This is a genomic window from Pseudoalteromonas sp. RWi3 (assembly GCF_054960735.1).
Window position 1 is genome coordinate 173,014 of record NZ_JBHNYL010000003.1, and the last position, 57,671, is coordinate 230,684.

The 57,671-nt window shown below is 40.0% G+C and carries 45 protein-coding genes and 1 tRNA gene (2 of these 46 only partly in view); 30 read left to right on the plus strand and 16 right to left on the minus strand.

Annotated features, from left to right (window positions below):
• The 3 genes from ACFI4Z_RS06595 to gltX all read left to right on the plus strand — a co-directional run.
• Positions 1-126, plus strand: the 3' end of a protein-coding gene (locus tag ACFI4Z_RS06595) for a GGDEF domain-containing protein (RefSeq protein WP_462669888.1). It extends 837 nt beyond the left edge of the window; 126 of the gene's 963 nt are visible here — the last part of the coding sequence; its start codon lies beyond the left edge, outside the window; the stop codon is at positions 124-126.
• A 63-nt stretch (positions 127-189) separates the two neighbouring features.
• The gene (locus ACFI4Z_RS06600) at positions 190-549 is read left to right on the plus strand and encodes a glutathione S-transferase N-terminal domain-containing protein (protein ID WP_462669889.1); all 360 of its coding nucleotides are present in this window, start codon (positions 190-192) and stop codon (positions 547-549) included.
• Positions 550-631: 82 nt separating this feature from the next.
• Entirely contained in the window at positions 632-2,116 is a 1,485-nt protein-coding gene (gene gltX, locus ACFI4Z_RS06605) for a glutamate--tRNA ligase (protein WP_462669890.1), read from the plus strand.
• Positions 2,117-2,162: 46 nt separating this feature from the next.
• Here gltX and ACFI4Z_RS06610 read toward each other — a convergent pair whose 3' ends face one another.
• Positions 2,163-2,549, minus strand: coding sequence for a hypothetical protein (locus ACFI4Z_RS06610; protein ID WP_462669891.1), 387 nt, complete (start codon positions 2,547-2,549; stop codon positions 2,163-2,165).
• 537 nt (positions 2,550-3,086) lie between these two features.
• Between ACFI4Z_RS06610 and ACFI4Z_RS06615 the strand changes: the two genes are divergently transcribed.
• Entirely contained in the window at positions 3,087-8,945 is a 5,859-nt protein-coding gene (locus ACFI4Z_RS06615; RefSeq protein WP_462669892.1) for a S8 family serine peptidase, read from the plus strand.
• Between the two features lie 328 nt (positions 8,946-9,273).
• Positions 9,274-10,122 carry a MipA/OmpV family protein gene (locus ACFI4Z_RS06620; RefSeq protein WP_462669893.1) on the plus strand — a complete coding sequence of 283 codons (849 nt, stop codon included), beginning with the start codon at positions 9,274-9,276 and terminating at the stop codon, positions 10,120-10,122.
• Here the strand turns inward: ACFI4Z_RS06620 and ACFI4Z_RS06625 are convergent.
• The 3 genes from ACFI4Z_RS06625 to ACFI4Z_RS06635 are packed head-to-tail and all read right to left on the minus strand — an operon-like array spanning position 10,106 to position 12,407.
• Positions 10,106-11,296: an ATP-binding protein gene (locus ACFI4Z_RS06625; RefSeq protein ID WP_462669894.1), complete on the minus strand. Its 1,191-nt coding sequence runs from the start codon at positions 11,294-11,296 to the stop codon at positions 10,106-10,108. The genes ACFI4Z_RS06620 and ACFI4Z_RS06625 overlap by 17 nt on opposite strands.
• Positions 11,293-11,973, minus strand: coding sequence for a response regulator transcription factor (locus tag ACFI4Z_RS06630; RefSeq protein ID WP_462669895.1), 681 nt, complete (start codon positions 11,971-11,973; stop codon positions 11,293-11,295). Before ACFI4Z_RS06630 ends, ACFI4Z_RS06625 begins: the two co-directional genes overlap by 4 nt.
• Positions 11,973-12,407, minus strand: coding sequence for a DUF3019 domain-containing protein (locus tag ACFI4Z_RS06635; protein ID WP_462669896.1), 435 nt, complete (start codon positions 12,405-12,407; stop codon positions 11,973-11,975). Before ACFI4Z_RS06635 ends, ACFI4Z_RS06630 begins: the two co-directional genes overlap by 1 nt.
• Before the next feature lie 477 nt (positions 12,408-12,884).
• Here ACFI4Z_RS06635 and ACFI4Z_RS06640 point away from each other — a divergent pair, with 477 nt between their 5' ends.
• From ACFI4Z_RS06640 to ACFI4Z_RS06675, 8 genes are all read left to right on the plus strand, one after another.
• On the plus strand, positions 12,885-13,589 hold the full coding sequence (locus tag ACFI4Z_RS06640) for a DUF3581 domain-containing protein (protein ID WP_462669897.1): 705 nt from the start codon (positions 12,885-12,887) through the stop codon (positions 13,587-13,589).
• 103 nt (positions 13,590-13,692) lie between these two features.
• Positions 13,693-14,937: a DEAD/DEAH box helicase gene (locus ACFI4Z_RS06645; RefSeq protein ID WP_462669898.1), complete on the plus strand. Its 1,245-nt coding sequence runs from the start codon at positions 13,693-13,695 to the stop codon at positions 14,935-14,937.
• Between the two features lie 43 nt (positions 14,938-14,980).
• Entirely contained in the window at positions 14,981-15,958 is a 978-nt protein-coding gene (locus ACFI4Z_RS06650) for a sensor domain-containing diguanylate cyclase (protein ID WP_462669899.1), read from the plus strand.
• A 342-nt stretch (positions 15,959-16,300) separates the two neighbouring features.
• Complete coding sequence (locus tag ACFI4Z_RS06655) at positions 16,301-17,095, plus strand: DUF6236 family protein (RefSeq protein ID WP_462669900.1); 795 nt, start codon at positions 16,301-16,303, stop codon at positions 17,093-17,095.
• Positions 17,096-17,311: 216 nt separating this feature from the next.
• Positions 17,312-18,850, plus strand: a complete 1,539-nt coding sequence (locus ACFI4Z_RS06660) for a transposase (protein ID WP_462669901.1) — start codon at positions 17,312-17,314, stop codon at positions 18,848-18,850.
• A gap of 240 nt (positions 18,851-19,090) precedes the next feature.
• Entirely contained in the window at positions 19,091-19,624 is a 534-nt protein-coding gene (locus ACFI4Z_RS06665) for a hypothetical protein (protein WP_462669902.1), read from the plus strand.
• Positions 19,624-20,004: a hypothetical protein gene (locus ACFI4Z_RS06670; protein WP_462669903.1), complete on the plus strand. Its 381-nt coding sequence runs from the start codon at positions 19,624-19,626 to the stop codon at positions 20,002-20,004. Before ACFI4Z_RS06665 ends, ACFI4Z_RS06670 begins: the two co-directional genes overlap by 1 nt.
• A 105-nt stretch (positions 20,005-20,109) precedes the next feature.
• Entirely contained in the window at positions 20,110-20,937 is an 828-nt protein-coding gene (locus tag ACFI4Z_RS06675) for a DUF2971 domain-containing protein (protein ID WP_462669904.1), read from the plus strand.
• A gap of 464 nt (positions 20,938-21,401) precedes the next feature.
• Here ACFI4Z_RS06675 and ACFI4Z_RS06680 read toward each other — a convergent pair whose 3' ends face one another.
• Positions 21,402-22,358, minus strand: a complete 957-nt coding sequence (locus ACFI4Z_RS06680) for a methylenetetrahydrofolate reductase (protein WP_462669905.1) — start codon at positions 22,356-22,358, stop codon at positions 21,402-21,404.
• A gap of 259 nt (positions 22,359-22,617) precedes the next feature.
• Between ACFI4Z_RS06680 and ACFI4Z_RS06685 the strand changes: the two genes are divergently transcribed.
• A complete protein-coding gene (locus ACFI4Z_RS06685; RefSeq protein ID WP_462669906.1) occupies positions 22,618-25,503 on the plus strand; it encodes a M16 family metallopeptidase in 2,886 nt (961 codons plus the stop codon).
• A gap of 162 nt (positions 25,504-25,665) precedes the next feature.
• Here ACFI4Z_RS06685 and ACFI4Z_RS06690 read toward each other — a convergent pair whose 3' ends face one another.
• Positions 25,666-25,986 (minus strand): helix-turn-helix domain-containing protein, encoded by a 321-nt coding sequence (locus tag ACFI4Z_RS06690; protein ID WP_462669907.1) that lies wholly within the window; start codon positions 25,984-25,986, stop codon positions 25,666-25,668.
• Position 25,987: 1 nt separating this feature from the next.
• The gene (locus tag ACFI4Z_RS06695) at positions 25,988-26,392 is read right to left on the minus strand and encodes a hypothetical protein (protein WP_462670014.1); all 405 of its coding nucleotides are present in this window, start codon (positions 26,390-26,392) and stop codon (positions 25,988-25,990) included.
• A 327-nt stretch (positions 26,393-26,719) separates the two neighbouring features.
• On the opposite strand from ACFI4Z_RS06695, the gene cysE reads away from it, so the two are divergent.
• Together cysE and ACFI4Z_RS06705 are read left to right on the plus strand one after the other, a co-directional pair.
• Positions 26,720-27,535: a serine O-acetyltransferase gene (cysE, locus tag ACFI4Z_RS06700; RefSeq protein WP_099294923.1), complete on the plus strand. Its 816-nt coding sequence runs from the start codon at positions 26,720-26,722 to the stop codon at positions 27,533-27,535.
• 24 nt (positions 27,536-27,559) lie between these two features.
• Complete coding sequence (locus ACFI4Z_RS06705) at positions 27,560-28,213, plus strand: hypothetical protein (RefSeq protein WP_462669908.1); 654 nt, start codon at positions 27,560-27,562, stop codon at positions 28,211-28,213.
• A gap of 3 nt (positions 28,214-28,216) precedes the next feature.
• Here the strand turns inward: ACFI4Z_RS06705 and xseA are convergent, their stop codons facing one another.
• Entirely contained in the window at positions 28,217-29,551 is a 1,335-nt protein-coding gene (gene xseA / locus ACFI4Z_RS06710) for an exodeoxyribonuclease VII large subunit (RefSeq protein WP_462669909.1), read from the minus strand.
• Positions 29,552-29,686: 135 nt separating this feature from the next.
• Here xseA and guaB point away from each other — a divergent pair, with 135 nt between their 5' ends.
• The 6 genes from guaB (at position 29,687) to rimI (ending at position 35,922) form a co-directional block, all read left to right on the plus strand.
• Positions 29,687-31,156 carry an IMP dehydrogenase gene (gene guaB, locus ACFI4Z_RS06715; protein ID WP_462669910.1) on the plus strand — a complete coding sequence of 490 codons (1,470 nt, stop codon included), beginning with the start codon at positions 29,687-29,689 and terminating at the stop codon, positions 31,154-31,156.
• Positions 31,157-31,256: 100 nt separating this feature from the next.
• Complete coding sequence (gene guaA, locus ACFI4Z_RS06720) at positions 31,257-32,834, plus strand: glutamine-hydrolyzing GMP synthase (protein ID WP_099294919.1); 1,578 nt, start codon at positions 31,257-31,259, stop codon at positions 32,832-32,834.
• Between the two features lie 317 nt (positions 32,835-33,151).
• Complete coding sequence (locus ACFI4Z_RS06725) at positions 33,152-34,750, plus strand: sensor histidine kinase (RefSeq protein ID WP_462669911.1); 1,599 nt, start codon at positions 33,152-33,154, stop codon at positions 34,748-34,750.
• Between the two features lie 256 nt (positions 34,751-35,006).
• Positions 35,007-35,083 (plus strand) — tRNA-Trp (locus tag ACFI4Z_RS06730).
• Between the two features lie 64 nt (positions 35,084-35,147).
• The gene (locus ACFI4Z_RS06735) at positions 35,148-35,474 is read left to right on the plus strand and encodes a hypothetical protein (RefSeq protein WP_462669912.1); all 327 of its coding nucleotides are present in this window, start codon (positions 35,148-35,150) and stop codon (positions 35,472-35,474) included.
• Positions 35,461-35,922, plus strand: coding sequence for a ribosomal protein S18-alanine N-acetyltransferase (gene rimI, locus ACFI4Z_RS06740; RefSeq protein ID WP_462669913.1), 462 nt, complete (start codon positions 35,461-35,463; stop codon positions 35,920-35,922). Before ACFI4Z_RS06735 ends, rimI begins: the two co-directional genes overlap by 14 nt.
• Here the strand turns inward: rimI and ACFI4Z_RS06745 are convergent.
• Positions 35,919-38,585: an ATP-binding protein gene (locus ACFI4Z_RS06745; protein ID WP_462669914.1), complete on the minus strand. Its 2,667-nt coding sequence runs from the start codon at positions 38,583-38,585 to the stop codon at positions 35,919-35,921. The genes rimI and ACFI4Z_RS06745 overlap by 4 nt on opposite strands.
• 259 nt (positions 38,586-38,844) lie before the next feature.
• Between ACFI4Z_RS06745 and prfC the strand changes: the two genes are divergently transcribed.
• From prfC to ACFI4Z_RS06765, 4 genes are all read left to right on the plus strand, one after another.
• Entirely contained in the window at positions 38,845-40,428 is a 1,584-nt protein-coding gene (gene prfC, locus ACFI4Z_RS06750) for a peptide chain release factor 3 (RefSeq protein ID WP_462669915.1), read from the plus strand.
• Between the two features lie 53 nt (positions 40,429-40,481).
• A complete protein-coding gene (argS, locus tag ACFI4Z_RS06755) occupies positions 40,482-42,224 on the plus strand; it encodes an arginine--tRNA ligase (RefSeq protein WP_462669916.1) in 1,743 nt (580 codons plus the stop codon).
• 440 nt (positions 42,225-42,664) lie between these two features.
• Positions 42,665-43,303, plus strand: a complete 639-nt coding sequence (gene pdxH, locus ACFI4Z_RS06760) for a pyridoxamine 5'-phosphate oxidase (RefSeq protein ID WP_462669917.1) — start codon at positions 42,665-42,667, stop codon at positions 43,301-43,303.
• A gap of 6 nt (positions 43,304-43,309) precedes the next feature.
• Positions 43,310-44,083, plus strand: a complete 774-nt coding sequence (locus tag ACFI4Z_RS06765; RefSeq protein ID WP_462669918.1) for a TatD family hydrolase — start codon at positions 43,310-43,312, stop codon at positions 44,081-44,083.
• Here ACFI4Z_RS06765 and ACFI4Z_RS06770 read toward each other — a convergent pair.
• Positions 44,050-44,670, minus strand: coding sequence for an AhpA/YtjB family protein (locus ACFI4Z_RS06770; RefSeq protein WP_462669919.1), 621 nt, complete (start codon positions 44,668-44,670; stop codon positions 44,050-44,052). The genes ACFI4Z_RS06765 and ACFI4Z_RS06770 overlap by 34 nt on opposite strands.
• 131 nt (positions 44,671-44,801) lie before the next feature.
• Between ACFI4Z_RS06770 and serB the strand changes: the two genes are divergently transcribed.
• Positions 44,802-45,809, plus strand: a complete 1,008-nt coding sequence (gene serB / locus ACFI4Z_RS06775; protein ID WP_462669920.1) for a phosphoserine phosphatase SerB — start codon at positions 44,802-44,804, stop codon at positions 45,807-45,809.
• A gap of 35 nt (positions 45,810-45,844) precedes the next feature.
• On the opposite strand, the gene ACFI4Z_RS06780 is transcribed toward serB, so the two are convergent.
• Entirely contained in the window at positions 45,845-48,337 is a 2,493-nt protein-coding gene (locus ACFI4Z_RS06780) for a PilZ domain-containing protein (protein ID WP_462669921.1), read from the minus strand.
• Between the two features lie 335 nt (positions 48,338-48,672).
• Here ACFI4Z_RS06780 and radA point away from each other — a divergent pair, with 335 nt between their 5' ends.
• The 3 genes from radA to ACFI4Z_RS06795 all read left to right on the plus strand — a co-directional run bounded on the left by radA (position 48,673) and on the right by ACFI4Z_RS06795 (position 52,440).
• Complete coding sequence (gene radA, locus ACFI4Z_RS06785; RefSeq protein ID WP_462669922.1) at positions 48,673-50,058, plus strand: DNA repair protein RadA; 1,386 nt, start codon at positions 48,673-48,675, stop codon at positions 50,056-50,058.
• Positions 50,059-50,149: 91 nt separating this feature from the next.
• Complete coding sequence (locus tag ACFI4Z_RS06790; protein WP_462669923.1) at positions 50,150-51,082, plus strand: hypothetical protein; 933 nt, start codon at positions 50,150-50,152, stop codon at positions 51,080-51,082.
• A gap of 449 nt (positions 51,083-51,531) precedes the next feature.
• Positions 51,532-52,440 carry a tetratricopeptide repeat protein gene (locus ACFI4Z_RS06795; protein ID WP_462669924.1) on the plus strand — a complete coding sequence of 303 codons (909 nt, stop codon included), beginning with the start codon at positions 51,532-51,534 and terminating at the stop codon, positions 52,438-52,440.
• 748 nt (positions 52,441-53,188) lie between these two features.
• Here ACFI4Z_RS06795 and serA read toward each other — a convergent pair.
• The 5 genes from serA to ACFI4Z_RS06820 all read right to left on the minus strand — a co-directional run.
• Positions 53,189-54,418 carry a phosphoglycerate dehydrogenase gene (serA, locus tag ACFI4Z_RS06800; protein ID WP_394192293.1) on the minus strand — a complete coding sequence of 410 codons (1,230 nt, stop codon included), beginning with the start codon at positions 54,416-54,418 and terminating at the stop codon, positions 53,189-53,191.
• 10 nt (positions 54,419-54,428) lie between these two features.
• Complete coding sequence (gene rpiA / locus ACFI4Z_RS06805; protein WP_462669925.1) at positions 54,429-55,082, minus strand: ribose-5-phosphate isomerase RpiA; 654 nt, start codon at positions 55,080-55,082, stop codon at positions 54,429-54,431.
• Between the two features lie 53 nt (positions 55,083-55,135).
• Positions 55,136-55,732 carry a 5-formyltetrahydrofolate cyclo-ligase gene (locus ACFI4Z_RS06810; RefSeq protein ID WP_462669926.1) on the minus strand — a complete coding sequence of 199 codons (597 nt, stop codon included), beginning with the start codon at positions 55,730-55,732 and terminating at the stop codon, positions 55,136-55,138.
• Positions 55,733-55,753: 21 nt separating this feature from the next.
• A complete protein-coding gene (locus ACFI4Z_RS06815) occupies positions 55,754-56,311 on the minus strand; it encodes a hypothetical protein (protein ID WP_462669927.1) in 558 nt (185 codons plus the stop codon).
• Between the two features lie 353 nt (positions 56,312-56,664).
• A protein-coding gene (locus ACFI4Z_RS06820) for a S10 family peptidase (RefSeq protein ID WP_462669928.1) crosses the window boundary here: on the minus strand, positions 56,665-57,671 show its 3' portion. Its footprint extends 514 nt past the window's final position; only the last 1,007 of its 1,521 coding nucleotides appear in the window; its start codon lies off the right edge, out of view — the gene reads right to left on this strand; the stop codon is at positions 56,665-56,667.

Below are 57,671 nucleotides of genomic sequence, written 5' to 3' on the forward strand. Positions count from 1 at the left end.
GTCAATAAAGCGGATTTAGCACTATACCATTCAAAAAATAATGGCCGTGATCAGGTTACTTCATACCTTGATCTTAACGTTATTGAAAAAGTTCAAAATGACGATGATGGGATTGAGCTTTTTTAATGCTATTTTAATAGCTGTTATGCTAAAATCCGTGCCCTTAATTTGTTGTCGATAGGGTAGAAAATGAAATTAGTTCGTTGGATTTTAGGGTCTTTAATCTTATTTTTTGATTTTATATTTACACCGCGCAGTAAAAAACGTGCGCCTGAGGACCAAGCAAAGCTCGATCAGCAAACCCGTGATTTTAAACTCTACCAATTTAAAGCGTGCCCTTTTTGCGTAAAAGTACGTCGTGCTATTAAGCGCGAAGGCTTAAAAGTAGAAACCCGCGACGCCAAAAACAATCAGCAATATCGTCAAGAGTTACTAGAGCAGGGTGGTAAAGTTAAAGTGCCTTGTTTACGTATTGAAAAAGATAACCAAGTGACTTGGTTATACGAATCAAACGATATCATAGCCTATTTAGATAAAGTCGCAGCCTAAGGCGTGCGTCCACTTCGAAAATTGCCCTTGCCATGCTAGCATCAGGGCAAGTTTTATAGTCCTTTTTTAAAGAGAATATACCATGACAATCCGTACTCGTGTTGCTCCGTCACCAACAGGTGACCCGCATCTTGGCACTGCTTATATTGCCTTATTTAATTACTGCTTTGCTAAACAGCAAGGTGGCGAATTTGTACTTCGTATTGAAGATACAGACCAAGTTCGCAGCACGCCAGAATCTGAACAAGCGATTATGGATAGCCTACGCTGGTTAGGTCTTGAGTGGGATCACGGTCCAGATATTGGCGGTGAATTCGGCCCATACCGCCAATCAGAGCGTAGCGATTTATATAAGAAATATGCACATCAGCTCGTTGAGCAAGGCAAAGCGTTTTACTGTTTTGCAACCAGCGAAGAACTTGACCAAATGCGTGAAGAGCAAATGGCAGAAGGTTTGCGCCCTAAATACGATGGTCGTGGTTTAAAATTATCGGAAGAAGAAATTAAAGCGAACTTAGCTGCTGGCAAGCCGTACGTTATTCGTATGAATATCCCAAGCGAAGGCACATTCAAGTTTAACGATTACTTACGCGACGAAATTGAAATCCCGTGGGAAAACGTGGATATGCAAGTGTTGTTAAAAGCAGATGGTTTCCCTACGTACTTTTTAGCTAACGTGGTTGATGATCACCACATGCAAATTAGCCATATTTTCCGTGGTGAAGAGTGGATTAACTCAGCCCCTAAGTTATTAAAGCTATACGAAGATTTTGGCTGGGAAGCGCCTGTACTTGGTCACTTACCATTACTGCGTAATCCGGATAAATCAAAGCTATCAAAGCGTAAAAACCCAACTTCTATTAATTACTATAAAGAAATGGGTTACTTGCCAGAAGCGGTACTTAACTACTTAGGCCGCATGGGTTGGTCAATGCCTGATGAACGTGAAAAATTCACCCTTAATGAAATGATTGAGCACTTCGATATGAAGCGCGTATCACTGGGTGGTCCGGTGTTTGACGTAGATAAACTAAGCTGGCTAAACGGCATGTGGATCCGTGAAAACCTAACAGATGCAGAATTGATGCAACGTTTTGTTAATTGGAAGTTTAACGGCGATATGCTTGCTAAAGTATTACCAGAAGCGAAAATGCGTATAAATACACTTTCTGACATGGTTGATTTAGCAGGACATTTTGTAGGTGGTATCCCGACTTACGACCCTGCACTTTTAACAGCCGTTAAAGCTGACGAAGATGTTATTCGCCAAGCGTTACAGTTCTTTATCTGGCAGTTAGAGGGCGTGCGTAGTTGGGAGAAACCTGAAATATTCGTTATTGCTAAAGCGGTAGCGACCTTCCATGAGTTAAAAATCAAAGATTTCCTAGAGCCAATATTTGTGGCTATTACTGGCAAAACATCGTCTACCTCGGTATTAGATGCAATGGAAATTTTAGGGTCTGACCTATCGCGTGCACGTTTACGTGTCGCGCTTGCTCATTTAGGTATTTCTAAAAAGCAGGCTAAAAAGATAGAGCGTGCTTATCGCGAATATCCAAACGGTTAAAATACTTATCAATTAACCCTATAAACCGAGCTTTATGCTCGGTTTTTTAATAGCTGTAAGACTGACCAATACATAAGTAAGCTTTTTCACATTCATATTTAGCATATGTCACGGCTTTACATTGCTCAATGGTATAAGCGTTTGCTCCTCGATTTACAGCATCTTGCTTTAATAAAGATTGGGCTTCGGCTTTTAAGTTATTTTTGTCAACAGCCCCTCGGTGACTCTCTTTATAGTTTGCACAACTGAGCCCTTCTATCTGTCCCATCATCGTTGCACCCATTTCGTTTGCATGTTGGTGGTTTCGAAATTTATATAAACCATGTTTAGCAATTTGATTTGCAATCATGTATTCACTGATATTTGTAGACAGAGTGATAGAGCTACAGCCACTACACAGTAATAAAAGTAATAAAAAAAACTCTTTATTCATTTTGGCTCCGTTGACTTCTCAAGGTTAAATTTACAGTAGTCTGTTTTTCTTTAGGTAAGGCAACGTTTATATGGTGTGGTTATTACTCATAGTTAGGCGATAATACAGCATTAATGCCAAGCAAACGCTTCCTTTAAATCGCCCCTAGTTTGAACGACTTTCAATCCGGAAAGGTCAACAGGCCCTTGTTACTGCTTTTATTATTATTCATTTTATTAGTATAACCTTTCGTTAAAATTTAACGTGTTAAAAATTGTAATATTTGCAAATGCAAAATTTAAAAAGGAGCCGCTTCTTATTAATAGTAATATTTTTGTAAATGTGTAAAAACGATGCTTTCTGAATTAAAGTCATGAAAATAAAGTGGTATTTATTGTGGTTGTTTGTTGTGATGTTTGTTTTGTTAATTTGGTGTACAAAATGCTACACGTTTTAGCGTCACTTTTAACCCTGCTTATGATTGAATTGTTTGTACAAGCTTTGAATTACTATTCAGATTGCTTGAATAAATATAATCTAATTATCCAGGGGACACTTATGCAAGTGAAGACAATTTCAATTGCTGTTGCTGCTGCAATATACAGCGCGAGTGCAGCTCATGCTGCTGACATTGAGAGTTATACAAAAGAGAATGTATTAAAAGCGCCTAATTTCACTTTAGAGCAAGTTCAGACATTACAGAAAGAAATAAACTCGGTTGAACAACCAATCACTGAAGTAGCTGATCTTAATGTTCAAGTTAACGCACGTGGTGCGAAGTTCGTAGAAGAGAACTTAGAGGGTGAGCATATCTACATTGTTCGTTTACGAGATGCATCAGTGAGTGTTGCTGCCAATACCCCGAACTCCCCACTAACTCGCGCACTATCTGCTCCAAATTCAAAGTTATTTGAACGAGGCCAAGCGACAAGTCGAGCGGTTATAACATATGAGAATGAACTAAAACAAAAACAACAACAGGTTTTTTCTGAAGTAAGCTCAGTTACTGGGCGCACTGAGATACGGCGTCAATTTACTAAAGCCATCAATGGTTTTTCTGTCAAAATGACAGAAAGTGAGGCCGCGCGCGTTGCAAACCTAGGCAGTGTAGCCTCTGTAATGCGTTCAAAGCATTACGATTTATTATCTGATGAAGGCCCAAAACAGATCAAAGCCGATGAGGTTTGGTCTGGTGCTGCTTCAAGTACAGGCTTGAAGCTCAAAGGTGAAGGACAGATCATCGGTATTATTGATTCGGGTGTGAATACTGATCATCCATCATTTGCTGATATCGGTGGCGATGGCTATGATCATGAAAACCCATGGGGTAATGGTCAATATGTGGGAGATTGTGTTGAAGAGCCAGAGCATGTGCAATGTAATGATAAATTAATTGGTGTGCGTTCTTACGATGTTATTACTGATTCATATTCGGCAATGATCCCAGGTTGGCCTGCAATTGGTGAAGATTACAGTGGCCATGGTTCACACGTAGCATCAACAGCAGCAGGTAACGTTATTAATAATGTACCTTATATGGTTGCGGGTGCTGGTGATGAAATGGATGGTAAGGTGATAAAAGAAGACCTTTTTCCTGAAATTTCTGGCGTAGCGCCTCATGCGAACATTATTTCATATCAGGTTTGCCATTCAACAAATGAAAGTGACTACAGAGGTTGTCCTGGTGAAGCTCTGGTAGCTGGTATCGAGGATGCCATAGGTGACGGGGTTGATGTTATTAACTTCTCAATTGGTGGTGCAGACTCAAATGTATGGGCTGATCCTGTACAGTTAGCATTTTTATCGGCGCGCGAAGCGGGTATTAATGTCGCGGCGGCTGCAGGTAACTCAGGTGCTGATGTTTGCGGTGCTTCAGAATGTTTAGGCTATTTAGATAATTCATCACCTTGGCTAAGTCAAGTTGCCGCAACAACCCACGCTCGTAGCGTTGTTGTTGAAACTGCGGTTGAATATGCTGGTTTTGCAAATGACGAGTTTGGCTCAGAAGTACCAAGTTGGGCAGAAACAGGTCTATTGGGTGGCTCAGTCAATGATGAAGAAATTACAGGTGTCGTTGTTTGGGCAAAAGATTACGAAGATATCAATGGCGAGAAAGACTACAACGGCTACTGCGTAAATGAATACCCTGCAGGCACATTCGATTTTTATAAAGATGGCACTGCGATTGAAGGAGCGGCAGAAGGTGAGACGAATGTTATTGTAATTTGTCAACGTCATGATCCGAACGATCCAAATGGTAATGCTCGTACAGCTAAGTCAGATAACATAAAAGCAGGTGGTGCTGATGGCTTTATCATGTTCAACCGTAATTCAGAACAAGGCACTGTAGCAGAAGGGTATTCATTACCGAGTGTGCACTTCACCTATGATCAGTGGAATGGAAAATGGCCAGAGGAAGGGCTTGAAGATTGGGTTGATAGCTACTCTGAAAAAGGTCATATGATCACTATTAAACCAACAGCCATTGAGCGTCGCATTAATGAGGATGATGCTGATTGGTTAGCTACATTCTCATCGCGTGGCCCATCTTATTCAAATATTGAAGTATTAGCGCCAACACTTGCCGCACCTGGTGTTAATATTTATGCCGCTTACTCGGATGAACATCCGTTTGTTTCGACGCCATACGGTACTGATTATTCAATGAGCAGTGGTACGTCAATGGCATCACCACATGTTGCAGGTGCTATGGCACTTATTCGCCAAGCTCACCCAGAGTGGTCAGCAGCTGAAGTTCAATCAGCACTAACGATGACAGCAGATAATGAAGTGCAATATTACCGCTTAAATCAAATTGGTGGTGAGTCAGATAAAGCACAAATTTATCGTGCAGGAGCTGGCCGCATCAATGTTGCTAATGCAGTTAAATCAGGCTTAGTAATGGATGAAAGTGCAGATAACTTCTTAGCAGCCGATCCATATAATGGCGGTACACCACATAAACTTAACTTACCTAACTTAGTTAACTTTTCATGTGCGCCTGAGTGTCAGTGGGTTCGTACTGTTAAAGCGACTAAAGACGGTACATGGACAGTAAGTCATGAAGACGTTGTAAACTGGAGTTTTGATATGCGCAGTCAAAGTGCGCAAAATGGTGTGAACATTGAGATCACCCCAAAAAGCTTCTCACTTAAAGCGGGTGAAACACAAACTATCGTCGTTAAAGCATCAGTGATGGATACTCAAGACTGGTTCAGTAACTCTGAGGTTGAATTGCACAGCAACTTAATCTTTGCGGCACAAGAGGCTGATACTCCTAATGCACATTGGCCAATTGCATTTAAATATGACCGTGGTGAGCTTCCTACAAGACTAAATGCCGTGGCGCATGCTGATAAGGATTCAATGGTTGTCGAAGGCATTACCATGCCTGCACTAGATGCCCCTACAGCAAAAGCGTATAAACCTGTTAAAGCAGAGCGTAAATCAGTGACGCTTAAAAAGGATGATGATCAGATTTATCCATGGGCACTCAATAGAACTGGCGAAGTATCGGTAGACGATATCCTTGATGAGGCTGTTCACTCTGGCTTTGTCACTGTGCAGGCTGATGCAAAACGCTTAACAGTGGAAGTGTTAGACGTAATTGAGTCTGAGTTAGAAGGGCGCATAGATATCGGTAACCCTGGGGTGTATATCGGTAAAGACTACAATGGCGATGGTATTATTCAGCCACAGGATGAAATTTTATGTGTTTCAACTCATACCATTTATGCCAACTTTTGTAATATCAATAATCCTGAAGAGGGGGAGTATTGGTATATTCTTCACAACAACTTCGAGTCAAATTCAAGCGGCCTAGAAGAAACGTTTGAGTATGCAGTTGGTGTTGTAGGGTCTGAGTTCGCTGAGACTATTGATGTTTCTTTGCCTGCCACTGACGGTGTTAACACTGTTGACATGACCGTTATGTGGGATATGGAAATGGAGCAGGATGATGTTTACTACAGCTTAATTGATGTGGGTACATCTGCAGTCAATGTTGGTAATCTAGGGTCGATTCCGTTTAAGCTTGAGCGTGGTGTAAACCGTGTCCACCTTGATGTGCCACAAACAAAAGCGAATATAGGCGATAAAGTCCCCTATACTTTTGAAGTGCTGGCTAACAACTCAGGTCTAGACCGTAACTTTACTTTTACTGCTGATATCCCTGACGGCTTAATGATTAACCCCCAGAATGTGATGAGCTCACGTAAGGATTTGGATATTGAGGTTGCAGATGGGCAACTTATAATTTCTGGCGTGCAAGAAGATACATCAGACGTTGCGGCTGATTATATTGTGACAAACAATATTACTGATGAAATGTGCCGTACACCTGACTTTGGTGGTAATTCACCAGGTGGTTATGTGGATTTAAGGCAGTTTGGCTTAGCGCCGATTCTATCTGGCTTCGATGAGCAAAATAACGTGACTTACCAGCGAGGCTATACACTGCCTGTAAGTTCATTATTCAGCGGTGTTGATCAAATAAGTTTATATAACAATGCCGATGAGACTAATTTGAATTATGGCATGGTAACCATACGCGGTAACGGTAAAGTCGATTTTAATGTCGGCCGTCACTTCTTCCCGTTCCACGATAAATTTCCATATGATAATCAACCATATGAAGCTGTTGGAGCGCTATGGCGTGGCTTTTTCCCTGGTTTTAGCAGCGACTTTATGAGTGTGGGTTTAAGCAGTGATGAAGGTATCACAGTTGCAACTACAGGCACAGGTTGGGGGATAATCGAATGGGATAATGCAGCAGATTATGGTGATCCAATTCGCAATCGTCAGACCGGTCAATATGAGTGGACAAAACGTGATAACTCATTTGATTTTGAAGTGATTTTTAATGCTCAAACTCGCTTTGGAGATAACCAACATGAGATCTATCTAGCCTATGATAATATAGATTTTGGCTCAACAGATACACGCGGTAGTGTGGGTATTCAAGGTTTCAAAGGGCAGCTATACTCGTATGGGCCCTTAGAAGGTTACCTTGGCCGTTCAATTGCATTTAACGATGTGGATAAGGTTGTTAAAGACGGTATGGTAATTTGTATGGATTACGTTGGTCCTGAATCTTCACAGTTTGAAATCACTGCATGGGCAGACATAACCGCTAAATCAGCAGGTAAAGATTTAACCTTTAGCGCAAATATTGATGTTGAAGGTATGGATGCGATGCAGTTGTCTCATACACTTTCAGTGCCAAGCAATATTACCTTAGTACCAATTGATGACATGACGACACCTGAAGAAACTGCAGTAATGTTTGATGTTCACTACATCGATGAAATGAACTCAAAGAATGAGATTTCAATAATTTCAGATGATGTTACGTATGAAGTTGATGGTGACACAGTGACAATTACGCCAGTAGATAATTTCTTTGGTGATACTGAAATTGAAGTTGTGGTATCAGACATCGAAAATCCATCAGATGCTGTAAGCACCACGTTTATGTTAACAGTTATCGGTATGAGTGATGCGCCAGTAGCTGAGGTTGCAATAAGTGAAGTGGTTATCACTGAAGGTGAAACAGTGACACTTGATGCGTCAGCTTCAGCAGACCCAGACGGTGACGAGTTAACATTTGTTTGGTCAGGGAATGGCACAATTGCTGATGCAACAGCACCAATGACAACAGTATCAGGCTTAACTGCAGGTGAGCATGTTCTTAGCGTTACCGTTTCAGATGGTGAGAATGAGTCAACGGCTACAGTCAATGTTAAAGTTGTAACGGTTGCAGAACGCTTAAGTATTAGCGATATGGGCGATGTGTCAGTGGATGAAGATAACAGTACAGAAGTGGCGGTTAACTTTGACAATCAACTAGGTAAAGAAACGGTGATCACTGCGATAGCAAGTAACGCCAGCGTTGAGGTGATGGGGCATGAAACAGGTTCAATGCTGAAGCTAACGCCAAACGCCAACTTCAATGGTGAGACTGAAGTAACCGTGATGGTTGCTTATGCAGACGAGCCAACAGCCGTTGCACAAACGGCCTTCACATTGATTGTAAATGCCGTCAATGATGCCCCAGAGGTTGAGCTTAGCGAAACGCATATGTTTGCGCGTGAAGACCAAGTACCGACATTATCAGCATCAGCGACAGATCTTGATGGTGATGAGCTAACGTACGAGTGGACAGGTCCATTCACAATTGCGACGCCAAATGCTGCGAGTACACAAATTTCAGACCTTATGGTAGGTGATTATGTGTTCACAGTAACGGTGAGCGATGGCACAACCAGTGTTGAAAAAAGCATGCAGTTATCAGTTACAGAGGCCCCAGACGTTGTGGAGCCAGATGATGAAGATAACGACAGTGGCTCATTAGCTTGGCTAACTGTGTTATTGGCGGGTTTTGCAGGGCTAAGACGTCGTGCTCTAAAGCGTAAATAATCACTCCCTAAGTGTGTTATGTAACAAAGGGCCTTCGGGCCCTTTTTTCGTTTAACAAAAAAATAATGACATTTTAATAACCAAAAGGAATATCTAAAACCGAAAACCTATGTAGCAAAATGTACAAGCTGTTTTATATTTTCTTCAGTATGTTAATTTGATATTAGGGCGTAAAATAACAGTTTTCGCCGCTTTGTTGGTCAAAAAATTATACAATAAAGCGTGCAAGCGATATGATCGTACCGGTGAAGATAAAGGCTAAGAAGTTTTCAGTGGTATTAAGTTGTAATAATAACTATTAATTTATGGCATAAGGTGAGTTGCGTTAATGAAGAAATTGTTTGGCTTGCTGTGTTGTTTATCTGCATCAACTGTATTTGCGCAGGCTGATGTTAAACTTAAGCAACCACAACTAATTAAAAAGTCGACAATACATGCCAGTATTACAGTTGGCTATGGTGGTATTGAAAACCCGGTACTTGATGCCAATGATGTTACTTCGCCAATCCTACCAAGTTTTGCTTATTACGGTGATCACTGGTACTTCGATGACTTCTCTGTTGGCTACAGCTTATTTGAGACTGAGAACTTCTATGTTGATTTACTTGGTCGCTTTAATGATGATGGCTTTTTCTTTGAACTTGATGGTGTAGATAAACTTTATGCGGTAGGTGCTGTAAGGTCGAACTCAGGCAGGCCTTCGTTACCCTCAGCTTCACCTATTAACCTAACGCCTATAGAGCGTGACCTTTCTTATATGGCTGGCTTATCATCTGCTTTAAATGTGTATAATGATATCTGGCTAAGTGCGGCTTATGTGCACGATGTGACCAATGTTCATAATGGCTATGAAATCTTGCTAAACGGCTATCAAGTATTTGAACTTTTTTCTGGTACGGCTGGAATAGAAGCGGGTATTAATTATAAAAATGAAGAGCTGGTCGACTATTATTACACGGTTAATCCGTCAGAAAGTAAAACTCGTTTACTGAGCTATAATTTAGAAAGTGCTACTAACTACTATTTGAAAGTGAGCTACGAATACCCCATTAGCGTTAGTTTCAGTATTGATTTTAAACTCAAACACACTTGGCTTGATAGTAACTTAGCTAACTCGCACATGATAAGTAAAAGCAGCTATTTCTCAGGATTTACAGGTGTCACTTATCATTTTTAGGCCAGCTGATAGTGATCTGTGCACCACCTGTTTCTGAACTATTAGCTAAGCTGATTTTGCCTCCATGCCAGTTGGCAATGCGATGGACGATATACAGTCCTAATCCATAACCACTCGCTAATTTATCTCCTTCGCCTTGTTTAAATGGCTCAATAAGCGCATCAGCATTAATTGGCAAACCTGTTCCATCGTCTGTGACGCTTATCAAGTAATAACCTGATTGTTCGTAACTATTAATTTGAATTGTGTGCTTTGCATATTTTGTGGCATTTATCAGTAGGTTTTGTAAAGCAATAGCCATAAAGCTCGCTTCACAGTATGTTGATTTTACATTTAATACAGGAATAAATTTGAGCTCTTTATATAAATCAAACTTAGCAATTTCTGTATTGATAAGCTTGGGTAATTCAACTTCCTGTTGTTTAAACACACTATGCTGGTGCTCTAAACGAGCAAACGATAAGTACTGCTCTAAGCGCAGTTCAATCTCATCAATATCATGTTCGATTTGAGTCCTTTCTTGTGATTCAAGATCTGAAATTGATAATGCAAACCGCATACGAGTAAGAGGAGTGCGTATCTCATGAGAAATAATGCGCGATAAATCGTTGTGTAACTGTACAAACTTGTCGATACGCTCAGACATATGGGTAAAGGTAGTCGCCAGCGGCGCAATTGAAGAATTTTCTTTGATTGGTAAGGTAATTTTTTCTGGCTTTTTACTAAAGCGTTTTGCTGCTGTCTGCAATAAGCTGAGATCACGAAAAACAGGGCGAATGAATAATAATATCAACCCACCTAATAACAAGTAAAACGCGATAAACGCTAACCAATTTGTCGGCTCTGAGGATGCTAAGTTAATAGGGCCGATACGGTAGTGTTGTAATGTGTCACCTTTGAGATAAATGTATTGCTGTTGCTCTAAAGTAACGGTAATTATACCTTCTTGGTCAAATTTTTGTTTCAGCATCTGTGGTAAAAATAGTTGCGATGCATCGAGTCTTGTTATTTTTTGCTGTTTATTTTCAACTAGTAACCTAAATTCATCAACACTTAACTGAATACTGGGAGGCTGGGTAGAAAAAAAATAATTATAAAGTTGTCCAAATGATAAAACTAAAGCAATCAAGCTAATCGTAATAATTACATAGAGCTTTAAAAATTGTTGGTTCATGGCACTGTTATGTCCAAGCTATAGCCTTTGCCACGAACTGACTTTATATCTAGAGACGCTTGTTGCTGAGCAAAAAGCTCTTTTAGCTTTTTCCGTAACCTACTTATTTTTAGGTCAATAGCCCTGTCTAAACCATCATATTCACGGCCAATAACTAGTTTAAATAGTACTTCCCTGGACACGGCTTGTGGGCTATTTTTAGCTAAGAATGAGATAATTTCGAATTCGTTATCATTTAGCCCAAGTGGGGTGTTAAGAAATATAGCGTCGCGCTTTTTTACATCAATATATAAACTTTGCGATTCTTTATTAGTTTCTTGTTGTAGGCTGATAATATTTTTCACTTTTGCCAACAATAACTCTGGTCGGATGGGTTTGACTAGGTAATCATACGCGCCCAGTTCCAAACCCTTAATTTGGGATTGAATGGAATCCAGTGCAGTTAGAAAGATAACTGGGCAACAGTGATTTTTTTTCAAATGTTCAATTAACGCAAAACCATTGCCATCAGGAAGCATTACATCGCAGATGATCAATGTTGGGTTAAACATAATGTCGTGGTCATAATAACTTTGTGCTGTATTAAATACATCAACTGTATAGTTTTGTTTTAATAAAAATTTTTGAATTAAAGTGGCAAGTTTTAAGTCATCTTCTATCACAAATATATGGTGCATTATAAACTCCAGCCAAATCGGCGCTTGATGCGGTAATCACTCGCTTTGTAACTAGCAATTGATAATTCTTGTTCTTTAATAACTCGATCGGTGAGGGGGTCGATAAGTTGAATTTTTATTGAGTGAGAGGTTTGTAATTTTATATGCTCTCTAATCAACCCCTTTTCTGTGTAACACTGTGTATACTGTGGAAGGTTTGTTATTTCAATACATAATTCTTTAAAAGGCGCCAAAATAAAATTAATTTTTATGTTGAATTGACAAAGTTTTTGCTCAGATTCAGTTACACATACTGTTGGAGATACTTTTAAATAAGGTGTATCAACAGGTTTTGCTAAAGTGAATATGCTACAAAATACACAGCATAATAAAGTAATGCAGTGTATCGATTTTTTAATTTTATCAACGATTTTAAAACCCCTAGGGCAATGCAAAACTAATACACCTAAATAATCGGCGGTGAAGTGTCTAAAATTGAACTTGCCGCCTTACGTCTCTTTCTATTTATTATTCTTAACGTATTATCAAATAATGCTAGTAAATTCGTTTTTAATAAACGTTGGAAATATTTTCCCTATTTCACACGTGTATTTAAGTTATCGAGCTTTTGGTAATTAACTGTGGCAATACCTGAAAATTACATTGCCGATTGAGCTTAAATTATACAGCTGGAATAGAGAACCAGTGTCACCTATTTTTAGCTAGTTGTTAACTGTTTGTACAAAAAGCTACATTTTACTTTGCGTTATGTTTATTAATAATAGTTAGTTTAGACGTTGCTGCACTATATTTTAAGTTAAGTAAGCAAATTACCTTGAGGTTATAAACAAAACTTTAACAGATTCGACCTCTATTGTATTTTTATCTGGTAGTATAGTCAGGTTATAAGCAGTTTAAGTAGTGAATAAACAATGTTAAGTCCTTATTATCAGCAACATGCTGACTATGTCTCTATTTCTCGCGAGCAAGGTTGCCGCTTTGCTAAGTGTGTAGCTGATGATTACAACCCGCTTCATGATAAAGACGCAAAGAGATTTTGTGTACCTGGGGATCTATTGTTTTCGTTGGTATTAAGTAAGTATGGTATCAGTGAAAGAATGGAGTTCACCTTTGCAGGTATGGTTGATGAAAATTCAAAACTTCATTTTCCACAAGGTGCAGATGAATTTGATATAACCAGCGGTGAAAAAGTCATGCTTAAGGTTAAGCGTGAAGGTAAAACAAGCCAGTGTGAAACACTAACAAATAGTTTAATTAAAAACTACGTAGAGTTTTCAGGCACTACGTTCCCACATGTAATTATCCCACTTATGGGTAAGCAAGATGTGATGATAAACCCGGCTAGACCGATGGTAATCTATGAGTCTATGCTGATTAACCTCGATACATTGGATATCACGGCGCCTACATTAGAGTTTGCTGAACCTGATTTCGAATGCGCAGGTAAGCGCGGTAAAATAACACTGCGATTTAATTTGCTAGAGAATGGCAAAAAAGTGGGCTCAGGTGAAAAACATATGGTTGTATCTGGCATACGAGAATACTGCCAAGCGACTGTTGACGATCTGATTGCGTTTTATAACGAGCGCAAAGAAACGCTTAAGCCCGTAGCTTAAATCCGCGATAATTTAAACATCTCTAAGAGGCGCGTAAGTGCCTTTTTTGTTGCACGTTTTGCGCGTACAATAATGCTAATATTTGTCATTCCAAGTTTATCTTATGTCTGCTGCAACCTTTACTGATCTTCATCTAGACCCTTTATTACTCAAGAGCCTTGAGCTAACTGAATACCAAACTCCTACAGCAATTCAGCTACAAACAATCCCACTCATTTTGGCAGGTCATGATGTGATGGGTAGTGCGCAAACGGGAACGGGTAAAACAGCTGCCTTTGTATTACCTCTATTACACAAACTAATCACTAGTGATAAAAAAGATGAGCAAGGTACCGCGCGTGTTTTAATATTAACGCCTACCCGAGAACTTGCTCAGCAGGTCTTTGCTAGTTTCGAAAAATATGCACAAGGCTGTGGCATCAAGGGTGCCCTAGCATATGGTGGCGCAAGTATTGGCCCTCAAGTCAAAGCGATGAAAGAGGCACAAGTAGTGGTTGCCACCCCTGGGCGTTTACTTGATCACATTATTAAAGGCAGTATTACTCTATCAAGCGTAGACTCATTAGTATTTGACGAAGCTGATCGCATGCTCGATATGGGCTTTATTGACGAGATTAAACGTATTTTGCGCCATGTGCCACGTGACCGTCAGACTTTATTATTTTCAGCTACCTTTGATGATAGCGTATTTGAATTGAGTAAAAAGTTACTCAAGGACCCTAAGCTTGTTGAAGTTGATAAACGCAACTCTGCTGCTGTTGAGGTTGAGCAAGTTATTTATGCTGTAGATGAAGATCGTAAGCGAGAGCTAGTCTCCCACATGATTGGTATGAAAAACTGGCGCCAAGTGCTTATTTTTACCCGAACTAAACAAATGGCAGACAAGTTAGCTAAAGAAATGTGTAAAGACGGGCTTAAAACGGAGTCTATCCATGGCGATAAATCACAAGGAGCGCGTGATAGGGCACTGCAAAACTTCAAAGAGGGAACCACTCGTGTGCTTGTTGCAACGGATGTTGCTGCGCGAGGGTTAGACATTGTCTCATTAAAATACGTAATCAATTTTGAACTTCCTTATATAGCTGAAGATTACGTTCACCGAATTGGTCGAACGGGCAGAGCAGGTGAGCAAGGCCTTGCAATGTCATTAGTAAGTCTTGATGAGCAGTGGCTTCTTGAGGAGATTGAAGTCCTATTAGATACTCGCCTAACGCCACAATGGCTTGCAGGCTATGAGCCTGACCCAAACAAAAAGCCTAAAGATAACCGTAAAAATACGAATAAATCGCGAAAAGACCGTGATAAAAAACGAATTTTAGGTAAAAAAAGTTCAAACCGCCGCCGATAAGTCTTTTATACTTAATTTTAAGTAGTCAGCGCGGGTGCTCAGTATGTTTAAAACTAATCAGTGGATGTTCTCAGAAAAAGACAGCCATATATCTTTACAGAAGTGGCAGAAAACGGTCGATTTAATGACTGAGTTATTTTCAGCTCCAGCAGGATTTGTTGTTCAAGCTACTGACGCTGGTTACCGAATTGTAGTTGCCAGCGAACAGCGAGAAAACCCGTATAAAGCAGGGGAGGTCGTGCCACTTGATACTAATATTTTTTGTAAGAAAGTGGTGCAAGAAAATCAATCACTTTATGTAAACCATGCCAGCGACGACGGTAGTTGGACTGATAACCCAGAGGTGACTCGCGATGGTTTTGAGTCTTATTTAGGCTTACCTATTCATTGGCCTGATGGTGAAGTGTTTGGCACATTATGCGTAATGGACTTTCAGCAAACAGATTATCAGCACAATTATTTAGAGTTGATCAAACAACTTAGAGATTTAGTTGAAGATGATTTAGAAATGCTAAATAGTTTTGTGCAAATGCGCGAAATAGCCATGCTGGATCCGCTGACTAACATTTATAACCGCCGAGCACTGAGTTTGTTGGCTCAACAAAAGCTCAATTTAGCAAATCGATTAGGTTTTGATGTCTGTTGTTTGTTTATTGATGTAAATGACTTTAAAAAGCTAAATGACAGCTATGGCCATGAAGTTGGCGATAATGCATTAATTGTCCTAGCAAAAACACTGAAAACGCATTTAAGAGATGCCGACATTATTGGTCGCTTAGGAGGGGATGAGTTTGTTGCGGTAATTCAGATTTCTGACAGGTTATTAATTAATAATGTGATAGATAAAATAATAAATGCTTACCACGCAGAGCTTGCAGATAAAAACCTACCAAATTTAACCTTGAGTATAGGACGTAGTTTTAGCTCTTCAGAAAAAGAGTCGTTCGAAGCATTACTAGATATGGCAGATAAAGATATGTATAGCGTAAAACAAGCGTTTAAGTTAGCCAAAAAACCTTAAAGACCTCACCGGACAGCTAGCTAAGAGCGATAACCGGCCATCGAAAAAGTTAAATTTATTCTTATTTTGATGAGTAGGAGCCTAATTTTGTCCGATAACATTATTAAACGCCGTTTTGGTGCAAAATAACACGCTTAATTCCTAGCTGTTTTAATTACTTGTTTACAAAGGTAATTATTGGTGAAATTATCAGGGTATGTAATATACGCCGTTCTGGTGTGTTATAAACCACCAAAATGGTGTTCAACAAGCTGTTATGAGCACAGGCAAGGAGTGTACTAAATGGATAGAGGTGTAATAGCTTCACCTGGGATCATAAATAGATTACCCAAGGGCTTTCAAATGGAACGTAGTCTTTCGATTGACGAACTACGTTATTACATTCTTTATTGGGATAAAGTTGTAATCCCCGGAAACAATCTTGTTTATATTGGATTACCCGAAGAAGAGCAGTTAATTGAATCAGGTGCTTTAGAGCGACCTAAAGTTGGATTCAGTGGACGATTTGAGGGCGACCAAGTTACAAACGCTATATTGTCTTGTCAAAGTTTAGTCGCACAAGAATTAGTGAAAGATAAAACTACAGATTGGGTTGTTCATCAGCTAGGAGGTGAATGCCAATTTCCTACTGGCTTTAACCAACGGAGAAATATTATTCGTGTGGATCTTGCCTCTTCATTACCAGTACCAACTGGCGATGTTAACATCTATGAACTTTTAGAGTTTAAAGAGAAACGAAAAGATGAGCTTTACTCCCTTCATGCACACCTAGATGATTTGTATGAGCAAGTTTTAAGTTCAGCCGATCAAGACTTAGCGTCTAAAAGAGCGATTTCAGATTTAGCTAAATCAATTGCTGATTTGGACTCTGTAACTCATGAGCGCTTTAACAAAACTGGTAAATTTGATTTGTCAGCAGAACTTAATTTAAGTGGTAAAGATATTTCTGTTGGTGCGGCATCTGGAGCTTTGATAGACTTTTTTTCATCAGGAATGACATTACCTATTGCTACTATAGCTGGTGCTATAATATCAACAATAAAAGTGCAATCTAAAGCCACTAATACTTTCCAGCCTGCAAGTAATAATTCAAAGCTTGCTTTTCTGGCAAACGCTAAAAGAGAAGTGTTGGTGTAATGTGCTCATAAGCAATTCAACAGGACAAAAAACAGTTGGTTTTGCTCCTGCGTCGCTATTTTAACCAACTATTTTTTGCCTGTTAATTGGGCGTTGAGGCTGTAGAATTACTCTTTTTAGAAACATATCCTACTATACAAATCTGATTGTATTTTAACCTTGAAACCACTGGGTTACTATGATCTAATGGTTATTATTCACCCACGGTAAATTGTTATGGCCAACTACAAGCCTGACTTATCCTGCCAAAACAAATTCATTCCTATCAATTTCGCTGAGCAAATTTTGCCGGGAACATTTGAATATGCCCTTTGTTATATTGTCGAAAATAAACTCGACTTATCGGGCTTTGACGCGTGGTACAACAACGACAAAACGGGTGCTGCGGCGTATCCGCCTACGGTGATGTTAAAGATTATTTTACTCGGTTATGCGCATGGGTTAATAAGTAGCCGCCGGATTGCGAAGGCTTGCGAGCATAATATTTTATTTATGAGTGTGTCAGGAGATATTCAGCCGCATTACACATCAATAGCAGGTTTCGTAGCCAAAATGCACGAACAGATTGAGCCACTATTTACGCAAGTGCTTCTGATATGTGATGAAGAAGGTTTGATAGGCCGTAACATGTTTGCCATTGATGGGTGTAAATTAAAGTCAAATGCGAGTAAAGAGTGGAGCGGCACTTTCGATGAGCTAGGGCGTAAAAAAACAAAATTAGAACGCGCAAGCAAACGTATTATTGAGCGTCACCAATCACAAGATGGACTGGGCGAGGAGCTCATTGAACAGGACTTAAAGCAAAAAGAAAAACTGGATAAAAGCGCAGAGAAAATTACAGACTTCCTCGCCACACACAAAGAAAAAATAGGCAGTAAAGGCAAGCCCATTAAAAGCAATATCACCGACCCAGACAGCGCAAAAATGACCACCTCAAAAGGCACCATTCAAGGCTACAATGGTATTGCAATAAATGACGATAAACACCAAATCATCCTGCAAGCACAAGCATGGGGGTCGGTGGGTGAGCAACAAACACTCCAGCCAGCCGTTGAGCAATTAAAACGACAACTTGATAAATTAAACACCGATAAAATTACAGACGAAAACACAATTAAGTTCACTGCAGACAGTGGGTTTAACAGCGAAGCAAACCTTGAATACATGGCGCAAAGTGGCTTTGATACTTACATTGCGGATAACCAATTTAGAAAACGCAACCCACTGTTTAAAGACAGCGAAACCTACGAAACAGAGCAAGAAAAACGCCGATTAAAGCGCAGTAAAGGCAAGCCTCGTTTATTTACCTCAGACGACTTCCATTATGATGAGGCGACACAAACCTGCCGCTGCCCCGCAGGCAATAATATGTGGCGAAGCGGGGTTAATGTAAACAGTCATAACCAAAAATACACGCGATTCTGTGGTTATTTAAAAGACTGTAAGGTATGCCCACTGCAACAGCAATGTATGCGAAAGCCACCGATAAAAACAGGGCGACAAGTACAGTTTAAAAATGATGAATCATGTAAAAAGCTAAGCTACATCGACAAAATGAAGGTCAAAATAGACAGTCCAATGGGGCGACGACAATACAGTAAGCGATTAGGCTGTATAGAGCCCGTGTTTGGAAATATTACAGTAAACAAAGGCATGAATAAATTAACCTTACGGGGACAAACGAAAGTGAATGCCCAATGGCAACTATATTGCCTAGTTCATAACATAGAAAAACTGCAAAACACGATGCATTAAGAAGGGGAAGCCCTTTTAACTTAAAATAAAGCGACTCAACCACTCGTAACCACTTCCAAAACGCCAATTAAAACAATATCAAACACTTTTTATATCCTACATAAAAGTACAGTAATCGATTGAACGAAAATAGGAACTCAGCTATGGTTTGTTTATCAATAAAAATAAACAAAAAAACGAGTTAATCTACAGGCTCGTTAGGCTTATAGGGTCATCATTCATCAAGGAGAGTGTGTATAAATGAATTTCTCAGAAAGAATATGGACTTCTGCATTAAAATCATGGGGGGCTCTATTTACTATAATTGGTGTCATTGCTTCCATAATAAGTTTTTTTGTAGTCCCTTCGGCGACAACACTTCCTTTAAACTGGACTCTTGTTATTGTTATTCTGCTGGTTTCTTTAGTTAGTATATTTGCTCGGGCTGCATTCGATGCCCATACTGATTCAAAAATGACTTTACCAAAAGTAAGAACAGTCATAGATCCACCATCCTCCTATAGTGAAGCATCAGCTCTTTTACTTTTAGATCCAACAGAATTGCTGTCTCACGATTCTATAGTTTCGGTATATTATAATGACAGCGGTATAGAGCGATTATCTGGCATTGGTAAGGTGGTAAATATTCAAAATAACAAGATGGTTCAAGTTATTTTAATAAAAGATGCTGAGTTTAGTGAAAAAGTAGATGCTTTAAAGGCAAATAAACCAGAAGACTTAGAAAAACTAATTGTTAAACCTTCTGTTCCAAGTTTTTATCTAGGTGGTGACTAATGAATACTCAAGACAAAATTGTTGTAGTTCGCGTTATTGATGAATTTACTGTTGTGTTAAATATAGGCATAGAAAAAGGTGTTTCTAAAGGAGATAGCTTTTTAGTTTATTATGTAGAACCAGAAGAAATAATAGACCCAGTTACAGGAGGAAGTCTCGGTTGTTTGGAAATAGTTAGAGGTTCCGGTTCTGTGATTCATGTACAAGATAAAATGTGTACGATAAAATCGAATAGAACTCAATCTGGTGGGCGTATAGTAAGAAAATCGGGAATGGGTGGACTTGCAGCAGCTTTAGTTGGCGAAACGATTGAAGATCCAGTAAAGCATCCAGTACCTTTTGATTCACCAGAAGTTGGAGATTCAGCAAAGCCTATATAAGCTGTTAAACAAGGACAAAAAACCAGTTGGCTTTTGCTCCTTCGTCGCTAATTTTAGCCAACAATTTTTTCCTGTTAACAGGGCGTTATGTTTTTTGGAGGCCAATTGGACTTTCCCACAGATCGTATATATAAATTTTCATCGTTCAACGAGAATTCTATTTCGGCTTTAGCAAGTAGTTCTGTATGGTTTTCTAAACTTAAAACACTTAACGATCCTTTTGAAGGGTTTGTAATTTATAACGAACCTCAAGATGAAGATGAGAAAATTACACAACTAATAAAGTTTGCAACTGAATCTTTGAAAACAGTTACTAATCCTGAAAAAGCAATAGAAATTGCCACACAAAGGTATTTAGCTGACGGTGATTTATTTATTAACAAAATGAATGAATTAGCTGTTGAGTTAAAGGCGAACCGAGAAGCTTTTTTCAAGTCTTTATGCGTCTTCTCAACATCAATAGATATACCTGAATATCCATATCCTAATTATGCCAATATGTTAATGTGGTCTCATTATGGATTTGGGTTTTCTGGTTTTTGTTTACAGTTTTCAGCAAACAAGTTTTATAGTTCCCTTAAAGTTGAGCACCCTAAAGTTGTTTGGAGTACGGTGGATTACGTTGCAGAGCCTCTAAAAATTAACATCTTAGATTATTTAAACCAAGATAGTATCGAGTATTGCCGTCCAATTCTAACTAAACATGAGCAATGGTCTTACGAGGGGGAATTACGTTTTATCTCAAAGATTGAAGGTTTGCATCAATACTCTAGTGAAGCCCTTGAAGCAATTTATGTGGGTGAAAATATGCCTTCAGGACAGCAGAAAGTAATAAAAGCAATTGCAAATAACTATTTTCCCAAAGCGAAAGTATTTAAAGTTTCCATTCATTCAAGTGGATACAATGTCATTGCTGAAGAAATAAAAATATAATCGGGTAGCCTGAGGTCTCTAACTTCAAGCCCCCACACCACCCATCATGCGCTTTTTATTAACAGGAAGTGCAATGGGCGGTTCATCTCCCGTAATGAATATTGATCCAAATATTTCTCAATGACACTAAACCTTGTGACGCTAGATAGTCATTGCCTAGCGCAATGTTAATTCCTTTTGTTTTTGAGCTTCTACAAGGGCCCTTGCTTGCAAGCGGCAACTTTGGGGCTGGTGATACCTCATGCTATGGCAAGTCGGGATTAGAATCTGTATTACTCTTAAGCGCAGCGTCTCTTAACCTCTTTGTGAATAATTCACTAAGTTTGTTGCATAAAGAGAAGGAAACGAAGCTAAATACTTGAGCTGGCTTATTCTATGTCGCTTATCATCATTACTAGAAACTAGAAACTAGAAACTAGAACCTAGAACCTAGAACCTAGAACCTAGAACCTAGAACCTAGAACCTAAGCTATTTGCTTTTCGGCCAGGTTTAATTCCATTGTTGCTTTTAGCAAACGGTAAAGGTTAATTGATGCGTCAATTTCTTCTTTACGGTTGGTTAAGCTCTCAATGTTTAATCCTAATGGTACATCCAAATGAGCGCAGCTTTGTAGAATTAAATCTAAGTTTTCACGGCAAATGCGCACTGATTCACTCAGTGGATTGTTAGAATCCAGCATGCGCCATTTTGTGGCCTCCGGTACAGAAATCCCTAACCACCGCATAAAGTCTAACGTTTTCTCACTGCCACAAGGGGTGAAAGTTAGAATGATTCGTTGCGGCTTAATACCTTGTGCTTTACAGCTGCGTGCATAACTGGTGATTAAATCAATCGTGGCTTGGGCATTGTAAACAGCTTGCGAGATGAAAAATTTGCACCCTTGTGCGGTTTTTTCAAGTAGGCGTTCGTGTTCGTTACGTTTACTGGCATGGCGCTCAGCAATCGTGACGCCACCTAAAAAGAAGTCATTCGATTGTTGCTCTAACACTTTATAGGCATTTGGTAAGCTTAGCTTGATATCACCTTCAGATGAAGGGCTACCCACCAGCACTAAATTTTTTAAATCAAACTGGGTTTTGGTTTCATGTAACCATGCTTTAAATTCTTCTTCACCGCGCTGTGCAACACTTTTATAAGTGATCACGTCTTGATCGGATAAGTTACGCAATAGATGGCTGTACTCTCTCGGGTCCACAGTCTGTTTGAATGGAAAAGGACGCGGCTTGTCAGTACGGCTACTTTCATCTTGAATATCATAAATAATCACACCATCGTATTCAATTTCATGCAAACGACCTAAAAGCTTTTGCGCAATAGTTTCAAGTTGAGCTTTATCTGTACCAATGCGTGGTGGAGTTGTGCCAATTAAGTAAACGCCCTGATTGGTATCTTCAATTTTCTCTTGTAATGATAAAGCCATAATCCTCATTCCAGCCAATTAACTTTCTATATCAGATAATATAGCAGCCATTTAGACGTCTAGATAGATTTTTTTAGTGAAAGTTTTTCAATTACTATGAATTATATTCAAGTTGGAAACGTTTAATAGTGGTGTTTATACACAACTGTTTACATAAATTGTTATGCTGGGGGTCTTATATTTCCTCACTTTGTTGCATAATCAAAGTGATGTAGACATATTTATAACTAAAAAAATATTCAACTAACAAGGGATAACAATGAAATTTAAATTATTAGCAACGAGTTTAGCCGTTACGCTAGCACTGAGCGGGTGTGCTAGCAATGAAAGTACAACCATGGTTAAAGAAGTTGAAATAGAGCAAAACTCTGTAAACACTGCAAACGATCGTGTTTTTTCGCAAGACTACGTACTAGAAGAGTTAGATAACGGTTTACGTGTAATGATTGTTAAAACCGATTATCCAGATGTTGTTTCATTGCAAATCCCAGTATCTGTTGGTTCACGTAATGAAGTTGAAGCCGGTAAAACGGGTTTTGCGCACTTTTTTGAACATATGATGTTTAAAGGGTCTGAAAAGTTTCCACAAGATGTTTATTCAGATATCTTAAAAAATTCAGGCGTTGATAACCGCGCTTATACAACCAATGATTACACTAACTATCACTTAAACTTCTCGAAACAGCACCTTGATAAAGTACTCGAAATTGAAGCCGATATTTTCCAAAATTTAAAATATTCTGAAGAGCAGTTTCGTACTGAAGCATTAACAGTGAAAGGTGAATACCTTAAAAATAATGCCAGCCCTATCCGTAAGTTACTTTCAGCCGTGCGTAATGAAGCATTTGAAAAACATACCTATAAACACACTACAATGGGCTTTTTTGAAGACATTGAAGCTATGCCAGATCAAATGGCGTACGGTAAAGAGTTTTTTGAGAAGTTTTACAAACCAGAATATGTTTCATTAGTTATTGTTGGCGATGTTGATACAAAAGAAACCATGGCGATGGTTAAAAAGCACTGGGGTAACTGGCAAAAAGGCGATTATGTTGCTGATATTCCAACGGAGCCAAAACAGCAAGCGGCTAAGTATATCCATGAGAAAAACGAAGGTCTGCCAGGGCACTGGCTGCTCGTATCATACAAAGGCACAGCTTGGCAGCCAGAAGTAAAAGACCGCGCAGCCCTTGATTTGCTGTCGCAGCTTTATTTTTCAAATAATTCAGAGTTATATCAAGAGTTAGTGGTTGATAAACAAATTGCCAGCCAAATGTTTACCTATAATCCAGATACAAAAGATCCGGGCTTACTGCATGTATTTGTAAAAGTAGAAAACGAAGAAGATTTAGCTAAAGCGCGTGATGCAATTAATAATACGTATGCAAAAGCGCGTACAGAGCTTGTTGATAGCCAAAAGCTTGCTGACTTGAAATCTAACTTAAAATACAGCTTTATTAATGGCCTCGATTCATCTCAGTCAATTGCATCAACGCTTGCAAGTTATATGCACTTTGAAAGAGACCCTGAAGTGATTAACCAACTTTATGCAACCGCTGACAGTATTACAGCTAAAGATATTCAAGATATTGCTAACAAATACTTTGTTGATAGTGGACGCACAACGGTAACTATGTCGGCACTTGATAAAATAGCCGGTTTTGAAAAAGAAGTTGACCTAAATACGCTAGTTGCTAGCAAGCAAACAGTGAAAGAGCGCCACTTTAATGTGCTTGATAAGACCAATAGCTCACCATTGATTGACGTTAACTGGCTATTCCACACAGGTGCTGCGGCTGACCCTAAAGGTCAAAAAGGGGTGGCTGCATTGACTGCTGCCATGCTGGCACAAGGCGGCTCTGAATCTAAGAGTTATAATGATATCAAAACAGCACTGTATCCATTAGCAGGCAGTTTTGGTTATCAGATTGATAAAGAAATGATTTCATTGCAAGGACGTGTCCATAAAGATAATGCAGCTCAGTGGTATGCATTGGTAAGTGAGCAATTACTTAATCCTGGATTCAGAGAAGATGATTTTAAACGTTTAAAGAAAGAGCTTATTGACGGTATTAAATCGGGCCTTAAAGCCTCTAACGATGAAGAGCTAGGTAAAGAAGTGCTTTATCATAAGCTGTATCAAGGTCACCCTTACGAAAGTTACAACTATGGTGACTTGTCAGATTTAGAAGCATTAACACTTGATGATGTAAAAGCGTTTTACGCCAAAGAGTTCACACAGGCTAAGCTAACGGTTGGTCTAATAGGTGCTGTGCCTGAGTCTCTTAAAACAACCATGTTTGCTGATTTAAGCGATTTACCGAAAGGGGAGGAGAGTCGTTTATCAATTCCCGATGCACCAGAGCTTAAAGGGCATCATGCCACTATTGTTGAAAAGTCAGCGCAATCAACCGCTGTGTCATTTGGTTTCCCAATTGATACCATTCGCAGTAGCGAAGATTGGACTGCACTTTGGTTAGTGCGCTCGTACTTTGGTGAACACCGTAGCTCTAACTCATACTTGTATGAGCGCATTCGTCAAACGCGTGGTATGAATTATGGTGATTACGCGTATATCGAGTATTTCCCACGTGGTATGTTCCAAACAAAGCCAGATGCAAACCTTGGCCGTTCAGAGCAAATATTCCAAGTATGGTTGCGCCCGTTACGTTCAAATAACGATGCACACTTTGCAACACGTACGGCTTTATTTGAACTTGATAAACTGATTAAAAATGGCATGACTGAAAAAGATTTTGAGGCAACGCGCAATTTCTTAATCAACTTTGTGCCACAAATGGTTGCAAGCCAAAACCGCCAGTTAGGATACGCGCTTGATAGTGAGTTTTATAACACAGAAACATTTGTTAAATACGTGACGAGCCAGCTTGAAGAACTAAGCCTTGCTGATGTAAATCGCGTAATAAAAGAAAACTTACAAACAGATGATATTCAATATGTATTTATCACGGGCGATGGTAAAGATATGCAAAAACGCTTAGCGTCTGAGCAAACATCACCAATGGTATACAATGCAGAAAAACCAGCAGAACTGGTTGCTGAAGATAAAGTAATTGCTGATTACAAGTTATCTATTCCTGCGAAAAACATTGAAGTGTTGGCTGTAGATAAGGTGTTTGAATAACAAACATTTAAATAACTAAGACGATTAATTTAAATGCCCCAAGTTTGGGGCATTTTTATAACATTGCGCCAACCTTTATACCTAGTCCAAAAAGTATGGTAGCACTTATCAAAAGCACTAAAGTAATGTGTCCTCGCGTTTGTTTTGTCATTACTTAACTCCTTATTTCATAATTAAAAATACGGTGATCATGCCAAGCGCAAAGCTTGCAAAAGATGAAATTGCAATCAGCACAGTTATCTTTTGTTTATTAAAAGTCTGTGTCGAAGGGGTTGATGCTGTACTCTCTTCAAGTCGTATTAATTCACCTTGGCGAACTTCCAATACTGCACATAAGGCCATGGTGGTCTCTTTTGACGCTGCGCCTTCTTTTTCAACTCGTTGAATAGTTCGTAAGCTCACATCACAGGCATCAGCGAGTTGTTGTTGAGTCCAATCTAGCTTTTGCCTTAATGTTCTCACTGTTGTGGGGTTGAGTTGCATACTAAAACTTCCCCAGTAAAAACTCTAAAATTGTAATGAGTAAGTAGCCGCCAATGAGTCCACCCAAAAAGCAACCCGCAAGAACTTTTAGCGACGTTTTTGGATTGTTAAATAGTGATGATTGTTCGTAGCTTTTTACCAGCTTTTTATTTTTAAATAGTGAGCACTGAAGTTTTCCAGTCAAGATATTCAGCATTTCAAATTTAACACTAAACGTATTACCTGACAGTTCAAATTGGTGTTTACTTGCTACGTTAATATTTCGTTTTTCACTAACAAGCTCATCATTGATATAGACTTCTTCTTTACCTGTGAAGTAGCTACCAAAACAGGCTATTTGATCATCGCCATCTTGAAAGTAAAATTTATAACCCAGTTTTTTAGTATTTAGTATGTTGTTATTCATCATCATTTATCCTTGTTGAGTTGATGATGCTAATTTAGCGATTATTTTTATTATTTACGCCGTCAGTTATATGCCAATGGCTATATTGTCATATGACATGAAGACTGTCATGTGCTGTTAATGACTGAATTAAATGGAATTTTAATTTTTACAATGCTTACTGGTTTTTTATTGTTTGTCATATGGGCTGATTAGTTTATTCATAAGTAATGGGTTTAAGTTTGTTATATCTAATAGCCAGAACAAATAATAACAGTATTAACACATCAGTCGTTAAATCCGTTAAACTTACTCATAGTAGATTTATATTTTATTTAAGGCCGTCCTATGCGTCATGAAATTTGGCAACAACTTCGTTCTGAAGCAAACGAAGTTGTCACGCGTGAACCTTTATTAGCAAGCCATGTTTACTCATGTATTTTGAATCACGAATGTTTAGGTTCGGCATTAAGCTTTATTGTGGCAAATAAATTAGCTGATGCGGTTGTTTCAGCATTTACTATAAGAGAATTATTTGACCAAGCGTTTGTTGATTGTGACCGAATGTTGACCCACGTCGCAAATGATATAAAAGCGGTTAAAGATCGAGACCCTGCTGCCGATACTTACTTAACAGTAATATTAAACTTAAAGGGTTTTCATGCAATACAAGCACATAGACTTGCTCATTGCCTCTGGCGTCAAAACCGCAAAGAGCTCGCGCGGTTTATTCAAAGCCGTACCTCAGAAGTATTTGGCGTTGATATCCATCCTGCTTGTAAAGTCGGTCATGGTATTATGTTTGACCATGCAACTGGCATAGTAATAGGTGAAACTGCGGTAATCGAAGACAACGTATCAATTTTGCAATCTGTAACGCTGGGTGGTACTGGTAACGAAAAAGGTGATCGTCACCCTAAAATTCGCGCAGGCGTTTTAATTGGTGCCGGAGCAAAAGTGCTCGGTAATATCGAAGTAGGTGAGGGGGCAAGAATTGGTGCCGGCTCAGTTGTACTAAGCCCTGTTCCGCCGCATACTACAGCTGTAGGGGTTCCTGCTAAAATAGTTGGTCAGCCAAACTGTCCCTGTCCGGCAGAGAGCATGAATCAAAACTTTTTAGAAGCAGAGCCAGTGAACGAATCGCACACCAGTGCCATGTTATAAGTGCCGTAAAGGAATTACCGCGTAATGATGAAAAATAGCCCATTGTCTTTATTACTCGCTTTTATTGCGGGTGTTATTATTGCCTCAGGCTATTTTTTGCTTATCGCACCTTTTGAACAAAGCATTGAAAAAAAGCATATTCAATCAATTTCAAAAACATCAACAAGCACCCTACCTCAGCTCCAAGCAGTTGCTTTGGCTGTAACTGAAACACCTGTACAGCAAACTGTGATTGATAATAGTGACACTTCACGCTCTGCAGAGCAGTTAAAGCAGCAGATTATTGAGTTAAAGCGTGAGCTTGCAACACAAAAAGCCGCAGTGAAAAGTTATCAAAACAAACTACAAGGCCCTTCTGATTTTGAGCAAATGCTGCTTGATAAATTTGAACAGCAAAAACGTGATGAGGAGTGGGCTTACCGCACCGAAGTTGCTTTACAGGATTTTTTGATAACCGCCGACTTAACCATTACTCCAGAATTAGTCAGTGCTGAGTGTAAAACCTCAGTGTGCAAGTTTGAACTTGTGGCGCCGCAAGGCAATGAAGAGTTTGATCATAGGCAATGGCGAGAATTAAACGATAAGTTAGTGAAACAAGCGTTTTGGCAACAATTTAAAACCAGTACCTCTACATCCAGTGACGATGATTTTAAATTGTTGCTCAGTACAGAGCAGTAATTTTTAGTTAGCCTGAGACTCAATGGTGCCATCGGCCAGCTCTGTAATTAAAATATCACCAGAGTTAACCTGTGTTACCGACTTAATCACTTTGCCTTGTTTTGATTTAGTAATGCTGTACCCGCGCGCGAGCACATTTAGCGGGCTGACTGAGTCTAATCTACCAGCTTGCATAGCAAGGTTGTTTTTTGCGCTACCAAGGCGTTGCTGCATAGCTTGTTGTAAACGCGCTTGTAGCTGTTGCAATTGATGATCCGCTTGCGAAAGTTTTCTATCGGGGGAGCGCTGTAATAAACGAGGCTTTAAGTTAGCTAAACGGCGCTCTTGCTGATAAAGGTGTTGCTGCATGGCATTTTGCAGTGCAAGAGTAAGCTCATCTAAGCGTTGTGCCTGCTGAGTTAGTTGATTGCGAGGGTGGCAAAGTGTGAGTTTATGCTCTAGCTGCACAGCAAGCCTTCGTTTATCAGCCACTTGGTGTTTAAATGCATTCGCTAAGCGATTAAGCATTTGCTGAACTTGATTTGTTAATTCAGCACTGTTTGGGCTGACAAGCTCTGCGGCCGCACTGGGGGTTGCTGCACGTATATCGGCAACGTAATCACTAATTGTGGTGTCGATTTCATGGCCGACAGCACTAATGATTGGCAGTTTGCTTTCAAAAATAGCGTGAGCAAGCAGCTCGTGATTAAAGCACCATAAATCTTCTAATGAGCCGCCACCACGCCCTAGTATAAGTACATCCACTTCATCACGCATATTTGCAAGTGTTATTTTATCAATTAGCTGTAAATGCGCGTCTTTACCTTGCACCATGGCAGGGTAAATAATTACCTCAAGTTGCGGTGCTCGGCGCTTGAGTACCGTTAAAATATCTTTAATTGCGGCTCCAGTGGCCGAGGTTACCACTCCCACCCGATGAACAACATTGGGTAAAGGTTTTTTATGTACAGAGCTAAATAACCCTTGCGCTGCAAGACGCATTTTTAATTCGTCAAATTCTTGCTTTAATTGGCCTTCACCAGCGGCCTCCATATGCTCAACGATTAATTGGTAGTCGCCACGGGGTTCGTACAAAGAGACCCGTGCTCGTACCGTCACTTGTGCACCATTTTCAGGGCGATAGCGTTGGCCGCGATTATTACCACGCCACATCGCGGCTTTTACTTGAGCGCGGTCATCTTTTAGGGTGAAGTACCAATGACCTGATGCGGGAGTTATAAAATTTGAGATCTCCCCCGTTAAAATTAACGACGCAAATCCTTGCTCGAGCACTGTTCTTATTTCTCGATTTAGCCTGGAGACGGTATAAATCGTTTGCTGCTTTGAAGTTATGGCCATAAAACGAACCTTAAAAACGCTGATGAAGGTATTTTATCATAAATATTTGCTAAATCTTATTTACTCATGCCGATAACGCTGATAAAATTTGGCCGCAATTCCTTATACAAGATCCACATGTGAGAAGTTGCCAAAATGCTTAGAATTGCTAAAGAAGCTCTTACCTTTGATGACGTACTTTTAGTACCAGGTCATTCTACTGTTTTGCCACACACGGCAAATATTTCAACTCGCTTAACGCGTGGTATCAAACTTAACTTGCCGCTAGTTTCAGCATCTATGGATACTGTTACAGAAGCTCGCTTAGCGATTGCTTTAGCGCAAGAGGGCGGTTTAGGTTTTATCCACAAAAACATGACAATTGCAGAACAAGCTAAAAACGTACGTAAAGTTAAAACGTACGAAGCGGGCATTGTTTCTTATCCTGTTACTGTTACAGCGGATTTAACCATTGCGGATGCAGTTGCACTTTCTGAAGAAAAAGGTTTTTCAGGTTTTCCGGTAACGGATGCTGATAATGTCCTTGTTGGTATTGTAACCAGCCGTGATATGCGTTTCGAGACGAAACTTGAGCAGCCAGTTTCAACTGTTATGACTAAAAAAGACAAGCTTGTTACCGTTAAAGAAGGTGCAGCACGCGAAGAAATTTTAGGCTTAATGCACGAACACCGTATCGAAAAAATTCTTGTTGTTGATGATGCCTTTAAGCTAAAAGGTATGATTACAGTAAAAGATTATCAAAAAGCACAAGATAAGCCAGATGCATGTAAAGACGAGCAAGGCCGTCTACGTGTAGGTGCTGCTGTTGGTGTTGGCGCGGGGACTGATGAGCGTATTGCTGCATTAGTTGAAGCCGGCGTAGATGTATTGCTAATAGATACTTCACATGGCCACTCTCAAGGTGTTATCGACCGCGTGGCGGCAACACGCCAAACATTCCCAGATTTACAAATTGTTGCAGGTAACGTAGCAACAGCTGAAGGTGCTATTGCCCTTGCTGATGCTGGCGTTGATGCAGTAAAAGTAGGTATCGGCCCAGGTTCAATCTGTACTACACGTATCGTAACAGGTTGTGGTGTACCACAAATCACGGCTATTTCTGATGCTGTTGAAGGCCTTAAAGGTCGCGATATTCCAGTTATTGCCGATGGTGGTATTCGTTTCTCAGGCGATATCGTAAAAGCATTAGTCGCTGGTGCATCATGTGTGATGGTTGGCTCTATGCTTGCGGGTACAGAGGAAGCACCGGGTGAAGTTGAGCTTTACCAAGGCCGTTACTACAAATCATACCGTGGTATGGGCAGCTTAGGTGCGATGGATCAAAAAGAAGGTTCATCAGATCGTTACTTCCAAAAATCTAATCAAGCTGACAAGTTAGTTCCTGAAGGGATTGAAGGTCGAGTGGCTTATAAAGGCCCAATCGCAACCATCATTCACCAACAAGTGGGCGGCCTGCGCAGTGCGATGGGGTTAACCGGTTGTGCCACAATAAATGAGCTAAACACGAAACCACAGTTTGTACGCGTTACTTCAGCGGGTATGGGTGAGTCGCACGTTCATGATGTGCAAATCACTAAAGAAGCGCCTAACTACCGCTTAGGTTAATCTACCTAACGTATTGAAATTACCGGGCCAGCATTTGCTGGCCCTTATTTATAGTCATTCAGGTTACCTGAATGCCAGTTCTTGACTAACGAGACCCTCAATGAGCAAAGACATTCACGATTCACGAATTCTTATTTTAGACTTTGGTTCGCAATACACGCAATTGATCGCCCGCCGTGTGCGAGAAATTGGTGTTTACTGTGAACTGTGGGCATGGGATGTCACGGAAGAGCAAATCCGTGAATTCAACCCACAAGGTATCATTCTTTCTGGTGGCCCTGAGTCAACAACCCTAGAAAACAGCCCGCGTGCTCCTGAGTATGTATTTAATGCTGGTGTGCCAGTGTTAGGTATTTGCTACGGTATGCAAACAATGGCAACACAACTGGGTGGTCGTGTACACAGCTCTGACAAAAAAGAGTTTGGCTACGCCCAAGTTGAAAAAGTAGGTGACTGTGCATTATTTGATGCCATTGAAGATCACATTACTGATGGCGGTAATGGCGTACTCGACGTATGGATGAGCCACGGTGATAAAGTAATGGAAATTCCAGATACGTTCACTACTACAGCTAAAACATCTACATGCCCGCATGCGGCAATGTCTAACGAAGAAAAGCGTTTTTATGGCGTTCAGTTCCACCCAGAAGTAACACACACACATCAAGGTCAGCGTTTATTAGAACGTTTTGCAATTGATATCTGTGGCTGTGAGAAACTGTGGACGCCAGCAAAAATCATTGATGACGCCATCGAGCGTATCAAAGAAACTGTTGGCGATGACGAAGTTATCTTAGGCTTATCAGGCGGTGTTGATTCATCGGTTGTGGCGATGCTTATTCACCGCGCAATAGGCGATCGCCTAACGTGTGTGTTTGTTGATAACGGTTTACTTCGTTTAAACGAAGGTCAGCAAGTTATGGACATGTTTGGCAATAAGTTTGGCCTTAATATTGTTAAAGTAGATGCTGAAGACCAGTTCTTAGCGGATCTTGCGGGCAAATCTGACCCTGAAGATAAGCGTAAAGCAATTGGTCACACCTTTATTAACGTATTTGATGAGCAATCTAAAAAGCTTAAAAATGCGAAGTGGTTAGGTCAAGGTACTATTTACCCAGACGTAATCGAGTCAGCTGCATCAGCGACAGGCAAAGCACATGTGATCAAGTCACACCACAACGTAGGTGGCTTACCTGATGATATGGCGATGGGCTTAGTAGAGCCACTACGTGAATTATTTAAAGATGAAGTACGTAAAATTGGTTTAGAGCTAGGTTTACCGTACGACATGCTTTATCGTCACCCATTCCCTGGACCTGGTCTAGGTGTGCGTGTACTTGGCGAAATCAAAAAAGAGTACTGTGACTTATTACGCCGTGCTGATGCTATCTTCATTGAAGAACTACACAAAGCTGAGCTTTATCATAAAGTGAGCCAAGCGTTCACGGTATTCTTACCGGTTAAGTCGGTAGGGGTTATGGGGGATGCGCGTAAATACGATTGGGTTGTTTCACTTCGTTGTGTTGAAACTATCGACTTTATGACTGCACGTTGGTCACATTTACCGTATGAATTCTTAGGTGTGGTTTCAAACCGTATCATTAACGAAATCGACGGTATTTCTCGTGTTGTTTATGATATCTCAGGTAAACCACCGGCAACGATTGAGTGGGAATAGTTTAATGGTGCAAGTCATTATTAATTAATGACTTGCACCGCTTTATAGGTAGTCCTCAACTTATAATAAACCCATCAAGTGGGTGGCAAGATTAATAAATTCCTCACAGTCCACACACTCTTTAGCAGAAGCATTTACCTAACTTAAAAAACACTTAATCACAAATCAGATCTATAATAAAACACTAAAGCGTACTATTAAGTTTCTAACTATTTGCAAACTGACTTAAATCATCACCGTTGGCAAATACTTAAAGGCAAGTAAATCAAGCCAAATAAATTGTCTATATTGCTTGATACCGATTACAGAGGTTTTTAGTGGTAAGTGATGAATCTGTGGTAAATAGCGTTGAAGAGAAAATGCGCCTAGTTATTCCTATAATATTTTGTTTAGGTGGTATCTTAGTTGCTTTTAGTCTTATATTTGTCGATGTTCAAAATAAGAACTTGGCCTTTATGCTCCTTTTTGCGTGGGTGTTATGCTCATTAATCGCAATTATTTTTAAGCAAATTAGACAGAAATGTTTAGTTATATTGGCTGTTTGTGTTTCTGTAGCTTTTCCGTCGCTTGTTATCGAAAATGGCGTCATACCAGTCATCATGACGCCTTTATTAGCAGCAATTATTGTACTTCTAGTGACAAGTTGGTTGCGTATTATCTGCGTTTCTATTTTGAGCTGTGCACCAATAATACTCCTTGCAGACGGAGACACTGTAACAACGGCTATTGTTTTACGAGCAGCATTAAGCGCTGTTGTTCTTTCTATTCTCATTTCTTATCTTCGAAGTAGCTATCAAGGACTAGTCGACAAGACTAAATTACAGCTAGAGACTAATGAACGAATATATGGGGTGATCGGACATGAGCTACGCACACCCGCTGCAACCTTAAAAATGTTGATAGATGTTGAGCTTGAACATAACAAGTCAAAAAACCTAGTCGAGTTACAGCAGCTATCAACACATTTACTCTGTGTACTTGATGATATGAAAATGTCATCGTTTAGTAGTTCGTTATCTGTTTATGATAATAATGAAGTCATATCGGTTCATGATATCGTTGAGCGAGCGATTGAGGGAGTCAAACCCTTGGCCGAAAAACGTCACTTTATGATTAATTTTGAGGCGCAAAAATCAGCTTCTGAGCATCACAAAGGTTCCACCAAAGCTATATTCCAGATTATTCAGAATTTAACTAAAAATGCCATACTGCACAGTGGTGGTCGTTCAGTTACAGTAACTAAAACAGCCGAAGATTTGAGTGATGATACAACTCATTACCGTATTAATGTTATTGATGATGGTAATGGTATTGAGCCTAAATTTCGAGACAGGATGTTTAATGCATTTGAACGTGGAGAAACATTAAGCGAAGGTACTGGGCTTGGGCTTAATGTCTGCAAGCAAATTGCTCACACCTTGGGTCAGGGGGATTTAAACTACATTGAAAGCCCAAACGGCGGTGCTAATTTCGAACTAACATTTGTCCTTGATAAATGCGAACAAGACGACACATCGTCGTTCATGGACAATGATGTCGAGTTACTTGAAAATTTAAAAATACTCTTAGTCGAAGATACGCCAATTTTGCGTATGATAAGTAGCAAAATTTTGGCGCAAAATGGTGCCATAGTAGCAGAAGCTGAAGACGGTATTATTGGCTTGAATAAAGTAAAAGAAAAAGACTTTGATTTGGTTATAACTGATATCATGATGCCTAATTGCGATGGTTATGAGTTAACCAAAGCGTTGCGAAAGCAAGGTTTTACAAATCCAATTATAGGTGTAACAGGTGCAACCGTTGGTAATGAAGCGAACCGGTTAATTGCGTGCGGTGCAAATGCCGTTTTGCCTAAGCCTCTCACCCTTTCAACTATTACTGAAGAGCTGAAAAAATTAAAAATAGCTAAAAAATAAAGTTTTGCTTAATCAGTGCGGTGTTGCGTTGCAAGATAAACAATTTAAGCATGTCATCTCATTTTAATTTAAATTGACGGCCTTTACTTAAGTAGGAGTGCAGAGAAACGACTAGTTAAGCTACTCAAAAAGTGATTAAGGAGCAACCCTTCAGCATGCTAATTCACCGATTTGTTTATTTAAAAAGCAAACAAACCAAAAAGTTGATTTTTTACTTTACCTTTAGCGAAAGGTCTCTATAATTCATCGTCATTGCAGGGGCGTAGTTCCAATTGGTAGAACAGCGGTCTCCAAAACCGACGGTTGGGAGTTCGAATCTCTCCGCCCCTGCCATTTCTTCTTTACATCGTTTTTATTACTTCTTATATTGTTCCTGTGTTTAATCTACTGAGTTGTTATGCATCCACGTCACGCAGCTATTTTGGGTATAGAAAGCCTCGAACTTAATCAGCATTTTCGTCCAGCTACTACTGATCACAGCGTCGTTGATGAGCCACTGCGAGAAAGTAGTATAAATAAATCACACATAGATATACTTGATATCAACGCTACATTATTGGCTGATATTAATAAAGCTATTGCACCGCAAACACTTACTCAAGTTATACACGGCCCTGCGATTACATGGCAAAGTGGCGTATTAAGTTTACCCAACTCGCAATTAAACTCTACCCAAAAACGTGCGCTGTGGGCGCTGATGAGCGATAAAGTTGATAACCTTTGAATCTGTTACAGAATCTTCAATCGATGCTCTAATGGGTATTGAGAGCGCGTGCCATAGTCACCCATGGACAATAAGCACCATGCAATCTTGTTTAGCTGGGCGTTACTTTAATTTAGCCGCATTTGTAGGTGGTGAGATTGTTGGGTTTTACATTGGTGAAAAGGCTGGACCAGATTTTACGCTTATGGATATTTGTGTGGCGCCTGAGTATCAAGGGCAGGGCATCGCAAAACAACTGCTTGAGAGGTTTATTGCGTACGGTGAACAGCACACCGCTGAAAATTTATTTTTAGAAGTGCGAGAGACAAATACCCGCGCGATTAAGCTATATGAACGGGCAGGGTTTAGCGAAATGTCTGTGCGTAAAAATTATTATCCAAGCGATGACCCGACTAAAAATGGCCATGAAGACGCTATCCTAATGGGGATGACTTTACTTTTTGGTTAGGACTTGTAGTTAATTGTGTATTTTATTGCTTCAATTAAACTCAATGCTAAATAATCTCGGCGATTATGATCCGTATCTCTGCCTCGTAAATTATCTTCAAGCTCCGCTGCCGCTTGGTGGATATTATTAAAGCCAAAGCAGCCAGCACTGCCTTTTAAATTATGAGCCTGTGCTCTTAGCACTTCCCACTCTCCAGCCTGGTATAACTCATTAACTTGCGTTAAATGCTCAGGTAGTTTTGATCGATAATTTTCGTTTATCTGCTGAAACTTTTCACTATTTAGTAAACTATCCCACTTATTTTGGCTGTCTTTTTCGATGTGTAAGTATTTAACAAGCACATTTTCGAGTGCATCCTTATCAATCGGTTTGGCTAAGGCTTCGTTACAACCTGCTTTTAAATAAGTATCTACATCATGTTTCATCACGTTAGCCGTTAGGGCAATAATAGGGCCGTCGTAAGCTGCATGGCGCAGCATTTGGGTTGCCTCTAATCCGCCCATGACAGGCATTTGCATATCCATAATAATGACTTGATAATCATTAACTAACGCCATTTCTACCGCCTCTGCGCCGTTGTTCGCTATATCAGGTTCTAACCCCCAAGTTTGCAATAGTAATGTAATAAGCACTTGGTTATCGGGGTTATCTTCAGCGACCAAAATATTTGCATCAAAGCTATTAGCTGCAAATGAAAGTAAGGTGTCTTTTTCAGGTTTTAATTGACTTAGCTCTGTTAGCATTGGAGGTTGGTTTTCTTCAGCTAAGTTGCAAGCTATTTTAACGCTAAAGCAGCTGCCCATGCCTGGTGTGCTTTGTACGTAAACATCTCCGCCTAGTAATTGTGCTAAGTTTTTAGAGATGCATAAGCCAAGTCCTGTGCCACCGAAGCGGCGGGTAGTTGTGGCATCGGCTTGTTCAAAAGGTTTGAAAACACGCTCTATTTCGTGCTCAGACATGCCAATACCACTGTCTTTAATGGCAAACTCAATCGATTGGGAGTTTTCATCATAAGTAATATCTAAGCTTATTAAACCTTGTTCGGTAAATTTAACCGCGTTACTGGCGATATTAATCAAGATTTGTTTTAGGCGGGTTGCATCAGAATTAATTATTTTAGGTAATGGTAAATGATAATTTATATCGCATTTGAGATTTTTCTCTTGCGAAAGGGGACGAATTATTGAGTCAATATCATGTACAAGTTGAACAATATCAAGAGGTGACTTTTCAACTGCCAACTTTTCAGCTTCTATTTTTGAAAGATCTAAAATATTGTTTATTAGTTCTAACAAGTGCTTAGAATTACGTAAAATAGTGGCTAAATGTAGCTCATCTGAGACGGCTTCTTTACTGTGTAATAACTGTTCTGTAAATCCCATGATCGCCGTTAATGGCGTACGAATTTCATGGCTCATATTTGCTAAAAATCGACTTTTAAGTTGGTTTGCTTGTTCTGCTTGTGCAATAGCAGATTCAAGCTGGCTATTCATGGTTTCGAGTGCCCGGGTTCGGCTTTCAACCTTGTCTTCAAGGTGATGCTTATACTCTTCAAGCTCATCTTGATAATGGCGAATTTGGTTTACCATGTGATTAAAGTCGTTAAACAGTACACCTACTTCATCATTATTGTGGGCGGGTAAGTACACAGATAAATCACCATCGCCAACGCGGTGGCTGGCAGCCCCCAAAGACTCTATTGGGTTGAGTAAGAGGTTACGCACAACAATAAAGATCAGCATAGGTAAAGTGATTACCGAAATAATGACAATCAATGCGGTGATCAAACTAATTGCTTTACCAGATTGATAAAGCAAAGCTTTGGGGATAGTTGAAACATAATAATAGCCACCAGTCATTTGAACAGCGTAAATCATACGCTCTATTTTATCTATGCTGGATAACTCGATGGTTGACAGCTTACCTAAGTCAGCAAGATTATGAATTTTTTTGAGCTCATACTCACTAATAAATTGGCCGCGTTTATTATAGTCTGAGCTAAATAAAATTTTCCCGTCCTCTGTTAACAGCAAATTGAGCGTGTTGTTATACGGTGCTTCTAGGATGCTGGTATTTAAAATAGAAGGTTCAACATGCAAAATAATAAACCCTAATTGTTGGGGGCGTTTTAAATAGTAGTCAGCACTGTAAACGCGCTGCACAAAATACAGACTTGTTGTACCGTCGTTTTTTTGCACCATAAATTGCTGCTGGCGTAGATTGCTTTGTAATACACGAGAAAAAAACGGGTAGTCCATTGGGGGAGTATTTAAATTACTCGAGTAGTAGGCTTTACTCTTCCCACTTGGTGAAACAAGATTCACACTAATAATGTCAGGGTAAGCTTCAGAGTAGCTGGCAAATACATCCATTAAGTCACCCAACTGAGAAGTGTAATTGCCGTTACTTAGCATGTCATCAGCAAGGAAGTCACTTAATACAGGTGAGGTGGATAAAAGCTTTGATGTTGAATGAAAAGAATCGATGTAGTTAAACATTTTTTGTTGTTGTTGTTCAACAAATCGACTCACTATAAGCTCTGCTTGTTTTTGGGTTGAGTTGGTTACATTTGTTAATGTAAAGCCCCCTAAAAATAGCAATGGCAAGATCACAAGTGGAGTGATATACCATAATAATCTTATACTTAGCTTACTGGTTTTCATGCCCAAACAAAATATCCTCCATGTAATCTTACAATAGTATGCTGTAGGGAAAAATTACACAAGTTTAGTGCTGATCGTACCTATTTTGTTGAGGTTAAGTAAATTCTCAAATGTCGTTAATTACTTGCAATCGTTGCTTTTTTGGCTTGCACAAACAAGGTATAATGATAGTAATTCTATTTTATACCTACAATGCACAACAAACGCCTTCTTTATTGGCATGTTTAGCTGTGCCTTGTTATGACTTAAAGCGGCTTACATGTCTAATTTATTAAACGAAATCAATACGCGACGAACGTTCGCTATTATCTCTCACCCGGATGCGGGTAAAACCACCATCACTGAAAAAGTATTGTTGTTCGGACAAGCTATTCAAAAAGCAGGTACAGTAAAGGGGCGTGGCTCTAATCAACATGCCAAATCTGACTGGATGGACATGGAAAAAGAGCGTGGGATCTCGGTAACCACCTCTGTGATGCAGTTTCCGTTTAATGAACGTTTAGTTAATCTACTTGATACTCCTGGACACGAAGACTTCTCAGAAGATACTTATCGCACCTTAACAGCAGTGGATTCATGTTTAATGGTTATTGATGCTGCGAAAGGTGTAGAAGACCGTACACGCAAATTGATGGAAGTTACTCGCCTGCGTACCACGCCAATTGTTACCTTTATGAATAAGTGTGACCGTGACATTCGTGATCCAATGGAATTATTAGACGAAGTTGAAACTGAGCTTAATATTGCCTGTGCGCCGATTACTTGGCCAATTGGTTGTGGTAAAGAATTTAAAGGTGTTTATCATATTCACCGTGGCGAGACTATTTTGTATAAAACAGGCCAAGGTCACACCATCCAAGAAGTGCGAAGTATTAAAGGGCTTGATAATCCAGAACTAGATGAAGCCATTGGCGGCGAACTTGCAGAACAATTACGTGAAGAGCTTGAGCTGGTGATTGGTGCATCCAATGAATTTGATTTAGAGCTATTTTTAGCAGGTGAATTGTCTCCGGTATACTTTGGTACTGCATTAGGTAATTTTGGTGTTGATCATGTGCTAAGTGGTTTGACAGAATGGGCGCCTACGCCATTACCGCGTGAAACAGAAAACCGAACTGTCGTTGCCACAGAAGAAAACTTCTCAGGCTTCGTATTCAAAATACAAGCAAACATGGATCCAAAGCACCGTGACCGTATAGCTTTCATGCGTATCGTATCGGGTAAATATAGCCAAGGTATGAAAATGAACCATGTACGCATAGGTAAACAAGTAAGCATCTCTGATGCGGTTACCTTTATGGCAGGTGACCGTGAGCGTGCAGCCGATGCTTACGCTGGTGATATTATTGGTTTACACAACCATGGCACGATTCAAATTGGTGATACATTCACTCAAGGCGAAAAGCTTAAATTTAGCGGTATTCCAAACTTTGCACCAGAGTTATTCCGTCGTATTCGTTTGCGCGATCCACTTAAACAAAAGCAGTTATTAAAAGGTTTAGTGCAACTTTCAGAAGAAGGCGCTGTACAAGTATTTAGACCGCTAATTAATAACGATCTTATTGTAGGCGCTGTTGGTGTGCTGCAGTTCGATGTAGTTGTTGCTCGCTTAAAAGCAGAATATAACGTAGATGCGATTTACGAAAGCGTGAATGTAAATACCGCTCGCTGGGTAAGCTCAACTGATGTTAAAAAGTTTGAAGACTTTAAACGTAAGTGTGAAAGCAATTTAGCTTTAGATGGCGGTGATAACTTAACCTATATTGCACCTAGTCGTGTAAATCTTAATTTATCAATTGAACGTTACCCAGAGGTGACGTTTAACCATACACGTGAAAACTAGATAAAAATTTAATTAAAGCCTGCAATAGCGGGCTTATAAAGGTAACAAATTACATGAACATTCGTACGTTATTAATTGATAAAGCCATTGCGGCAATGACAGAAGCGGGCTTACCTGCTGATACCAACCCAGCGGTTACGCAAAGCACGCGTCCACAATTTGGTGATTACCAAATTAATGGCGCGATGGGCGCTGCGAAAAAAATGAAAAGCAACCCACGTGAGCTTGCGCAAAAAATTATTGATAATCTAGATGTTAGTGACATTGCCGATAAAACAGAAATTGCAGGCCCGGGTTTTATTAATATCCATTTAAAGCCTGAGTTTTTAGCACAAAGCGTTGTTGCGGCTAATCAAGATGCAAAATTGGCTGTTGCAGAGCACGCAAAGCCGCAAACAGTTGTGGTTGATTACTCATCACCTAATTTGGCTAAAGAAATGCACGTGGGCCATTTACGTTCAACGATTATTGGTGACTCTGTAGTGCGTGCACTTGAGTTTCGTGGTGATAAGGTTATTCGCCAAAATCACATGGGTGATTGGGGCACACAATTTGGTATGTTGATTGCTCACTTAGAAGATCAAATTAACCAAGGTGTTGATTTAGATTCTGTTGCGCTTGCTGATTTAGAGACTTTTTACCGTGATGCTAAAAAGCGTTTTGATGATGAAGAAGGTTTTGCAGATAAAGCTCGCGATTACGTTGTAAAATTACAAGGCGGTGACGCTCACTGTGAGAAACTATGGAAGCTCTTTATTGCGACTTCAGTTAAACACTCAGAAGAAGTGTATAAGCGTCTAAACGTCACTCTTACTGCAGACGATATTATGGCTGAGAGTGCATATAACTCAGAGCTTAATAACATCATCGCGCTACTAAAAAATAAAGAAATTGCGGTTGAATCACAAGGCGCCCAAGTTGTATTTTTAGACGAATTGGCAAATAAAGATGGCGAACCATCTGCGTTTATCGTTCAAAAATCAGGGGGCGGTTTCTTGTATGCTACGACTGACTTGGCAGCGTGTGATTACCGTTCAAATAAATTAGGTGCTGAGCGTATTTTAATTTTTGTTGATGCGCGCCAGAGCTTACACTTTAACCAAGTTGAACTAACGGCCCGAAAAGCCGGTTTGCTTCGCGATGAAACAAGCTATGAGTTTTGTCCGTTTGGCACCATGATGGGTGAAGATGGCAAGCCATTTAAAACGCGTACTGGCGGCACAGTGAAGCTTGCGGACTTACTTGAAGAATCAATCACCCGCGCTTCGGCAAAGATAGCAGAACGCACCTCTGATTTAAGTGACGAAGCACGCAGTGAAATTGCTCGCAAAGTGGGTATTGGCGCCGTTAAATACGCCGATTTATCTAAAAACCGTACCAGTGATTATATCTTTAACTGGGATACGATGCTTAGCTTTGAAGGCGCAACAGCACCTTACTTGCAATATGCATACACCCGCGTGCGCAGTATATTCCGTAAGTCAGGTGTAGATTCAACGAGCTTAAGTGCAGATGTCGCTATCGTTGAGCCGCAAGAAAAAGCACTTGCCCTTAAACTTCTTCAGTTAGAAGAAGTGCTTGATCAAATGATCAGTGAAGCAACACCGCACGTATTATGTAGCTACTTATACGAGCTAGCAAGTTTATACATGACATTCTACGAAGCTTGCCCTGTGCTTAAAGAAGGCGTAGAGCCAAGTGTGCGTGACAGCCGTTTAGTGTTGTGTAATTTAGTGGCAGACACATTGCGCACAGGTTTAGATCTGTTAGGTATAGAAGTCATGGAGCAAATGTAATCACCGTCTGCTGCGTGTAGTTCGCTTTGATTGCGTTGTCGTGCTTTTTTAGCCTAAGTCACATACAAAACGTATGCTCCTTAGCATAAAAAAGCACAGGGCCTTGTCAGCACTTCTACACTTGCAGATAACTTTAGGTACTAGGTGCTAGATATTGGGATAAGTCGGTTTTCCGCCTTGTCGTAGGTTGGGTTGAGTGTAACGAAACCCAACAAAGTTAATATAATCATACGCCTTATACCTGCTTGACTGCCTTGCTGGTTGTCTACTTTGATTAACCTAGAACCTAGAACCTAGAACCTAGAACCTAGAACCTAGAACCTAGAACCTAGAACCTAGAACCTAGAACCTAGAACCTAGAACCTAGAACCTAGAACTTAGAACCTAGAACTTAGAACCTAGAACCTAGAACTTAGAACCTAGAACTTAGAGGGAATTTTATGAAACTCGAAGATATCCGTCGTGAATACCTGCAAGATGCGCTTAGCGAAGATAACTTGCTTGATTGCCCATTTAAGCAGTTTGAAATGTGGCTTGAAAACGCGGTGGCAACACAAATGCCTGATCCAACTGCTATGGTAGTGGCAACAGTTGATGAAGAAGGCCAGCCCTCTCAGCGCATCGTGCTATTAAAACACCTTGATGATAACGGCTTTGTGTTTTTTACTAATACAGGCTCGCGTAAAGCGCAAGAACTTAAAGGTAATAACAAGATTTCTCTGCACTTTCCATGGCACCATATGGAGCGCCAAGTTATTGTTTATGGTGAAGCTAAGCCATTACCTACCTCCGCGGTTGCGAAATACTTCTTGTCACGCCCGAAGGAAAGTCAATTAGCAGCGTGGGCTTCAGCTCAAAGTAGGCCAATTTCATCACGCAAAGTGTTAATGGAAACCTTTGCTAATATGAAAAATAAGTTTTCCAATGGTGAAATCCCACTTCCTGATTTTTGGGGCGGATATAGTGTCGTTCCCACTAAAATTGAGTTTTGGCAAGGTGGTGCGCACCGTTTACATGACCGTTTTATGTACCAACGCCAAGCCGATAACAATTGGCAAATTACCCGGTTGAATCCCTAAGCAGCTATGAGCTTCATTGATTCTCACTGCCACCTAGACTTTAGTGAATTTGAGCCTAATAGGGAGCAGTTGATAGAGCAATGTTGGCAGCAGGGTGTAAACGCTTTTATTGTTCCTGGGGTTACTTTAGAGCAATCTAAGGCACTTATTGAGTTTGCAAAGCGCTATCCCTGTGTTCGTATTGGAGCAGGTTTACACCCATATTTCTTATCAGAATACCTTGATGAGAACTTGGCAAAATTAACTAAACTTGCTCATCATAATAGAAATACAATTATTGCTATAGGTGAGTGTGGCATTGACCGCAGTATCGATGACCTTGCTCTTCAAATACATATCTTTGAGTACCAAATAGCGCTAGCAAACCAACTGCAACTTCCCTTAATTGTCCATCATCGAAAAAGCCATGACTTAATTGCTCAATCCTTTAAACGCTGTAAGCCTAAATACGGCGGTGTGATACATGCTTTTTCAGGCTCCATGCAGCAAGCACAATATTATATTGAGCAGGGATTTAAATTAGGAGTGGGGGGAGCTATTACATATGAACGAGCTCAAAAGACTCGCCACGTTATTGCGCAGCTAGATGCAAGGTATTTACTATTGGAAACGGATTCCCCCTCAATGCCTTTATCGGGCTTCCAAGGAAAAATAAATACACCACTGCAACTTCCTCGTGTGTTTGAGCAATTATGTGAACTAAAGCAACTAACAGGTGAAGGTAAAGCGACATTTAAGCAGCAGCTTTATGACTCATGTTCAGCACTTTTTTGCATATAGCGACTAACTTGCCAACGCTTTAAACCACGACCAAGTTGCCATGTAAAAATACTCGTTATCACTAACATTAAAAGTACTTGGCGGCCTAAATCATGAAAATGGTTATGGCTTTGTGATACAGCTGCACGGGTTAAATAAGTAATCGAAACAAATCCTATAGGACGTCCATCAGCATTGGTTACAGGTTCAACAAAGGGAGTTTTTAATTTACTAATGCCAGGAGTTGAATGGGGCAATTTACCCAGCAAGTGATGAGGTTGCCAATTATCGCTGCTCGCAATTAATGTCCCTTGATGGTTGTAAATTGTGGCAGCTAGTACAAACTCATCCTTGCTAATGTTATTACAAAGGGCAATTAGTGCCGGTTTGTTTTTTTCAACTAATGGTGTTTGTGCACTCAGTGCCATAAGCCGAGTTAAGCTCTTTGCTGTACTATCAGCATTGTCATAAAGCAACTGGTGACTTTGAAAGCTGCTATTAACAGCAACCCATGTTAATAATAAAAAGCATGCAGCCGCTAAGCTTAGGCGAACAAGTCGTTGCCTAACTGATGCTGAAACTGGGTTATTAATATGGTTATTTTTCATAGTCATTGCTTACGCTGCTGACAGCCTTTGTTTTTGATGTTACAACTATGCTAACTATAACCTTAAATCCCTGCTCATGGCGAGTTTACTGTTAAAAATGCAGGGGGACATTAGTCTCATTTGGAGTCACCATGACATTGGAACGCCTTGCGGCCCTATCACCAGCCCAATTATCATCGCAATTAGTACTTGGCAACTGGTATCAGTTTGTTGAGGCTGAATTTACAAAAACATTCATACCTGATAATCCTAAAGGAACGTTTAGTGTTGCATTTGGGGCGCAATTAGATGGTGAAAATTTTGAGGATATTCTAAATTTCCTCAACGCGAATAACATTTTAGTTAGTGGCGTTTGTCGTTATCAACCTGATCCAAAGCTTGCACCTGCTATTTGCTTCTACAGTAATGACTTTAATGGTTCTTTAAACCCTTTGGTAATAAATGAGTTTGCTCATGCGAAAGGCTTTCAACTGGTGCAGCTCAACACGCCGCCCAATTTAAATGAGCCGGGTTTGTTGGTAATGGATATGGACTCAACGGCAATCACAATTGAATGCATTGATGAAATAGCTCGTCTTGCGAACGTTTATGACGAAGTCGCAGCCGTCACCGCACAAGCGATGGCAGGCAAGCTGGATTTTAGTGAAAGCTTGTATCAACGAGTTGCAAAGCTTGAAGGTATAGAGCAAAGCTTAATTGATGAGCTCAAGAGAACCTTACCCTTGATGCCGGGTATCGACGCGCTGTGTCGAGTACTAAAACAGCATAACTGGTATTTAGCCATTGCCTCTGGTGGGTTTGTGCCCTTTGCAGAACAAGTACAGGCATTACTCAACCTAGATGAAGTACATGCAAATGTGCTTGAATTTAAAGACAACAAACTGACGGGTAAAGTGCTGGGCACAATTGTGGACGCTAATCAAAAAGCGAGAGTGCTTAATATGCTGCAAAAGCGATTAAGCTTGCCACCTCATCAAACTGTCGCAATAGGTGATGGTGCAAATGATTTAGTTATGATGAAAGAGGCTGGGTTAGGCGTTGCCGTTCACGGTAAACCTAAAGTAGTTGAGCAGGCACAAGCTGCGATATGCGAAGGCTCCTTATTGCAACTATTGTATTTACTTACCATCCCTAAATAAACTATAAGTACGTAAGTTTGAAGTCACTTTCGTACTTATCCTAATCGATTCAACCAAACTTGTTTTCGTGATGACATTTGCTCAATTTGCTCAGCTTTAAAGTCAAAGTGATTGAGCGCTTCCTCTGTCACGTCCACCATGTCACCCACACCAGCAACAGACCAAAGCGCTTCTTCTAAATCTTTGGCTTTGTGCAAGGCATATTGACTGACATATTTTAACTCGTTTGATAAATAATCTGTATCAGGGCGACCTGTGCGCGATATAAATAAACGCATTACAAATATTAGCTCGTTTTTTAAGCCTTTTTTGAGGAAAAACGTATGTGGCGCAAAATCATCGACCGCTGTGCACTGAGTTTTTATCGCGCTTTCAACTGATGGCTTTTTCGGATCAAAGCGAATAAACAAGGTAAATGGTAAAGGAGGATCTTGTCGGCTTCGATCTTTAATCAATGGTGTGATCGTTTCGGTAATTTGATCAGTTGACAAAAAGGCTTCTAAACTGGTCTTTTCGTTTAACAACCCAAAACTTTGTAAAATACGATGTATGGGGCTAGGATATAAACCTTGGCCAATTGCACCTGTAGTAAAATGTGCGGCTTCTTTATGTAAGTAAAAAGGGAGCTGGCATACTGTTTTTGTCACCATGTTTCTTAATGCAGTTGAAAGCCCTGGGATTTTTGGTGTCTCTTCAGATACTTTTAACTTACTTTTATTATTTTCAATTAATTGTGTGAAAAACTTCACTCCCATATGAGGTGAGTCAGCTATTACAGTGGCTTTCAAGTTGATGGTAGTTAAAGACTTGCTTACAGCCATCACTTCATATTTGAGTTTAGATAACTGATGCTTTTTAGTGATCTTTTGTAACTCAGGCAAACTGAGCTCTACAATATGGCCTTTTTTAAAGTCAACTGGTTGCTTGCACTCAATTTGCAAACCCATCACCGAAAAATCAAGGCTATGAGCTTGAATCGAATGATCTTCTGAGGCTACTTCATTTACAATGACTTCTGTTTTATAGAGGTAACGCTTGTGAGCTCGCAAATTAACATATTCAAGATCAACGGCTTCTAAACGAGGCGGTGTTTTATGTTTACCATGACCAAAGCGTTTTAGTTCATTAACTACACTTTTATTGAATTCAATGGTTTGGTAGCGCTTTTGCTCTGCGGGCGTGCCCACTGCAGTTAATACAGCTAAATATTTGATATCTTTTAACATGCCTTGCACGCGAGGTGACGGCGGCTTGTTAAGTTTTTCAATATCTTTTCCCGCCGTTTTAGGCAGGCTTAATGGTATAAAAGAATCTTCAGGGTGGCTTGGCATTAATTGCACTTTAAAACATTGCCAGCTTTCTTTTTGGCTACCAAAACCAAAAAACAAATTATGTAATTTAGGCTCTTTGTTAAGCTCAGTGCGGGTTGCTGAATAATAATATACTTTGCCAGCAACAACGTGAGTGAAAGTATACAAGTACTCTTCTTTCACTGGGGCAGGGTCGTTTAAAAGTTCAGCCAGACGTTGTTGATTCAAGATGGAATATAAGCAAGATAACTTTCGTTCATCGCAGAAATAACGTTGAATAAACACATTATTTTCAGTTGTTAGCGCTATATTCGGGTATAACTTTTCACTTTCTAAACTAAAAAAAACAAAGAGTGAAGCAACGCGAGGTATGTAATATTGCTCATACCCTTTTGACACAACCGCATCAAGAGTATTATCTAAGTTTACTTTGTATCTGCGTTTATTGCCGTGGATAAAGCTTTCTAAAAACTCATCGAATTTAACATTGTTTTCAACAAATGTTCGTTTTAATCGGACGTGGTTAAAATCTGCAGATACCGGTTCAACAGCAACCACTTCATACTGAATACCATTTCTAAGCCCGAGTTCAAAGTCTTGCTCTAAGCCAACGAGCCTTAAACCGATCAATTGTCCACGTTTAACAGTATATCGCGGCGCTAGTTTGATTTTGGCACCGCTTAAGGAAATATCTGATGTGGTAGCAGATATTGTACTTCCCTTGTTTATTTCAACGGTAATTTTAATTGAGTAATTCATCCGCTCTTCACGGCGACTTTCATAAGAGGCAAACTTGATTACTTGGCAACTAAGTGTATTTTGCGCTTGTTGCTCTGGCTGGTTAGCAAGTTCTGTTGCTTTTTTTTGCATGACCCTATGGTTATTATCGGTATTCATTACCGCTTCATAAACTGCAAGGGTGTAACCGCCATGGCGTTTTATTGCTTCTTCAAACACACTAATAGCGGTTTCATCCATAAAGTGTTGTTTACCGCCATATTCGTAGGGCTTTACTTGGCCAGTTACTTGACCTCTTAAATCTATAAAACGTGCAACGGGTTGAGATAAGCGTGACATTTCCATCTTGATCAAAAACTGCTCAGGCTTGGTTAAGCCTGCTGTTTTTGATTTAAAGATTCCATCAAACTTTGTATTGCCTAAGTACGATTTTAATTCATCAACTAAATCTTCGTATTTTAGGAGAACATCTTCACTCATCTATAAAACCATCACCTTGGAAAAGTAGGTACATCTATTTATATAAGCAACACGTTATCTTAGTAGAGCTGCTTTACTACTTATAATAGTGTTACGATAGCTACTTTTAATTTTTATTATTATAATTTGCCAAATAAATGGCTCATAAATCTATGTATTAGCTAACTAAAAACAAAGCAAAAAACGTGCCTTAAAGAAATTTCATAAAGCTATTAATAGATTGTGGCGCTGATTTAACTAATTGGCAAGCAGTGTAACTATGTAAAACCATGAGTTAACAAATTAAACGGTTTTATAAGCATAATATAAATAGATAAGACTAGGTAAGAATTTAAATGGCAAAAGCGGCAAAAGTAGAGTTTGTTTGCACCGAATGCGGTATGAACTATCAGCGTTGGCAAGGACAGTGTCGTTGTGGTGCGTGGAATACCTTGGTCGAATTTAAACCCTCAGCAGGGCAAAATAAAAAAGCGTCATCACGCGCAGGTGTCGGTGGTTATGCGGGTGGAGTAGGTGGAGGTTCAAAAAAAATAAATGATATCGCCACCGTCGAGGCTGAAAAACAACTTACTGAGATTGGAGAGCTTGATAGGGTATTAAGCGGCGGTGTTACAACCGGTTCGGTGAATATTATTTCCGGAGACCCTGGTGCAGGTAAAACAACACTGCTTTCTGACTTGGTTGCAAGAATGTCAAAGCGCATGCCATCACTTTACTGTACTGCAGAAGAGTCTCTGTCGCAGTTTAAAAACCGTGTAAATCGTTTAAAGTTAGATTACAACGCGGATGAGCTCTATCTCCTTTCAGAAACCAGTGTTGAAACGATTATTGAAGAGCTTGAAAAAAATAAAATTAAGTTTGCTGTAATAGACTCTATTCAGGCGGTTGTCACAGACACTGCCAACGGCAGCCCAGGTTCGCCATCACAAGTTAAAAGTGCTGCGCAAGCTTTAACCCAGTACTGCAAGCAAAATGATGTCACTATGTTCATTATTGCTCATGTTAATAAAAACAACGAGATAGCAGGCCCGCAAACCTTAGTACATATCGTCGATGCGTTATTACATATAGATACAAACGATGGACAAATCCGTACTTTAAGAGCCAATAAAAACCGTTTTGGTGATATAGATACCGTGGGTATTTTTAGAATGTGCGAGCGGGGAATGCTCAGTGTTGATAACCCAAGTGAAATATTTTTATCGGGCTCAAGTACTGAATCACCTGGTTCTGCTATTACCTGTATCCGTAAAGGCAACCGAAACCTATTGCTTGAAATTCAATGTTTAACCACCGAAACAGAGGCTGAGTTCCCGCAACGAGTGTGTGTAGGGTTGAACATGAACCGCATAAAAATGCTAACAGGTATTTTGCGTAAACATACTAAAACTAAAATCTTTCACGACACTTTTTTTAATATTGTGGGCGGTTTGAAAATTGACGAATCAGAAACCTGTATTGACCTTGCTTTAGTTGCGGCTTTATTGAGTAGTTTAAATGAGTTTGTGGTACCGCGCACAACCTGCATCATGGGGGAGCTGAGTTTAAATGGTGACGTAAGGCCAATAGACAGCGGCGTGCCAAGGGTAAAAGAAGCAGCGCAACATGGCTTTACTGAAATTTTTATACCATTTCGTAATTACCATAAGTCGATGGAAGGACTTGGAGCAAAAATTACCCCTGTTAAAACCGTCCATGAGCTACTAAGCCTGATAAATTAATAACAGGCTTCAAAAGCGCTTAACGAGTTATGTCGTTCAATGTTAACCTTGAACTAGATAAATCGATTTAAAGAACATAATAAGGAATATAATGAAAAAACTAGCAATCGTTGCGGGTGTCGTGGCTATAACACTCGGTGGTGTTAGCTATGCTAATCACCTTGTAACTCAAGAAGTCAAAGTTGAAGTTGACCGCCAGCTTGCAATACTAACGGAACAGGTTGGTTCGGTAATCTCATACGATGAGTTATCAGCGAGTGTTTTTTCACAAAGTGTTGAACTGTCTAATCTCGTTGTAACTGGTTTTGATGGTCAAAGTATCGCTGTAATTGATGATATATTGGTTGCTGGATACGAGACAGATAAAATAGCGCCACGTACTGAGATATCCGTCAATGGGTTTAAATTCAGTGACGAGTTTGTGGCGCAGCTTCCAGCAAATGCAAACAATCAACTGGCCAGCGCGCGTTATGACTTACATACTTTAATGAATTACGATGCAGAGTCAGGCAATAGTGATATTAAACTTACTATTGACGCTAACGACATTGTTGCGTTTAATTTTGATTTAGGCTTGGCTAATTCAACGCCATTGATGGAAGCGTCGTTGGCCGCCAGTAAATTGCAGCAAGAAAGTGGCTCACAACAATTAACCCTAGAGCAGGAACTTCAGCAGCAAACAATTATGATGGAAGCGCTCTCCGGTCTTGAACCACGCACTATTGAAATTAACTTACAAAACCAAGGTGAGTTTAGAGCCTTAGTTGAACAAGTTCTTGAAAAGCAAGGGATGACACTTGAGCAAATGCAACAAATGGTCGATATGCAATTACAGCAATCTCCAGTGAGCGATGAGTTAGCGCAAGCAATTAAAGACTTCACTAAAGGATTTGGGTCGCTAACTGTTTCGGCAAGCCTGCCAGAGGGGCAAACCATGACCGAAATAAACCAACAGATTTTTACTCTAATGGGGCAACCTAACGAGCTGGCAGAGTTTATAAACTTACAAGCAAAAGGGGAGTAGCTCGAAAAGCTATAATTCTTAAGTTTAAGAAAAGATACCATTTTGAGTGATTTAAAAGCGCGTTAACTCGCGCTTTCAAATCATCACAGGTCTATTGAAAGCGATAGCTTACGTTCATTGTTTGATTAACCCACCTTAGTCCATTTTTATCCAACCATTTAGACTCAAAGCCACTCGTGCTCTCTGCAAAACCCAAGTTGACCCCAGTGGTATAGTATTAATTTTTATTGGCTTGAAGTGGAGTGCATTGAGCCGCATTAAGGCTCACCATCTAGCCGGCATGAATATGCTTCATTTTAAGGGCAATCAGCATCACTTTTGAGACGGTTAGCTAAATAAACTTACTCGTTGATGGTTTTTATGTTTATTTTTTATCAGGTAGTTAGTTTTAGAATGATTGACTTATAAACTTGCTTTAACTATTGTTTATTCAACAATAACAAGGATGAGTGAAATTATTTATGCGAACGCCATTACTTACCGGTTTACTCCTATCAACATTTTTAGCCTCATTTATTACCTCTGCAGGTGTTGATAGCCCACCAAAAAATCAAGATAAGTTAGGGGCGTGCTCGTCAGAGCACTGTAAGCAAGAGTTTAAAAAATTAAAACAATATTCACGCCAACAAATACCCATCGCGCAAGAAATGATGGGGAGCTTTTATTACAATGGTTATGGTGTGGAAAAGGATCTAAAAAAAGCGCGCCGGTACTTTTATGAAGCTGCGCGTTGGGATTTACCAAACAGCCAATTCAAGCTGGGTATCATGATGCTTGAAGGCGAAGGCGGGGAAGTTAACGTCAGCCTTGGACTTACTAATTTACGAAAAGCAGCGAAAAAGTTAAAAAAAGCGCATTACTTTACCGCGGTGTACTTATTGTTGAACAACCCGTCTCAAGAAGATGTGTTCGAAGCAAAAGAAAAGTTAGAGTTAGCTGCTAATAAAGGGCATGTTAGAGCACATTATTTATTGGCTAAACTGCATGAGTCTGCAATGTTGGGAAAAGCTGATAAAGAGAAGTCGGTTGCACTGTATAAAAAAATCGCTAATAGAGACCCAAGAGCAAAACAAAAGCTCGTCGACTTAGGCGTTGCTTTACCCAGAGAACCCAAAAACAAAGACATTGAACGTATCGAGGTGGTCAGAGAAAAGCAGACAATGGATATGTTTATTTCTGGATTGAAAAACTTACCTAGCATGAGGGCGTCAACATCAAGCAGAATCAGAGGCTCTCGATGTAATGATACTATTCCTTGTTCATCTATTAGTGGTGATGAGGATTTAAGGCGCTTTAAACAAGGTGCAACCCAAGCCTTTTTAAGCGGACAAGCTGCGCGCCTTCGTGGTGGCAATTAACAGCAAAATGCCGCATTTCATATGTTGACAGTAGTTTTTGTTGAATTAGGTTTATCACTTAAAAATAAAAGCCGTGCTTGTTAAAATAAGCACGGCTTTTATTTTACTCGCATCGTACCACCAGAGCCGCGTGATGTTAGGTTTAGTTCGAGCGCATAATTAATCGCCGTTTTGGTGCAAAATAACACACCTAGAGTTTTACTCGCTGGTTTACTAAGGCAATTGCTAGTGGAATAATGGATGTATTTAATACACATTGTTTTATGGTTTCATTGAATCACAACACCTCGAGTAATTTATATCTGTCGTTAGCATTATTTTACAGCTTGGTTAGCAGTCTAAGTGAGAGTTATGTTTGTCGTTTTTAAAGTTATATTTTTCGTATTTATGTTTGCACTGTTCATTATTTCTCTTAGGAGCTTTTGTATTTTTACAGGCAGATTAATGCGATTAGAAGGCGGTAAAATTAAACACCTATTAACCTTTTTCTTAGGTTTTATTATTTTTATTGTGTGTTTTAATTTGGTTGTAAATAATGCAGAAAAGCTCGGATTTACAGTGATTGATGTACGAAGCAGCCAAAAATGAGGAAAGCCGTTCAAGGTGACTCAGGGGGCATGTATTGCCTTTTTCTATAGGGTTCCTTTCACTGCTTAATAACTCTATTTTGTATCTAAATAAAAGCCGTGCTTGAATTAACAAACACGGCTTTTATCTTTTGCTAGCACCTAGCACCTAGCACCTAGACCTAGTGCAATAAACGGGCTCTGATAGTGCCTTCTACTGCACTGAGCTCTTTCAGGGCTACTTCAGATTGATCTGTGTCTACGTCTATAACTACATAACCAATGGCTTCGTCTGTTTGTAAGTACTGTGCGGCAATATTGATGCCGTGTTGTGCAAACGCTTGGTTAATTTGTGTTAGTACGCCTGGGCGGTTGTGGTGTACGTGCAATAAGCGGCTGCGATTAGCAAGCTCAGGTAGGGATACTTCAGGGAAGTTAACAGCAGTAATGGTTGAGCCGTTATCTGAGTATTTAGCTAATTTACCGGCAACTTCAATACCAATGTTTTCTTGAGCTTCTTGGGTAGAGCCACCAATGTGTGGCGTTAAAATCACGTTGTCGAATTCACGCAGTGGTGATACAAATTCATCATCGTTTGATTTTGGCTCTACTGGGAATACGTCAATGGCAGCGCCGCTTAGTTTTTTCTCAGTGAGTGCTTCTGCAAGGGCATCAATATCAACCACAGTGCCGCGAGAGGCGTTGATCAAAATAGCCCCTTGTTTCATGACCGAAATTTCAGCACTACCAATGAGGTTTTTTGTTTGTGGTGTTTCAGGTACATGCAAGCTAATCACATCGGCACGTTGTAGCAGCTGAGTGAGGTTATGCACTTGAGTAGCATTACCCAGCGTTAGCTTGTCCTCTATGTCGTAGAACTCAACGTTCATGCCTATGTTTTCTGCCATGATGCCAAGCTGTGTACCAATGTGGCCGTAGCCAATAATACCAAGCGTTTTACCACGAGCTTCAAACGATCCATGAGCGGTTTTTAACCAACCGCCACGGTGTGCAATAGCGTTACGCTCAGGAATGCCGCGGAACAACAGTAAAATTTCGCCAAGTACCAGCTCTGCAACGGAGCGCGTATTAGAGAATGGGGCGTTAAAAACGGCGATACCACGTTCGCGTGCTGCGTCTAAGTCAACCTGGTTAGTACCGATACAAAAGCAGCCGACAGCAACAAGTTTTTCGGCTGCTTCAAGTACTGTTGCATTTATTTGAGTACGAGAACGAAGTCCTACAAAGTGCACATCTTTGATGCGCTCAAGTAGTTCGTCCTCAGGTAACGATGTTTTAACGTAATCGATGTTGCTGTAACCATTACGCTTTAGTGTTTCAACTGCACTTTGGTGCACACCTTCAAGCAAGAGAATTTTAATTTTGTCTTTTGCTAACGATACCTTACTCATATCCTCATTCCTATTTTATCTGTGGCCCATTTTTGGTGCCTATGATGACTTTATCTGCGCCACGTTCGGCAAATAAGCCGTTGGTTACAACGCCGACAATTTGATTAATTGTCTGCTCAAGTTGTTTTGCGTCGGTAATTTTTAAATTGTGTACGTCTAAAATAACATTGCCATTGTCGGTAACAACGCCTTGGCGGTAAACGGGGTCACCACCCAGTTTTAATAATTCGCGTGCTACATAGCTGCGTGCCATTGGAATAACTTCAACAGGCAATGGAAACTCACCCATGGTATCAACCAGCTTGGTATCATCAACAATACATACGAATTGTTTGGCAACAGCGGCAACTATTTTTTCGCGCGTTAATGCTGCACCGCCGCCCTTAATCATTTCGTTTTTGGCGTTAATTTCATCAGCGCCGTCAACATATACGTCCAAGCTTGCTACATCATTTAGCTCAAACACTTCAATACCAAGGGCTTTGAGCTTTTCTGTTGAAGCATCAGAGCTTGATACTGCACCTGTAATAGTGTCTTTTATAGAGCCAAGTGCATCAATAAAATGATTTACAGTGGAGCCGGTTCCAACACCAACAATGGTATTTTCTTCTACGAATTCGAGTGCAGCCCAAGCAGCTGCTTTTTTTAGTTCATCTTGTGTCATTTCTATTTGCTCAGTAGGTGGAGTTCATTTGCGTAAGTATACAAATATATTGCTTACCAATGGTAAGTTTTCTGCGGTGTAATAATAAAATTTAAAGGTACATCCCACGGTTCTACGGGTAAACTTTCAACATGTTGGCACTGATGTGCAAGACCAATAAGTTGCGGTTTTTGCCATTTTTCGTTGTGGTAGCGCGCCAAAGTCTTATCATAAAAACCGCCTCCCATACCCAAACGATTACCATGACTATCAAATGCTACGAGTGGCATTAATAAGTAATCTAAGTCCTGCAAGGGGCAAATCTGACTACAATTTAACTTAGGCTCCAAGATACCATAGCGATTTGCTCTCATGGGTGAATTTTCTTCATAGCGTTGAAAGTACAAAGTTGTGCCGTTGAAAGGGTGTATTACAGGAAGGTATGTGAACAGGTTTTTAGTCCAAAGCTCTTTAATTAACAATGATGTATCAAGTTCTGAGTCGTTGCTTAAATAAATGCCAATATGTGAATTTTTAGTTGTTTTGTACCTTTTTAGGTGTTGAGTAAAATTCACTTTAAGTTGTTCAGCTGCAATTTCTTGCTCAATTTTTGATAGTTTTTGACGCCGTTTGCGGACTTCCTGTCGTAAATTTGCTCTATTTATATTCATGCTTCACTTTTAAATTATGTTTTACGAGTCTAAAAAGGAAAATAAGTCAGGAAAAGCGAACGATAGCCCAAGCACAATAAGCAATAATACGACCATAGCAATAAGAGAGTAAAGAAGCGCGTTACTGCGTTTTTTTAGTGGAATATTGAGCTCTTCATCGAGTAATAAGTCATCGTTTTGCCAATCATCTTCATTAATAGTAGATGGCTGTTCTGCTACGGTAGGGAGTCGTTGCTCTAAATCATCTAGCTTTTCTTCAATTCGAATCAAGCTACTGGTGATGTAATCAAGTGCGTTGAAAATGCGTTCATCGCGTTGCAAAGCTGCATCATCGTTAATATTTGCAGAAGTGCCTGTATTAATAGGTTGTAACTTGCTTTTAATACCGAAACTTGCCAATAGTTTAGCTTGTTTTAGTGCTTTATCTTTTGAGCAAGGGGCAAATAAAGGTTTATTTTCAAAAAATGCAGCGACCTTACTCGGTGATGCATTGAGCTTAGTAGCCAGCTTAGTTTGTGCGTCGCTAGGTTGTGTGTCGTTTGCTAACCCTGCAAACATAACGCGATAGTTTTCTGACATCTTTGTTTTCCAAAAATGTTAAATCAATGAATTGAGTATATACCCAAACCACCTCAAAATACGAGCATCGTTGGAATTAAAAGCGCTTTAGGCAAGGCATTGATTGCGAGTAATAGTGGCTCTATTGTTAAAATCAATAACGCAGTATAAATCGCTTTTAAACCAACCCTTTGGGCGTTCCACAGGCGCTTACTCTCTGTGTTGTTACTTTTTAAAAGGGATTGCCATTGTTGCAAAGTAACGCTTTGATATTAAGCCTCTGTGAAACGCTGAGTTCTGCATCTTGAGCTGGATTTGGTATAAAAAACAGCCCGTGTAAACGGGCTGAACAAATATAGTCTAAATATTAGCTATTAATATTTAGCAGCTTCGCCTTCTTTGGGTAATGCATTGATTATAAATTCGCGTAAATCATTATTAGAGCTTTCTAAATCTGCATGGCGCAGATACATCATATGACCACTGCGGTAGCCTTTAAAGCTTAAGCGGTCACGCATTTTACTGCTAGGGTCAAGTTGCCACATTGTATACTTTGCATCAAAGTAATTTGTTGCACCGTCGTAGTAGCCTGCTTGTACTAACACGTTAAGGTAAGGGTTTTGTGCCATGGCCAAGCGTAAGTTTTCACCTGTTTTGTTATTGCTGCGATCCCAAGGGTGTACGTTACCGAATAAGTTATATTTAACATCAGTTTTGTATTTCAGCTCATGACGTAAATAGTGGTTTATTGCTGGGGTGAATGAATGTAACCATGAGGTTAGCTCAGCCCAGTAATCAGGAGATTCGCCAGCATCGCGCTTGTCTATTCCTAAGTAACGAGAGTCTAAACGGCCCAATGTTTGACCGCGATCGCGTAACAATTCTTTCCAAAAGAAGTTAGTTGGAATGTCTAAGTTATTTTGTGCAACAAATTTTTCAGACACGCCTGCATAAAGTGCCATTTGTTTTATGATAGCGCGTTTTTCTTCATCACCAATAAAGCCGCCTTTTGCAATAGCAGGGATCAATTTGTTGATTGTAAACGCTTCGACCTCAGGAAGTAATTCATCTAAATCTTTTGCTTGTAACTCAGGGCTTAATGCTTTGTGATACCACGCGGTTGCTGCAAAGTATGGTAAGCGATTCGCTGCCTTTACAGGACCATCGCGCTTGATACCGATATCAGTAGGAGATACAAGCACAACACCGTTAATATACATCCATTGGCGATTTTGTAATTCATGAGCAAGCCCTGATACACGGGTTGTACCGTAGCTTTCGCCAATTAAAAATTTAGGTGAACGCCAGCGCTCATGTCTGTTTACAAAGGTGTTGAGCCACTCGGCAAGGTATTTAATATCTGCATTGACACCAAAGAACA

What these genes read in the sequence shown, in the direction of transcription:
- ACFI4Z_RS06600 (WP_462669889.1), top strand. Translation starts at nt 190, where the DNA reads ATGAAATTAGTTCGTTGGATTTTAGGGTCTTTAATCTTATTTTTTGAT.
- gltX (WP_462669890.1), top strand. Translation starts at nt 632, where the DNA reads ATGACAATCCGTACTCGTGTTGCTCCGTCACCAACAGGTGACCCGCAT.
- ACFI4Z_RS06610 (WP_462669891.1), bottom strand. Translation starts at nt 2,549, where the DNA reads ATGAATAAAGAGTTTTTTTTATTACTTTTATTACTGTGTAGTGGCTGT.
- ACFI4Z_RS06615 (WP_462669892.1), top strand. Translation starts at nt 3,087, where the DNA reads ATGCAAGTGAAGACAATTTCAATTGCTGTTGCTGCTGCAATATACAGC.
- ACFI4Z_RS06620 (WP_462669893.1), top strand. Translation starts at nt 9,274, where the DNA reads ATGAAGAAATTGTTTGGCTTGCTGTGTTGTTTATCTGCATCAACTGTA.
- ACFI4Z_RS06625 (WP_462669894.1), bottom strand. Translation starts at nt 11,296, where the DNA reads ATGAACCAACAATTTTTAAAGCTCTATGTAATTATTACGATTAGCTTG.
- ACFI4Z_RS06630 (WP_462669895.1), bottom strand. Translation starts at nt 11,973, where the DNA reads ATGCACCATATATTTGTGATAGAAGATGACTTAAAACTTGCCACTTTA.
- ACFI4Z_RS06640 (WP_462669897.1), top strand. Translation starts at nt 12,885, where the DNA reads ATGTTAAGTCCTTATTATCAGCAACATGCTGACTATGTCTCTATTTCT.
- ACFI4Z_RS06645 (WP_462669898.1), top strand. Translation starts at nt 13,693, where the DNA reads ATGTCTGCTGCAACCTTTACTGATCTTCATCTAGACCCTTTATTACTC.
- ACFI4Z_RS06650 (WP_462669899.1), top strand. Translation starts at nt 14,981, where the DNA reads ATGTTTAAAACTAATCAGTGGATGTTCTCAGAAAAAGACAGCCATATA.
- ACFI4Z_RS06655 (WP_462669900.1), top strand. Translation starts at nt 16,301, where the DNA reads ATGGAACGTAGTCTTTCGATTGACGAACTACGTTATTACATTCTTTAT.
- ACFI4Z_RS06660 (WP_462669901.1), top strand. Translation starts at nt 17,312, where the DNA reads ATGGCCAACTACAAGCCTGACTTATCCTGCCAAAACAAATTCATTCCT.
- ACFI4Z_RS06665 (WP_462669902.1), top strand. Translation starts at nt 19,091, where the DNA reads ATGAATTTCTCAGAAAGAATATGGACTTCTGCATTAAAATCATGGGGG.
- ACFI4Z_RS06670 (WP_462669903.1), top strand. Translation starts at nt 19,624, where the DNA reads ATGAATACTCAAGACAAAATTGTTGTAGTTCGCGTTATTGATGAATTT.
- ACFI4Z_RS06680 (WP_462669905.1), bottom strand. Translation starts at nt 22,358, where the DNA reads ATGGCTTTATCATTACAAGAGAAAATTGAAGATACCAATCAGGGCGTT.
- ACFI4Z_RS06685 (WP_462669906.1), top strand. Translation starts at nt 22,618, where the DNA reads ATGAAATTTAAATTATTAGCAACGAGTTTAGCCGTTACGCTAGCACTG.
- ACFI4Z_RS06690 (WP_462669907.1), bottom strand. Translation starts at nt 25,986, where the DNA reads ATGCAACTCAACCCCACAACAGTGAGAACATTAAGGCAAAAGCTAGAT.
- ACFI4Z_RS06695 (WP_462670014.1), bottom strand. Translation starts at nt 26,392, where the DNA reads ATGAATAACAACATACTAAATACTAAAAAACTGGGTTATAAATTTTAC.
- cysE (WP_099294923.1), top strand. Translation starts at nt 26,720, where the DNA reads ATGCGTCATGAAATTTGGCAACAACTTCGTTCTGAAGCAAACGAAGTT.
- ACFI4Z_RS06705 (WP_462669908.1), top strand. Translation starts at nt 27,560, where the DNA reads ATGATGAAAAATAGCCCATTGTCTTTATTACTCGCTTTTATTGCGGGT.
- xseA (WP_462669909.1), bottom strand. Translation starts at nt 29,551, where the DNA reads ATGGCCATAACTTCAAAGCAGCAAACGATTTATACCGTCTCCAGGCTA.
- guaB (WP_462669910.1), top strand. Translation starts at nt 29,687, where the DNA reads ATGCTTAGAATTGCTAAAGAAGCTCTTACCTTTGATGACGTACTTTTA.
- guaA (WP_099294919.1), top strand. Translation starts at nt 31,257, where the DNA reads ATGAGCAAAGACATTCACGATTCACGAATTCTTATTTTAGACTTTGGT.
- ACFI4Z_RS06735 (WP_462669912.1), top strand. Translation starts at nt 35,148, where the DNA reads ATGCATCCACGTCACGCAGCTATTTTGGGTATAGAAAGCCTCGAACTT.
- ACFI4Z_RS06745 (WP_462669914.1), bottom strand. Translation starts at nt 38,585, where the DNA reads ATGAAAACCAGTAAGCTAAGTATAAGATTATTATGGTATATCACTCCA.
- prfC (WP_462669915.1), top strand. Translation starts at nt 38,845, where the DNA reads ATGTCTAATTTATTAAACGAAATCAATACGCGACGAACGTTCGCTATT.
- argS (WP_462669916.1), top strand. Translation starts at nt 40,482, where the DNA reads ATGAACATTCGTACGTTATTAATTGATAAAGCCATTGCGGCAATGACA.
- pdxH (WP_462669917.1), top strand. Translation starts at nt 42,665, where the DNA reads ATGAAACTCGAAGATATCCGTCGTGAATACCTGCAAGATGCGCTTAGC.
- ACFI4Z_RS06765 (WP_462669918.1), top strand. Translation starts at nt 43,310, where the DNA reads ATGAGCTTCATTGATTCTCACTGCCACCTAGACTTTAGTGAATTTGAG.
- ACFI4Z_RS06770 (WP_462669919.1), bottom strand. Translation starts at nt 44,670, where the DNA reads ATGAAAAATAACCATATTAATAACCCAGTTTCAGCATCAGTTAGGCAA.
- serB (WP_462669920.1), top strand. Translation starts at nt 44,802, where the DNA reads ATGACATTGGAACGCCTTGCGGCCCTATCACCAGCCCAATTATCATCG.
- ACFI4Z_RS06780 (WP_462669921.1), bottom strand. Translation starts at nt 48,337, where the DNA reads ATGAGTGAAGATGTTCTCCTAAAATACGAAGATTTAGTTGATGAATTA.
- radA (WP_462669922.1), top strand. Translation starts at nt 48,673, where the DNA reads ATGGCAAAAGCGGCAAAAGTAGAGTTTGTTTGCACCGAATGCGGTATG.
- ACFI4Z_RS06790 (WP_462669923.1), top strand. Translation starts at nt 50,150, where the DNA reads ATGAAAAAACTAGCAATCGTTGCGGGTGTCGTGGCTATAACACTCGGT.
- serA (WP_394192293.1), bottom strand. Translation starts at nt 54,418, where the DNA reads ATGAGTAAGGTATCGTTAGCAAAAGACAAAATTAAAATTCTCTTGCTT.
- rpiA (WP_462669925.1), bottom strand. Translation starts at nt 55,082, where the DNA reads ATGACACAAGATGAACTAAAAAAAGCAGCTGCTTGGGCTGCACTCGAA.
- ACFI4Z_RS06810 (WP_462669926.1), bottom strand. Translation starts at nt 55,732, where the DNA reads ATGAATATAAATAGAGCAAATTTACGACAGGAAGTCCGCAAACGGCGT.
- ACFI4Z_RS06815 (WP_462669927.1), bottom strand. Translation starts at nt 56,311, where the DNA reads ATGTCAGAAAACTATCGCGTTATGTTTGCAGGGTTAGCAAACGACACA.